The following is a 56,944-nucleotide window of genomic DNA, read 5'->3' as shown; positions in this document are numbered from 1 at the left end:
CCGATCGCCCCTGGGCGTACAGCGCGTTCCCCGTCGAGGTGCGCAACCGCACGATGCTGAGCCCCCGCTTCGTCCGACTCACACTCGCCGGAGAGAGCCTGCGGAACTTCGCCGCCTGGGGCACGGATCAGCGCATCAAGGTCGTTCTTCCGCTTCCGGACGGCAGCATCGCCGACTTCGGGCTGCTCGACGAACCCACGCCTCACCCCTCCGACTGGTACACGCGCTGGAAGGCGATGCCCGAGGGCGAGCGCAACGTACTGCGCACGTACACGCCGTCGGCGATCAGGGCGGATGCCGGTGAGATCGACATCGATTTCTACCTGCACGAACCGGCAGGGCCGGCGTCGGCGTGGGCGGCCGCGGCCCAGCCCGGTGATCACCTCGTGGTCAACGGGCCGGACGCGCGCATGGGGTGGACCGGATACGGTCTGCACTGGCAACCGGGCGATGCGCGGCGTTTCCTGCTCGTCGCCGATGAGACGGCGTTCCCGGCCGTGCGCGGCATCCTCGATTCGCTCGATCCGGATGCCTCCGCCGAGGTGTTCCTCGAGTGCGATGATCCCGCCGACGACATCGTCTCGGGATCGTCGCCGGAGAATGCTCGCATCCATCTGGTCGAGCGGGGAAACGACGTTCACGAGTCCGGAGTCGAGCGCGCCCTGCGGGACTGGCTCGACGAGCAGCAGGGCGGGCTGCGCGACGATGACGCTCTGTATGTCTGGCTCGCGGGGGAGGCAGGCGTGACGGCGCGGATCCGTCGTCGGCTCACTGCAGAGGTCGGCGTCGCGAAGGAGCGGGTGTCGTTCCTCGGCTACTGGAAGATCGGCGGACCGCTCGTCGGGTGACGCCCGGCGCGATGCTCACACGCCGCCGGGGTGCGACAGGGCGCCGAGCACGAGTCCACGCACCACCGGCACGAGCTGAGCGACCGGCATCCGATCGCCTACGCGGTGGGCGCGGCCGCAGCGACCGTGTGCGATCTGGTTCTCAGGCGGCGCTCTCGCGCACGGCAGGCCGGGTGAGTCGGGGGATCAGCGACGGCGTGTTCTCGCGGTAGGCGATGTAGTCGGCGCGGTCGCCCCACTTCTTCTCAGCGCGTGCCTCGAGCAGCGGGATGCCGCTGACTCGCGTGAGTAGCAGGATCACGAACAGCGGCGACAGGATCGCGACCCACTGCCATCCGGCGAGCACAGGTGCGGCGGTGAGGAAGACGCCCACCCAGAGCACGATCTCACCGAAGTAATTGGGGTGGCGTGAGCGCGACCACAGGCCGGTGCGGATGAACTCGTCCTTGTTCGCGGGGTCGGCGCGGAACGCCGACTTCTGCGCATCGGCGACGATCTCGATCACGAGGCCGAGCGCCCACACGACGATTCCCACGACGGTCAGCCATCCGATGGGGGCCCGCGCGCCGGCATCCGTGCTGATCGCGATCCACGCCGCGGCTGCCGTGATCGACACCCACGCACCCTGGATCACCCACACCTGCAGGAAGCGTACGGGGGAGCCCTTGATCTCGTCGAAGCGCCCGTCGGAACCGGCTTTGTGCACGCGCATGGCGAGGAACGATCCGAGCCGCGCGGCCCACAGGATGACCATCGCCGCGAGGATCCAGCTGCGTGCGTCGGGCATGGGCGTCAGCAGCACGAGTGCGACCGAGATGGCGAGGAACGTGAGGCTGCCGGTGAGGTCGAAGAACCGCTCGGTGCGCAGGATCATCGCCGGGATGAAGGCGAGGATCTGGATCGCGTACGCCGCCGCGACGGCGAGGGCGAACAGCGGGATGCCACCGAGCGTCGCGCCGCCCTGGCTGCCGGCGAGGGCGACGAGCGCCCCGATGACGAGCGCGACGACGATCGCGATGAGCGAGGCGCGCGAGGACTTGGGCTTCGTGGGGGTGGGGGAGGACATCGTGCTCTTTCCGATTCTCAGAGGTACAGGTCTTCGACGGTGGCGCCGGCGCGGTCGAGCACCACGCTCCGCTTGAGCTTCATGGTGGGCGTGACGAGCCCGCGGTCTTCGAGGTCGGCGAAGACGACGCTGAAGCGACGCACCTGCTCGCTGCGTGCCACCAGTGCGTTGGCGGCGTCGACGGCACGCTGCAGGTGGGCGCGGAGCGCAGGGTCGGTGATCTCGCGGATGTCGGGCTGGGTGACGACGGGGATGCTGGTGCCCGCCGCGGCGGCCCAGGCCAGTGTCTGCTCGGGGTCGAGCACGAGCAGCGCGGAGAGGTACGGCTTGCCCTCGCCCACCATCACAGCGTGCGAGACGAGCGGATCCGCTTCGACCGCGCTCTCCCAGCGGGTCGGCACGATCGTCTTGCCGTTGGAGGTCACAATCACGTCTTTGAGGCGGCCGTCGAGGATCAGGCGGCCCTGGTCGTCGAGGCGCCCGAGGTCTCCGGTGCGGAAGAACCCGTCGACGAAGGCGCCCTCGTCGTGGGCCGGGTTGCGGTAGCCGCCGAAGACGCCGATGCCGCGGGCGAGCACCTCGCCCTCGTCGCTGATGCGCACGGTGAGACCGGGCAGGGGTGAGCCGACGCTGCCCGAGGCGATGCGACCGGGCAGGTTGCCGGTGAGGGGTGCCGTCGTCTCGGTGAGGCCGTAGCCCTCGATGACAGGAACCCCGATGCCGCGGAAGAAGAGCGAGAGGTCGCTCTCGAGAGCCGCCCCACCAGACAGGATGTAGCCGACCCGCCCGCCCATCACGGTGCGGAGGCGGCGATAGAAGAGCGCGTCGAAGAAGCGGTGGCGCAGGGTGAGCCCGCGGTCTTTCGGGATGCGGCGACCGGCGTCGATCCGTTCGGCGCGGATGCCCCAGGCGATGGCCGTCGACCGAGCCTTCGCCCACACCGCCGAGAGCTTCTTCTCCGCGGCCTTGTCAGCCGCGGCGGCCTGGATCTTCTGCAGCACCCGCGGCACGACGACCAGGAAGGTCGGGCGCAGCGTGTCGAGGGTGGCGACGACCGTCGAGGGGTCGGACAGGTGCGCGATGCGCATGCCGCTGGCGAGGCAGATCAGCTGCAGCCCTCGTGCGAGCACATGGGCGAGCGGCAGGAAGATGACGGTGTTGCCGCTCTCGTTCACGATCTCGTGGTACGCGGCGGCGATGTTGAGAACCTGCCCGAGGAAGTTCCGGTGCGTGAGCACGACGCCCTTGGGTTCGCCGGTGGTTCCCGAGGTGTACACGATCGTCGCGGCGTCGTCCTGCGAGGCCGACGACCTGCGTGCCTCGAGCTCCTCATCGGTGACGGCGACGCCACGCGCGACCAGGTCGGTGAGAGTGCCGGATGCTGCGGCATCCATCGTCCATGCGCCGAGCGTGACGGCATCCGTCTTCGCGAGTGCCGCCTGCAGGAGCGCCGCGTGCTCGGTGGTGCCGCCGATGGCGAGGCGCACACCGGCGTCCGCGATGATCGCGTCGACCTGGGAGGGAGAGGAGGTCTCGTAGATCGGGACGACGACGGCGCCGGCGAACCAGGATGCGAGGTCGGCGACGGCCCAGTCATAGCGCGTCGGCGCCATGATCGCGATCGGGTCACCCGCCTGGATGCCCTCGGCGATGAAGCCCTTCGCCAGGGCGCGGACCCGGTCTGAGAACTCCCGGGTCGTGATCGGGCGCCAGGGGGCTGCGGCATCCGCTCCCGCGACCTCGAAGGCGACGTGCTCAGGAGCTGAGGTGACGCGCGCGACGAGCAGGTCGGTGACGTTGCGATACCCGTCGAGGTCTGCAAGCGGCGGGGTCGATGACTCGATCATCGTGGCTCCTCTCGGGCGCGCGGAAACGGGCCCATCATCCGGTGTTCGGAGCTGGTGACGATTCGGATGGGATGGATCTGGCAAATCAGCCTTCGTCAGGAACGGGGCTGGTGCCCGGGAAGGGCCGCCGTCGAGGCGGCGAGTTGGAGGGGCTGACGGGAATCGAACCCGCGCTATCTGCTTGGGAAGCAGAAGTTCTGCCATTGAACTACAGCCCCGTACCTGCATCCGAGGAGCGGGTGAACGCAAGCCTACCCGCCTGATCCGTCATGGCCAAAGTGTCGGCGGCGTGTGGCAACTAGGCTGGGGCCGTGCTTCTCAGCGACCGCGACATCAGAGCAGAACTCGCATCCGGCCACATCGGCCTGGACCCGCACGAGCCGGAGATGATCCAGCCGTCGAGCATCGACGTGCGCCTGGACCGCTACTTCCGTCTCTTCGACAACCACAAGTACCCGTTCATCGACCCGTCGGTCGATCAGCCCGAGCTCACGCGCCTGATCGAGGTCGACCCCGATGAGCCGTTCATCCTGCACCCGGGCGAGTTCGCGCTGGGCGCGACGTTCGAGCAGGTCTCGCTGGCGGATGACATCGCGGCGCGGCTCGAGGGCAAGTCGTCGCTGGGTCGCCTCGGCCTCATCACGCACTCGACCGCCGGGTTCATCGACCCCGGTTTCACGGGGCACGTCACGCTCGAGCTGGCGAACGTCGCGACGCTGCCGATCAAGCTGTGGCCGGGCATGAAGATCGGTCAGCTGTGCTTCTTCCGTCTGACCTCCCCGGCCGAGAACCCGTACGGCTCCGGCCACTACGGCAACCGATACCAGGGGCAGCGGGGGCCGACGGCATCCCGGTCATTCCAGAACTTCCACAAGACGGACGTCGGCACGACCGACGTCGGAGCCGTAGGGGGCTGACATGAGCGGTGACAGCAGAGATCCGTACGACCCGTCGGAGGATGCTGTCATCCCGCCTCCTCCGCTCGCGACCGCGGTTCCGGATGCGACGATCCCGCCGCCTCCGCCTGAGTCGTCGGTTCCGGATGTCGTGATCCCGCCTCCTCCGCCGGAGGCGATGCTTCCTGCCACTCGCCGTTCGCGGCCGAAGCCGGCCATCCTCGAGGGCGATCAGCCTGCCCCGGTCGCCGATGACTGGGCTCAGCCCTCGGTCGCTCCTGAGGTGCCGACCTCCGGCGGATACCGCGCACTCACCATCGTGATCTTCACCTTCCTGCTGTTGCTCCTCGCGGCGGCGATCGTCGGGGCGATCTACCTCGGGGTGACGACGCTCGGGCTCTCGACCGTCGATTCCATCTCTGTCGCAGGCGCCGCGGCATCCTGGACCGGCTGACGTGGGCGACCTGAGGTACGACCCCGAGGTCGATGCGGCCTACGCCACGATCGGGCGACCGATCCGGCCCGGCGAGGCGGCGCGGCAGGTGCCCGTGGAGCTGCCCGACGGCATGACCGGTGAGCTGATCCTCGACTTCGATCGCGGCGGTCACCTGCTCGGGATCGAGGTGCTCGGCGCATCCGGGCTGCTCCGGCCGGAGGATCTTCGGGGCCAGTGAGGCCCCGGTCGCGACTGCGGCTCTTCTGAGCCGACGCCGGTCACGTGCGCGCACGCAGAAACGCTCCGTCTGACCGGAGTCAGACGGAGCGTTCTCGATGAGCGGATGCCGTCAGGCGTCGCGACCGCGGGAGAACCCGGCGTCGAAGCCGCGCTCGAAGGCGTGCTGCGCCGCGCGGGCGGTGCGGTGGTCGCCACGGGCGTGGCCATGGCCAGGACCGAACCCGTGGCCGCGGTGGTCTCCGTGCTCGTGTCCGCCGCGCTCGTGCGCGAAGCGGTCGTGTCCACGGTGTCCGCGGTGCGCGCACGCGCGGTCCGCGAAGTCGGAGTCGGCGCCGAACTCGGCATCCGCACCGTGCTCACGACCGTGCTCGTGCCCCGGACCGAAGCCCGAATCGGCGTCGCGTCCGCGTCCGAAGGGGTGTCCGTGGCGGCGACCGAAGCCGCGACCGGGGCCGAACCCCGGACCGAAGCCGTGGTCGGGGCCGAAGCCGGGGCCGAAACCGCGAGGTCCGAAGCCGTGACGACGGCCGCGTCCGCGGGGAAGAGGGGTCTCTTCGTCCCATCCGAATGCGCGGGCGATCTGCTCGAGCGAGGCGAGTGTGGTCTCGAGATCTTCGGGGGAGACGGCGTCGGAGACCTTGGCGCGGATGCCGTCGACGATGCCGCTGAGGCGTTCCTTGGCCGAGCGGCCTTCGTCGGTGAGCGTCCAGCCGTCGCCGTCGGCGGCGACCCACCCGCGCTCGACGAGGTCGTGCAGCTTGTGGGCGTTCAGCGGTCGGCGCGCGGGTGCCGTGCCGTCGATCACGTTGAGGATCCGCCAGTCGCGCCGGCTCGCGTGCTCGCCCTCGAAAGAAGAGGCGAACTCGGCGGCCATCAGGCGGTCGACCGCCTTGATCCAGAAGCCGAAGGGACGGGAGGTGTTGTCTGTGTTCTGAGTGTAAGAGGTGTTCATGAGTGAGTCCTTAGATGTCATGGAGCATGTGCTTGTCACTGTGCATGTATATGTAGTGTGACATGCAGTGTGGATACATGTCAAGTCGCATGTAAAATTGACGGGTGAGTGCCGAACAGAACGACCCCGCCGAGGCCATCGCCCGCGCCCTGTCCCGTCTGCGCGGACGCCGTCCGAGCGAACGCGGTCGCGGGCCCCGCGGGATGGGCGGGCCTCACGGCTGGCATGGTGGTCCGCATCCGGATCACTTCGAGCAGGGCGGTCATGGGCACGGGCATCCGGGGCGGTCGGGGATGCCGGGAATGCCACCGTGGATGAACGACCCGTCCGGTCGATTCGGGGGACCGGCACGGATGCGGATGCTCGAAGCACTCGCCGCGGCATCCACGCCCCTGAGCGTGAGCGATCTCGGCGCGGCGATCGGCGTCGATCAGCCCCGTGCATCGCGGCTCGTGCAGCAGGGGGTCGCGCACGGATTCGTTCGTCGCGAGGCGGATCCGGATGACGCTCGACGCACGCGCATCGCGCTGACCGACGAGGGCCGCAAGGTCGCGCGCGGCATGCGGGGCGAGCGGCGCGAAGCCCTCGGCAAGGCGCTGGCCGCCTTCACCGATGAAGAGCGCGAGCAGCTCGCGGCGCTGCTGAACAAGCTCGCCGACAACTGGGAGAGCTGAGCGGTCGATCATTTCGGTCGGTGGTGGCCGCGGCGGAGTTCGCGATCGGCATTCCGGAACGCTGATCCGTAGTTCCGGAATATGCTTCTGATCTGGTCGAAAAGTGCCTGATTCCGCGGTTCGAATGTCGGTGGCTGCCAGTTGGATGGAGGCATGTCATCCCGCACTCGCACCCTCGTCGATCAGGTCGTCGCCGACCTCGATCGGGTGCTGTCCGACGACGCTCTCGCGGGGTTGTCAGACGCTGAACGGGTAGAAGTACTGCAGGCTGCGGGCGCGGCGTTCCGACGGGTCGAAGCCGTGGTGGTCGAGACGATCGCATCAGGGGACGCGGTGGACTTCCCGCACTCCACGGGCTGCCGCACGCAGAACGAACTGCTCCAGCGCACCCTGTTGACAGATGTGCGCGGGGCGACGCGTGTGGGGAAAGTCGTCGACCTCGTTCGACGCGATGTGAACCTGGTTTCCGGAGACCGGCTGCCCGCGCGGTGGCCGGCTCTACGAGAGGCGATGCTCGACGGTGCGATCGGGGTCGCGGGGATGCTCGCGGCGACCGACCCGATCGAGAAGGTGTCGCATCGAATCAGCGTCGACGACCGGCTCGACGCCGACACGTGCCTGGCCCGGGCGGCGCGGGGCATCAGACCCGATCCTGAGGGCGGCCCTGATGCCGAGGTCCAGGGGCCGGCGCCCACTCTCGAAGAACTGAAGCTGCTTGCCGAGACGTTGGTCGCGCTGCTCGACCCCGACGGAGACCAGCCCGGCGACGAGCCCACCCGCCGACGGGGAATCACCCTGGGGCGGGTGCGCGACGGATTGCGCTCGATCAAGGGATACCTGACGCCCGAGGTGGCCGCTCAGCTGGAATCGATCCTCGACGCGCAGAACAACCCCAAGGGCGACGGTCCGCCGATGCCGGGGGTGGTGTTCACTTCTGAGGAAGCCGATTCCCAGGGGCGCGGTGACGACGAGGACGGCGACGACGACCGCGGCGGCAACCGCGGCGGCGACCACGGTGACGACCACCGCGGTGACGACGAGGACCCCTACAACTCAGATCCGCGTGTGGTGATCGATGGCCGCACGCCGGCGCAGAAGCGGCACGATGCCTTCGCCGCCGCTCTGGCGATCGCCGCACGTCACCGAGACATGCCGACGCTCGGAGGTGCGGGGCCGGTGCTCGTCGTGACGGTTGATGCGAAGGACCTCGTGAACGGCACGGGCCGCGCGAGCGTCAGCGGGGCGGCGGGACAACTTCCGCTCAATGTCGCCGCGCACGTCGGATGCTCGGGGACGATCCAGCGTGTGCTCATGGATGAGGGACGGATCATCGGGATCACGACCACCGATCGGGTCTTCACGGTGCATCAACGGCGGGCGATCATCGCTCGCGACAAGGAGTGTCTGATCCCCGGGTGTCATGTTCCGGCGTCCTGGTGTGAGATCCACCACGTCACTGAGCATGCGAGGGGTGGGCCGACGCATACGGATAACGGTGTGCCGTTGTGCTGGTGGCATCACCGAAGTCTCGGTTCCTCCGGGTGGGAGATCCGGATGAACGAGGGTGTCCCGCAGGTGCGGGGGCCGCGGTGGTGGGACCCCGAACAGCGGTGGCGCACCCCGAGACTCAGTGTTTCAGAGCGGTCACCGGGGCAGCAACAGAGGGACGGATCGCCCGCTTTCGCGCGCGCGGGATGATGCGACTAGCGCTGTGCGCGTGTCCGTGTTCCTGTGCCTGTGCCTGTGCCTGTGCCGGTGCCTGTGTCATTGCCTGCGGGTGCGCTTGCGGCTGTGCCGAAGACGAGGGATTCCTCGTCATCGACCGAGAGCGACAGCACCACGGTCTCGACGACGGGGTGCGCCTCGATCTGCTGTTCGATCTCGCGCAGCCGTCTGGCCACATCGTGTTCGCGGGCGTCGCCGGCCAGGTCGACCTCCGCGACGATGAACAGCCGGTTCGGCCCGACGTACTCGATGTGCAGGTAGGTGAGGCGCTGGATCTGCGGCGACCCCAGCAGCGCGCGCCCGACACGATCACGCAGGGCCGGCGATGCGTTCGAGCCGACGAGGAACGCGATGTTGCGTCCGATCAGGATGATCGCCACGACGCCGAGCAGGATGCCGACGAGGATCGATCCCACGGCATCCCACGCGGCGACCCCGGTGATCTGATGCATCGCGATCGCCCCGGCGGCGAGCACGAGCCCGATCAGAGCGGCCATGTCTTCGAAGAACACCGCGCGGAGCGTCGTGTCACTGGTGTCGAGCACGTAATCCCACGTCGACGATCCGCGCTCGCGCGCGAGCCGCCGAGACTTCACCATCGCCTGCGTGAACGAAGCGCCCTCGAGCACGAACGCGATACCGAGCACCGCGTATGCGACGGCAGGGCTCTCGACCGGGCCTGTCTCCGACAGCTCCTGCACACCGTGCATGATCGACACGATCGACCCGGCGGTGAAGATGCCGAACGCGGCGATCAGCGACCACACGAACGCCGCACGACCGTAGCCGAGGGGATGCCGCTCATCCTTCTCCCGCGCACCGCGGCGGTCGGCGATGAGGAGGAAGATCTCGTTCCCGGCATCCGCCCACGAATGCGCGGCTTCCGCCACCATCGACGCCGACGACGTGAGCACCGCCGCGACGGTCTTGGCGATCGCGACGAGGATGTTGGCGAGGAAAGCGATGATGACCGTCACGCGGTCAGGCTACTCCCGCTTCCGCTCCGACTCGAATACTCAGACGCGCTGCGTCGCCTTGACCGGAAGCAGCAGCAGGAAGCCCGCGATCAGCACGATCACGATGCCGAGGATGCCGTAGGCGGTCGACCCCGAGAGCACGATGAGCAGCGTCCAGGCGCCGGATGCCATCCAGCTCGCCGCCCGCCCGGTCGTGGCGTAGAGGCCGAAGATCTCGCCCTCGCGCCCGGCCGGGGTGATGCGGGCGAGGAACGACCGCGACGCCGCCTGTGCGGGTCCGACGAACGCGCAGAGCAGCAGGCCGCCGATCCAGAACACGATCGTGCCCGCATCCACCAGGAAGAACACGGCGAGGCCGGCGATCACCATGGATGCGAGGGAGACGAGGATGATCCGCTTCGGGCCGAACCGGTCGTCGTAGCGTCCGGCGATGATCGTCGAGACTCCCGCGATGAGGTTCGCCGCGATGCCGAAGATCACGAGGTCGAGGAAGGCGAAGTCGAACACCTGGCTCGCGATGACCGCGCCGAACGCGAAGACGCCGCCGAGTCCGTCGCGGAACACCGCGCTCGACAGCAGGAACCAGAACGTCTGACGGGTGTCGGGGTTGCGGTACAAGCCCACGACGTCCTTCACGAGCAGTCCGTACGACGCGAAGAAGCCGACCTTGCGCTCGGGGCGGCCGAGCGAGGGCTCGGGCACGTTGAGGAAGATCGGGATCGAGAAGACGATCGCCCAGATCGCGCAGCCGACGGCGATGATGCGGAACGGCAGTCCTCCGTCCTCCGGGAGGCCGAACCAGTCGAGCATGTAGAAGACGACGACGAGGACCAGTGCGACGATGCCGCCGATGTAGCCGAATCCCCAGCCGAGGCCCGAGATGCGGCCGACGGTCTTCGGGTTCGCGATGCCGATGAGCATCGCGTTCGAGTTCACGGCGGCGATCTCGCCGAAGACGGATCCGGCCGAGATCAGCGCCACACCGAGCCAGAAGAGCGTCGGCGTCGGCTCGACGAACCACAGTCCGAGCATGCAGGCGACGAGCGCACCGGTGCCGATGCCGAGCCAGAGCTTCTGACGCCCCGCGGCATCCGCCCGCTGGCCCAGCACCGGGGCGATCAGGAGGATCGCGATGCCGGCGATCGTCGAGCCGAGTCCGAGTCCCGACGCGAGGTCGGCCTCGGCGGCTTCGCGGATCGGGTCCTTCGCGTCGAGTCCCGCGATCGACGCCGGAAGGAACGCCTCGGTCGTGAGGTACAGCGCCGTGAAGATGAAGGTGAGGATGACGGTGTTGAAGGGCTGCGTCGCCCAGTCCCACAGCGCCCACGAGTAGACCTGCTTCTTGGGGGCCGGTGTCTCGCCGCGCAGGTCGAGGCCGATCACTCCGACCGCGCCGCTGTTGGCCGTCGCGGCGGGCTCGGGCACCGCGCCGCTCTGCGGGGATTCGCTCATGCTCGAAGTCTGGCGGCGTGGGGTGAACGGAGGGTGACGGCGCGCCGCGCGGGTGGTCGAGGCCGCTCACGCGTACGACAGCGCTCACGCGTACGACAGCGCTCACGCGTACGACGGCGTTCGCGCATACGACGGCGCTCACGCGTACGACGCCGCGAGCATCTCGGCGAACAGCTCTTCGGCATCCCGTTCGACGCGGCGGCGGGTGAACCAGTCGCAGATGTTGACGCAGTCGCGGTGCAGCAGGTCGAGGCCCTGCGGGTTGGCGATGATGTCGACGATCTGCGGCAGGTCGATCACCCGCACGCGTCCGTCGTGCACGAGAAGGTTGTACGCCGACAGGTCGCCGTGGGCGAAGCCGGCCGCGGCGAAGATGCGCATCAGATCGACGATCTGGTCGTACAGATCCGTCAGCTCGGCACGATCGCTGCGCACGGCAGCAAGCCGGGGAGCCGCGACGCCGTGCGCATCGCCGACGAACTCCATGAGCAGCTCGGTGCCGTTGACCTGCACGGGGTAGGGCACCGGCGCGCCGAGCTCCCACATGCGGCAGAGTGCATCGAACTCGGCGAACGACCACTGCAGGGCGGCGACCGCCCGACCGTGCTCGGACTTCTTCGCGAGCGCTCTGGTGTCGCGGGTGTTCCTGGTGCTGCGGCCCTCGGTGTAGACGCCCGAGCGGTGGAAGCTGCTGTGGTCGGTGTCGCGATAACGCTTGGCGGCGAGCAGTGTGCGTTGCGCGGGGTCGTCCGGCACCGCCCGTTCGAGCAGGAACACGTCGGCCTCCTTGCCGGTCTTGAGGATGCCGAGCTCGGTGTCGAGCGCGCCGGCGCTCGTCACGACCCAGGCGGGCCAGGGCAGGGGTCCGCGCTCCGACGGGGTGATCGCGGGCCAGGTCGTCCAGCGCTGGCCGTCGCCTGGTTCGATGTCGGCGAAGGTCGGGACGGATTCGAAGGGCGAGGCGTCGAACGTCGACGCGGCCGACGAACCGGTGGAGGGACGGGAAGAGGATGCTTCGGACGAAGCGAAGAGATCAGACACGGTGTGGCTCCGAGAGAGGGAGGCCACCGCGGATCAGGAGCGGGCGGCCTCGAGAGGAAGGAAGTCGGCGAGGGGCGCGACAGAGACTGCGTTCATGTCATCCACTCCTCTCGCTCGGGCCTTCCGGGAGAACCCCGGTGCGACGTCGAGCCTAGAGGGCGCGGGCGGATGCTGTCCAGAGTCCCTCCGATGCAGAGGGAGACGCGTCCGGTCCGGACGAATGGTCGGATGCCGTGGACGCCGCGTCGGGCACGCGGGCTCCGCGCCTGCGAGTGTTGAACCATGACCACGACCGCGCCCGTTCCCGTGACGACCGCCCGCACCGAGAGCATCCGCTACGGCGGGCTCATCGTGCTGATGCTGATGGGCTTCCTGCTCGTCACGGCGGAGTTCCTGCCCAACGGGGTGCTCACCGAGATGGCCGACGCCCTCGGCGTCACGCCGGGGCAGGCGGGGCAGACCGTGACGGTCACCGCACTCGTCGGCCTGATCGTCGCCCCGACGGTCGGCCTGATCTTCCCCCGCCTCGACCGGCGGTCGCTGCTCATCTGGATGGCGCTCGCCGCCGCCGCGTCGAACCTCATCGTCGCGATCGCGCCGAACCTCATCATCGTGCTGCTCGCACGGTTCCTGCTGGGGGCGGCGATCAGCGCGTTCTGGGCCATGTCGATCACGGTCGCCGTGCGGCTCGCGGGGCCCGAGCACCTCGGGCGCGGCGTCATGTTCACCTCCGCCGGGGTCTCGCTCGCCACGGTCGCGGGAGTCCCGCTCGGCGTCATGCTCAGCGAGATCGTCGACTGGCAGACGGTCTTCGCGATCGCCGGCGTGCTCATGGTGCTGCTGGCCGTGGCGCTGCGATTCATGCTGCCGTCGGTCCCGGCCGAGCAGGCATCCAGCATCCGCCTTCTCGTCGACACCCTGCGTCGCCCCGGTATCGGACTCGGCATGGTCGGACACGTGCTCGTGGTGCTCGGGCACTTCCTCGCCTACACATACGTGCGACTCGCGCTCGAGCGCATCCCCGAGGTCGAGCCGTCGACGATCATCCTGCTGCTCGCGCTCTTCGGCGTCGGCGGCCTGGCCGGCAACCTCGGACTCGGGTTCTTCATCGACCGCACCTTCGCGTTCTTCGCGGTGTTCGCGCCGCTCGTGATCGCGGTGTCGGTGCTGTCGATGATCTTCCTCTCGGGGTCGGTGCTCGGTGTCGGAATCGTCGTGTTCGTCTGGGGCTTCTTCTTCTCGTCCTGGCTGCTCGTGGCCAACACCTGGGTAGGGCACCGGATGCCCGACCGGCTCGAAGCAGGCGGCAGTCTGGTCGTCGTCGGATTCCAGGGCGCGATCACGATCGCGGCGGGCCTCGGAGGACTGCTCGTCGACACCCTCGACGTCGAGTTCGTCTACGTGCTGGGGGCCGTCTCGCTGCTGGTCGGTGCCGTGCTCTTCGGAATGTCCAACCGCAGGAGCACCGCGGCCGCGGCGCTCGCCTGAGCGGCGGTTCCGGCCGTCTCGAACCGGGTCGCCGGGCTCAATACTGCCGGGCTCAGGGATGCCGCGCTCAGGGCTGCCGCGCTCAGGGCTGCCGCGCTCCGCGCTTCGGGCTCAGGCGGGAACGGCGGTCAGCTCCGACGCCCGCCAGGCGGACGGGGTCATGCCGGTGCGGCGTCGGAAGGCGCGGCTGAACCCCTCGTCCGAGGCATAGCCCAGTTCGCGCGAGGTCTCGCTGACGGACCGGCCCGCGCTCAGCATCCGCTTGGCGGCGTCGATGCGCACCTCGGTGACGTAGTCGGCGGGGGAGCGGCCGATCGCGCTGCGGAAGCGCTCGGCGAACACGGAACGCGACATCGCCCCGACGCTCGCGAGGCGCTCCACGGTCCATTCGCGACCCGGCTGCTCGTGGATCGCGTCGACCACGCGGTCGAGGAACGGATCCTTCGAGACGGACGGCCATCCGGCGGGGGCGCAGCCGTTCGCGGCCCAGGCGCGGATGACACTGAGCAGCACGGTCTGCGCCATCATCCGGCAGATCACGGGGTCGCCCTGCCGCACCGGGTACGACGGCGGGTCCGTCGGCCCCATGCTGCCGGCGAGGGCGGCCGCGGCGGGCTCGAGGGCGTCGAACGACATGACGGTGATCGGATCCGGCAGCACGGCGGCGAGCATCGACGCGCTGTCCGAGAACTCGAGGTCGACGACCACGAGGTCGGTGGCGGCGCCGGCTTCCAGGGCGATCGGCGCGCGGCCGAGCGTGAGGAAGGCATCGCCCCTGACGAGGTTCGCGCTCAGCGGTCGGTCGTCGACGGCCACGATCTGCGCGGTGCGGTCGACGTCGAGGCGGCATCCGGTGGTGAGGGGCGGATGTCCGCTGACCGAACCGTCGGCGATGTAGACGAGAGTGGCGGCGCCCGAAGGCAGCGGCAAGACCCCGCCTGCGGCCAACGCGACGCGTCGAGCGATTCCCACGCGCAGGTCGACGGAGTCGAGCACCTGTCCGAGGGCTGCGGAATCGACGGTCACCATGCCTTCGGCAACGCCCAGGGGCGCATAGCTATTCCGGATACGCTGGAAGGACCCCCACCCGAGGAGTCCCGTGTTCCGCACACCCGACCGCCTGTTCCGAGTCCTCGCGATCGCGGAGGCGATCACCTGGACGATCCTCATCTCGGCGATCATCGCCCGCGCCGTCGGCGCCCCCGGCATCGTCGTGACGATCGGCGGAGGCATCCACGGCTTCGTGTTCCTCGCCTACGCCGCGACCGCTGTGCTCGTCGCGCTCAACCAGCGCTGGAACGTGGGCGTCGCGATCCTCGCCGTGGTGAGCGCGATCGTGCCCTACGCGACCATCCCGATGGAGATCTGGCTGCACCGCACCGGCCGACTGGCCGGTGACTGGCGTCTGCAGCAGACCGCCGACCCGCGCGACGCCCGCTGGTACGACCGCCTCATGCGATGGTTCCTCCGTCGCCCGTGGGCGCTCGCGATCCTGCTCGTCGTGGGCATCGTGGCGCTGTACGTGATCCTGCTGCTGGTCGGGCCTCCCGGAGGCAAGTGACGCCCGACGGGCGTCACTGCACGACGACGGCGTTCTTGTCGATGACCTCGGCCATCGTCGCGTCGATGTCGCCGCCCGTGCAGTCGACGATCACGTAGAGTCCGACCCCCGTCGCCGTGAACGCCCGCGCGGCCATGCTCCAGGTGCGCTCGCCGGCTTCGCCCTCGACCTGCCGGTTCTCGACGTCCGCGTTGCCGCCGATCTGGTAGCTGAACGCGCCGGTCGTGGCGAGCGGAGTGACGGCCGCCGCATCCGTCTCGCCCAGGATCACGGCGAGCATCGCGTCGGAGCTGACGCTGTCATCGCCCGCGACCGTCGGCACGTCGGGGATCTGCCCCTGCCAGAACTGTGCGGTGCAGGTGTCGTCGACCGTGCCGTAGGTCCAGCCGCCGTTGCCGTCGTCGGGCTTGACGATCTTCCAGCCGTCGTCGACGACGAAGCCGTCACCCCACTGGATGTACGCCGACGGGGCGAGCGTGGCGCCCTCGTCGAAGGTCAGAGTCGACGGCAGATCTCCTGAGGCCTCTTCCGTCGGGCTGGTGGTGGGCGACGGGTCGGGTCCGTCGCCGTCGGGTACGTCGGCAGGGATCTGGGCATACAGGCAGCCACTCAATGGCAGCACGGCCAGCGCGACGACAGAGACGGCGGCGAGGCGGACGAGCGGCGAGACCTGCGAGATGCGCGTCATGCCGGTCAGCCTAGTCGGGGCCCGCGCGCGCTCGCCGGACGGATCCGGCGGCTGTCAGTGCGCCGATGCGATGCCGACGGCATCCTGCACCATCACCGACGCCACCCGCGCACCGGCGCCGGCCGCGACGATGAGCTGCTGCGGGCCGGGGATCGCGGCGTCGCCTGCCGCGTAGAGCCCCGGGACGTCGGTGCGGCCCGAGCGATCCGTCACGAGGTGTCCGTCGTGATCGACCGACGGGGCGAATCCGCGCAGGAACGACAGGTCGGTCTCCCACTCCGGGCGTACGAACCCGCCCTCGACCGGGACGACCGTTCCATCGCTGACCCTGATCGCCTCGATACGGCCCCGGTCGCCGACGAGCTCGGTGATCGGATGCCGCACGATCGCGACGCCCGCCGCGGTGAGCTCGGCCTCCTGCACGGCCGATACGGTGTCGGCGCCGAGCGTGAACACGGTGAGCTCCTCGGTCCAGCGCGCGATGAGCCGCGCGCGCTCGGCGAGGTCAGGCGTCGTGCCGATGAGTGCGAGTCGTCTCCCGCGCATCTCCCATGCGTCGCAGGCCGCGCAGCTGAACAGGCTGATGCCGTAGAAGCCGCGCAGGTTCGGCACGTCGGGGAGGGTCTCGCGAAGACCGGTGGCCAGCAGTGCGGAGTGGGCCGTGACGACGTCGGTCGGGTCTTTGCGGCCGATGGACGCCGTGAACCGGGGGGCCTCCCCGCCGGCATCCGTCCCACTGCCGGCATCCGTCCCACTGCCGGCATCCGACTGCCCACCGGCATCCGTGCGTGCGAGGTCGAGCACCCGCACGCGGGTGCGCACCTCGATGTTCGGGTAGGCGGCGAGCTCCTCGCGGGCGATGCGCCGCAGTTCGTGCGGCGGCACCCCGTCCCGGGTGAGGAACCCGTGCGAGTTCAGGGTGGCGGCGTTGCGAGGGCGATCCGCGTCGACGACGAGCACGCGCATGAGGGAGCGGCCGAGATTCAGGGCGGCGGAGAGCCCGGCGGGGCCACCGCCGATCACGAGCACGTCGTAGGCGTCCGTGTCAGTCATCAGTGCCCTTCTGTCGCATCCAGTCTGCCACCTCGCGACTGAGGGTGGCCTAACTCGGGGCTGTCCCGGAGTGCGGGCTGAGGGCGACGACGTCGCCGATCACGACGACCGCGGGAGATCGCACCTGCCGAGCCGCGGCGAGGTGGGCGATCGTCTCGAGCGTGCCGACGGTCACCCGCTCGTGTGCGCCGAATCCGTCTTCGATGATCGCGACGGGGCAGTCGCCGCCGCGCGCGCCCGAGGCCAGGACATGCGCGGAGTGGCCGAGGGTGTTCACGCCCATCAGCAGGACGATGGTGTGGTCGCGCCCACCGCCGAGCGCCTCGATCTGGTCGTGGGCGCTGGCGACGGTGAACGTCTCGGAGACGCCGCGCTGGGTCAGAGGGATGCCGGCCAGGCCCGGCACGGCGACGGCGCTCGTCACGCCGGGGATCACCTCGACGGGGATGCCGGCCGCTTCGCAGAACAGCTGCTCTTCCCGCCCTCGGCCGAAGACGAACGGGTCGCCGCCCTTCAACCGCACCACGCGGCGCCCCTCGCGGGCGAGCGACACGAGCAGCTCGTTGATGCCGTCCTGGGGCACAGGATGGTGACCGGGGAGCTTGCCGACGTCGACGACCTCGGCATCGATCCGTACGCCGTCGTCGGCGAGCTGGGCGAGCACGGCTCGCGCTCCGAGTCGGTCGGCGACGATCACTTCGGCGTCCTGCAGCGCACGGAGCCCCCGCACGGTCAGCAACCCGGCATCGCCGGGGCCGGCGCCGACGAGCGTGACGGATCCGACGGTCGTGACGGATCCGACGGTCGGGCCGATGCCGTCGGCTGTCACGGGTGCGCGGCTTCGGTGATCGGGCCGACGGGGGAGAGCAGTCGCGCCGACGCCTCGTCGTAGCGGGCGACGATGAGGTCGATCAGGGGCTGCGGCACGGTGATTCCGTCGAGCAGGGGCAGGGTGACGGTTCTGCCGTCGGCCTGGCTCACGGTCATGTCGAAGAAGAACCCCTGAGCGAGCAGATAGGTCGAGACGACCGCATCCGGGTGCGCGGCGACCGCCGTGGGCAGATCGGGCTGACGGGCGGCGAGGTAGGCGAGCTCGACCCGCGCGCCGAGGCGGAGGGAGAGCAGGGACGCCATGGCCTCGGCATCCGTCAAGGAGTCGGCGTCGCGAGAGCCGGCGACCGCGAGGATCACGGGTTCGCGGGGTCCGGTGTCGGCGGAGGGCGTATCGGCCGATGCGTCGGCGAGGCGATCCGCCAGCACCTCAGCGAGTCGAGGGTCGGGTCCCATCGGGTCGCTGACGACGGCATCCGCCTTCTTCGCCGCCATGCCGTGCAGGTCGTGGTGCACATGGAACCCGCGCGACAGCAGCAGCGGCACGATCACGACCGGCCCGTCGATCGTCGGCAGCAGGTCGGCCGCGTCGGGCTCCTGCACGTCGACGAAGGCGCTGCGCACCTCGACGTCGGGGACGGCTGCCGCGACGGCGTCGACCAGGTCGGCGATCGCTCGGGCGCCCTCGGCATCCGAGGTCCCGTGTGAGACGGCGAGCAGGATCGGGCGGCGCATGCTGAGACTGTAGGCGAGCCGTGTGACGGCGGTGTTTCGAGCATCTCGCTCCGGCCCGGGGCAGATGTGCGGGTGCGGATGTGTGGGCTCGTGGTCCGGTCGGAAACGCGGCGCGACCAAAGTTGAGCCGATCCATATCAACTTTGTTTGACAGCATCCGGAGGTCGGAGTACAGTTGAGTCATCGCGACTCAGGTTTCCCTGATCGCCCCGGATTTCCAGACCACATCAACCTCAGCAACAAAGGAGAATCACATGGCACGTGCTGTTGGAATCGACCTCGGTACGACGAACTCCGTCGTCAGCGTCCTCGAGGGTGGCGAGCCGAAGGTCATCGCCAACGCCGAGGGCTTCCGCACCACCCCCTCGGTCGTCGCCTTCACGAAGGACGGCGAGGTGCTCGTCGGCGAGACCGCGAAGCGCCAGGCCGTCACGAACGTCGACCGCACCATCGCATCCGTCAAGCGCCACATGGGCACCGACTGGACGTTCGACGTCGACGGCAAGAAGTGGACGCCGCAGGAGATCTCCGCGCGCATCCTCCAGAAGCTGAAGCGCGACGCCGAGTCCTACCTGGGTGACACGGTGACGGACGCCGTCATCACCGTCCCCGCGTACTTCAACGACGCCGAGCGTCAGGCCACGAAGGAGGCCGGCGAGATCTCGGGCCTCAACGTCCTGCGCATCATCAACGAGCCCACCGCTGCGGCCCTCGCATACGGCCTCGACAAGGGCAAGGAAGACGAGCTCATCCTGGTCTTCGACCTCGGTGGCGGAACGTTCGACGTCTCCCTGCTCGAGGTGGGCAAGGACGATGACTTCTCAACCATCCAGGTGCGCTCGACCGCCGGTGACAACCGCCTCGGTGGAGACGACTGGGACCAGCGCCTCGTCGACCACCTGATCAAGCAGTTCAAGGAGACCACGGGCGTCGACGTCTCGGGTGACAAGATCGCCCTGCAGCGTCTGAAGGAGGCTGCAGAGCAGGCCAAGAAGGAGCTCTCCTCCTCGACCTCGACCAGCATCAACCTCCCGTACCTGTCGCTGACCGAGTCGGGCCCCGTCTCGCTCTCCGAGACCATCACCCGCGCGAAGTTCGAGGACCTCACCAAGGACCTGCTCGACCGCACCAAGAAGCCGTTCGAGGACGTCATCCGCGAAGCCGGCATCAAGGTCGCCGACATCGACCACATCGTGCTCGTGGGTGGATCGACCCGTATGCCGGCCGTCGCCGAGCTCGTCAAGCGCGAGACCGGCAAGGAGGCCAACAAGGGCGTCAACCCCGATGAGGTCGTCGCCGTCGGTGCCGCTCTCCAGGCCGGTGTCCTCAAGGGTGAGCGCAAGGACGTGCTGCTCATCGACGTCACGCCCCTCAGCCTCGGCATCGAGACCAAGGGCGGCATGATGACCAAGCTCATCGAGCGCAACACGGCCATCCCGACCAAGCGCAGCGAGACCTTCACCACGGCAGACGACAACCAGCCGTCCGTCGCGATCCAGGTCTTCCAGGGCGAGCGCGACTTCACCCGCGACAACAAGCCGCTCGGAACCTTCGAGCTCACCGGAATCGCCCCGGCCCCCCGTGGCATCCCGCAGATCGAGGTCACGTTCGACATCGACGCCAACGGCATCGTGCACGTGTCCGCCAAGGACAAGGGCACGGGCACCGAGAAGTCGATCGTCATCTCCGGCGGCTCGTCGCTGTCGAAGGAGGACATCGAGCGCATGGTGCGCGAGGCCGAGGAGCACGCCGCGGAAGACAAGGCGCGCCGTGAGGCCGCCGAGGTCCGCAACCAGGCCGAGACGCTCGCATACTCGATCGACAAGCTGATCACCGAGAACGACGACAAGCTGCCTGAAGACGTCAAGACCGAGGTCAAGGCCGACGTCGACGCGCTCAAGACGGCTCTGGCCGGCGAAGACGACGAGGCCGTGAAGACCGCGTTCGACAAGCTGAACCAGTCGCAGGGCAAGATCGGCGAGGCCATCTACGCACAGTCCCAGGCAGAGGGCGCTCCCAACGCCGACGCCGCGGGCGAGGCTCCGGCCGATGACAGCTCCTCCGACGAGGACGTCATCGACGCCGAGGTCGTCGACGACGAGGACGAGAAGAAGTAATCATGACGGACAAGAACTTCGAAGGTGACGACGAGGTTCGCAGCGAGGGGTCGGATGCTCAGGCATCCGGCCCCGCGCCGCAGAACCCGGACTCCGATGAGGCCAGGGCCGCGGAGGGTTCCGATGCGGACTTCACGATCGACGACATCCTGAACGCGGATCAGACGGCCGAGGCCGCCGCAGGGGATGCCGCGCTCGCGGATGCCGAGGACGCGCTCCTGCACGACCTCAAGCGCCTCCAGGCCGAGTACGCCAACTACCGCCGCCGCACCGAAGAGCAGCGCCAGGTCGAGATCGAGCGCGCGAAGGGCGAGGCCGCCAAGGGCCTCATCCCCGTGCTCGACGATCTCGACCGCGCCGCCCAGCACGGCGATCTGGTCGAGGGCACGCCCTTCGCCGTGATCGCGGGCAAGGTGCGCACGGTGGTGGAGCGCCTCGGTGTCGTCTCGTACGGTGAGAAGGGCGAGGAATTCGACCCGCAGCGCCACGAGGCGATCTTCCAGCAGCCCACCCCGGGCGTCGAAAAGACCACGGTGCTCGAGGTCGTCGAGGTGGGTTACCGCCTCGGTGATGTCGAGCTGCGTCCCGCGAAGGTCGTCGTCGCCGTTCCCGCAGAGTAGGTGATCGATGGCTAGCCAGGACTGGTTCGACAAGGACTTCTACAAGACCCTCGGGGTCTCGAAGGACGTCAGCGACGCCGATCTCAAGAAGACGTACCGAAAGCTCGCTCGCAAGTACCACCCCGACTCCAATCAGGGTGACGAGAAGGCCGAGGCGAAGTTCAAAGAGGTCAGCGAGGCGTACTCGGTGCTCTCTGACGCGGAACAGCGCAAGGAGTACGACGAGATCCGCGCGATGGGCTCGGGCGCACGCTTCACGGCGGGCGGCACGGGCGCGGGCGGCTTCGAAGACGTCTTCAGCCGGTTCGGGCAGCAGGGGCGCGGGCAGCAGCAGTCCGCCGACTTCGAGGACATCTTCGCGATGTTCAATCAGGGTCAGGGTGGCTCGTTCGGCTCCGGTCGGTTCGGGCAGACCTCCGGTGGATTCCGCGGGTTCGGCGGCCCCCAGAAGGGAGCCGACGTCACGGCGCGCACCACGCTCGACTTCGCCACTGCCGTGCAGGGAGAGACGATCTCCCTGCAGGGAGACGACGGCAAGCCGTTCAAGGTGAAGATCCCCGCCGGTGTCGCCGACGGGCAGAAGATCAGGCTCCGCGGCCGCGGCCGTCCCTCGCCGGACGGTGGGGAGAACGGCGACGTCGTGGTGCAGATCGCGGTGCGGCCGCATCCGGTGTTCACCCGTGAAGGGCTGAACCTCCGCGTGGTCGTACCGGTGACGTTCACCGAGGCGGCGCTCGGCGCGACCATCGAGGTTCCGACGCTCGGCGGCGACACGGTCAAGCTGCGTGTCGCCCCCGGCACCCCGTCCGGACGCGTGCTGCGCGTCAAGGGACGCGGCGTGACCACCTCGAAGGGCACGGGCGACCTGCTCGCCGAACTGCAGATCGCGGTGCCGTCGCACCTCGACGAGGCTGCTCGGGAGGCGCTGGAGAAGTTCCAGGCACTCGAGCCGGCGGAGAACCCGCGTGCCGACCTCATGGCGAAGGCACGGCGCTAGAAGATCATGACGAACGCGAACACCGAGGAGGAGGTGATCCACTGTGGCTGACCAGCGCGTGGACGCCGACACCCCGGTGTTCGCGATCGCCGTCGCCGCCCAGCTCTCGGGTCTTCACCCGCAGACGCTGCGGCAGTACGACCGCATCGGGCTCGTAGTGCCCGGTCGCACCTCCGGCGGCTCTCGTCGCTATTCGACCCGCAACATCGAGCAACTCCGCGAGGTCGCCCAGCTGTCATCCGAAGGCATGAGTCTTCCGGCGATCGCGCGTGTCCTCGACCTCGAAGACGAGAACCGGATGCTGCGCAGCCGCGTGGCCGAACTCGACGCCGCGCTGCGCGCCGAGCGGGAGAACCGCCCCGGCGTCCGCGTGTTCGCCGCCGGTGCCGCGGGCGTCATCCCGATGCCCAGTGGCCGCCGCCTCCGCCGCTCGGCCGAGGTCGTCCTCTGGCATCCGGGCGGCGGGCGGGACTGACCCGCCGAGGGCGACCCCTACGACGATCGCCACACCTTGGTGGCGAGGTTCGCGACCTCCTTGTCGAGGGTGTCGAGTCGGTGGTCGAGTATGTCGATGCGACCGTTCAGATGCGCATCGAGCGCTTCGATCTGTCCGGTGAGTCGGTGGTCGAGCGCTTCGATCTGTCCGGACAGTTTTCCGTCGAGTGCTTCGATCTGGCCGGTGAGCCTGCCGTCCAGCGCCTCGATCTTCCCGGCGAGTGTTCCCTCGAGATGGCCGATCGTTCCGGAGAGCGTGCCGTCGAGGCGGCCGATCTCGGCCCGCACCACTCTGCCGAAATGCGTCGTCACAAGGGTGAAGCCACCCAGGAGCGCGGCACCGAACACCCCTATGAGCGTCCAGACCTGAGGCTCGTTCATCGTCATGACTCCATCCTGTGAGGGTCGCGCCAGAATGGCAGTGTGGGGTCGTCGGAGGCCGCCCGCCCGTTCGTGATCCTGCGGGTCTGGGGAGAGTCGGGGCGAGCCCCGCTTCGGTGCAGAAGGGAACACCGAACCCGCGCATCCATCCGCGCGCGGTATCGTTGCGACACGATGAGGATGACGCGTCGCACACTGCTGATGGGCGCCGGAGCCGGTGTCCTGGGGGTCTTGCTGGCCTCCTGCACGCCCGAGCCGGCGCCGTCGCCCACGCCCGATCGGTCGCCGACTCCGAAGCCGACATCCGACACGATCACCCCGGCGGCGTTCGCCCGCAGCTCGTGGTCCACGGATCCCTTCGCGCTCGGCGCCGCGAGCTTCACGCCCGTCGGCACGCAGGTCAGCGAACGCGATGCGCTCGCGGAGCCGATCGACGACCGCCTGTTCCTGTCCGGCGAAGCGACCGACACCGAAGCGCCGGGCACGATCGCGGGCGCTCTCCGCTCGGGGGACCGCGCCGCCGGGCAGCTCCTGCGTGCGGCGGCGACAGGCGAACGGGTCGCGGTGATCGGCGCGGGGTTGGCCGGGGCCGCGGCGACAGCACGGCTCGTCGCCGACGGTCTGCAGGTCACGGTCTTCGAGGCGCGCGATCGCGTCGGCGGACGCATCCATTCCGTCGTCGACGACAAGGACTGGCCCTTCCCGGCGCAGCTGGGAGGGTGGCTTCTCGGCGCATCCGACGGTGAGATACGCGACCACCTCACCGAGCTCGATGTCCGCGACGTCTCGCTCACCGGAACGCGATGGCGGTCCGCCGACGGCGACGTCGAGCCGGTCTCCACCGAGCCCGTGCAGGCGGCGATCGCCTCGGCGCAGCAGGGCGTCACCGACATCTCTCTCGAGGATGCGCTGACCGAGGCGGGGGCCGACCCCACCGAGCCGGGGCTCGCGGCGCTGCTCGCCTCGATCACGGCGTTCTCCGGGGCTGACGCCGCGCAGGAGTCGTCGTGGTTCCCGCCGGCGCTTCCGGCCGATGAGTACATCGCGCCGCTCGGCGACCTGACGCCTGTGATCGAGGGGCTGCTCGACGGTGCGAAGCTCAGTCTCTCGTCGCCCGTGAGCCGCATCGCCTACGACGAGAAGGGTGTGAGTCTCGGCATCGCGTCGGGCGAATCGCTGTCGTTCGACCGGGTGCTGATCACCGTGCCGCTCGGCGTGCTCAAGGGCGAGGGGCTGCAGTTCGCTCCGGCTCTGCCGTTCGGCCACCGCGGTGCGATCGCCGCGCTCGGCATGGGTCGCATCGAGACCGTCTGGCTGAGGTTCGACGAGCCGCTCGCCCTCGCGGCGCCGCAGACCGAGGGCGAACCCGAGGCGGCGATCTGGCATGCCGTCGGCGGCGACGGGCTCATCCGCACCTGGTTCAACCTCGCCCCGGTCACGGGGGAGGACGTCGTCGTCGGCATCGTCGGCGGAGAAGCGGCCGACGCGTTCGCGAAGCTCGACGATCAGAAGGTGCTGGAGGCGGCGATCGCCTCGCTCACGCCGTTCCTCACCGCCGTCTAGCGGGGTCCTGCGCGGGGTTCAGACCTCGGGGCGCTCGTGGCCTCGCCGCCGCATCCTGCTGACGAGCACGATGACCGTTGCGACGAGCGCGAAGATCGCCAGAGCGATCCCGCTCGTCAGCAGGAACTCGGGCGGGCCCGACACCTGACGAGGATCCAGGAAGTAGTAGGGGTACCAGCCCACCGAGGGGCCGCGCCACAGGGTGACGCCTCCCCAGGCGAGCGGAAAGGCCAGTGCCGTCGGCACGATCCACCACGGCACACCGCGGTGCCCCGGCGTGAGCACCCAGGCGATGGCCGTGCACGCGGGCAGATAGAAATGCAGCACCTGATCGGACCAGGGCACGTCGACGCGGATGCCGCGCAATCCCGCCTGCCACACGATCAGCGCGAAGGCGAGCCCTGCGGTGATCGTCCAGGTCAGCACCAGCGCCAAGGAGACGGTGAACCAGCGTGGATCCGCGGTCCGGATGAACGCCAGCACCGCCCCGATCAGCAGCACGACGACGAGCGCGCAGTTGGACTGCACTGTCAGGTAGGCGAAGAAGTTCTCGCCCGCGATCGTGCGCGAGCTCAGGCCCCAGAACAGGCGATGCACGAGCGCGACGGTGCACACGGATGCCGTCGCCAGGCGCAGCACACCGAATGCCGATCGTGCCCTCACCTTCGTCCCTGCCCTCTCCCGGCTGCGACCATCGCCCTCCCCAGCGTGATTCACGCCACCCGGCGAGTCTACGGAAGGCTGCTCGACGCGGGCTCCGAGCCGGGCGCGCTCAGGAGAAGGAAAAGTGCGCTTTCTACCGTCGGAGCAGGGAACGACCCTGCTCCGCGCCTGGCGCGCGGTGTCCTGCCACGAAGGAACATCTCCTCATGACGAACACCACCGCCCCCTCCGCCGCCTCTTCGCTGGGACTCCTCGTCCTGCGTGTCGTCGTCGGCTTCGTCTTCGCCGCTCATGGAGCGCAGAAGATCTTCGAGTACACCCTCCCCGGGACCATCGGCAGCTTCGCCGGCATGGGCGTGCCGCTGCCCGAGATCGCCGCGCCCGTCGTCGCGTTCGTCGAGCTGATCGGCGGCATCCTGCTGGCACTCGGACTCTTCACGCGCCCCGTCGGCATCCTGCTCGCGGTCGACATGGTCGTGGCGCTCGTCGCCGTGCACCTGCCCGCGGGCCTGTGGGTGGGCGAGGGCGGATACGAGTTCGTCGCGGTACTCGGGGTCGCCGCGCTCGCGCTGGCCTTCACCGGAGCCGGACGCTTCTCGCTCGACGGGGCGTTCCTCCGCGGACGTGTTCCCGCCTGGCTCAGCTGACGAGAAGGTGCTCGGCGCGAGCCGAGAGAGGGAGCGCCGTCGCGGCGCTCCCTCCGCCATGTCGCCCGGTGTGTATCCTGTCAACTGTTAACAGGAGGTCACCGTGACACAGACCGTGAAGCGCGGAGAGTCCCTCGGAGCGCAGGTCGCGCAGGTCCTGCGCCAGCGCATCGTCCGCGGAGAGCTGGCGCCCGGCGCCCGCATCACCGAAGAGGCCCTCGCCGAGGAGTTCTCGGTGAGCAGGGGACCGATCCGCGACGCGCTCACCCAGCTCAGCTTCGAGAAGCTCGTCGAGGTGCAGCGCCCTCGTGGCGTGTACATCACCGGACTCTCGCAGGACGACGTCGATCAGCTGTACAGCCTGCGCGGCGCCCTCGAGCAGCTGGCGCTCTCGCGGGCCATGCGAGTGGACGACGACGCGCGCTGGGCGGCGATGGCTGCGGCCGTCGGGCGGATGGGTGCCGCCGCCGACAGCGGTGATCACGCGGCCTTCGTCGCCGCCGACCTCGAGTTCCACTCGGAGATCTACGCGCTCGCCGACCATCCCCGGCTGCAGGGTGCCTGGAGCCAGTACCTGCCGACCTTCGCCTCGCTCCTCGAGGTCACGATCAATCACGACGACGACCTCCACGAGTCGTCGGACGATCACGTGAAGCTGATGGACGTGATGCGCTCCGGCACACCGGAGGAGGCGGCCTCGGTCCTGACCGCCCATCTCGACGGCGCCCGCGATCGGATGCTCAGCGAGCTCGCCGGCCGCCCGGCCTGACAGTCGGTTCTCGATCCCGACCCTGCGCGCACCGACGCGACGGCACGGCTTCGACCGCACGGCCTCAAGCATCACTCCGAGTGTTGACTGTTAACAGTCAACACTGCTACGGTCGGGGATGTCGACAACAAGGTCGACCCACGTAGAGGAGCAAAGATGCCCCGCATGCGCATCACCCGGGCGGCCGCCGCGATCGCGGCCGTCGCCGCCACCGCTCTCGTCCTGTCGGCCTGCACCAAGGTCGAAGAGGGTGAGGATGCGGCATCCGCCTTTCCCGAGAACGACATCCGCCTGATCATCCAGGCCAACCCCGGCGGCGGGTCAGACCTGTCGTCGCGCGCCCTCGCCACCGAGCTCGAGGGGATCCTCGGCGTCAGCGTCATCCCCGAGAACATGCCGGGTGCCGCAGGCGCGCTCGCCATGGAGTACGTCGGCGCGCAGGATCCCGACGGCTACGTGATCGGGTTCGCCCCGGTCGAGATCGCGATGCTCAACACCACGCAGAGCGCGAACGTGCTCCCCGAGGACTTCGATCTGCTCGGCCAGATCATGCTGGCTCCCGGAGTCATCACGGTCGGCGCCAACAGCGGCATCGAGTCGCTCGAAGACCTCGTGGCCCAGGCCAAGTCCGGGGCCGTCACGGTCGCCAACTCCGGTGCCGGCTCGATCTGGGAGGCCGCGACCGTCGGCCTCGGCGATGCGACCGACGCGACCTTCTCTCCCGTGCCGTACGACGGTGGCGCGACGGCCGTCGCCGCCGCCGCATCCGGAGAGACCGTCGCCGCGGTGTCGGGTCTCGGTGAGGCCCTCGCGCAGGGCGAGGCCGTGCGCATCCTCGCCGTCATGAACGACGAGCGCCACCCGGATGCCGAGGACGTGCCCACGGTCGATGAGGCCATCGGCGAAGACGTGGTCTTCGGAGGGTGGGGTGGCATCTACGCCCCCAAGGGCCTGCCGGACGACGTCAAGGGCGAGCTGGAGTCCGCGGTGAAGGAAGCCGTCGAGTCCGACACCTACCAGCAGTTCCAGAAGGATGCGGGGAACCTCGTGGTCTACCGCGACTCTGCGGAGTGGACGACCTTCGTCGACGAGCAGTTCGACCTCTTCAAGGAGCTCCTGGGCTGACCGGCCCTCGGAGAGCGGGGCCGGGCTCATCACCGGCCCCGCACCATCCGATGACGCACGTCAGACCAGGAAGGAGCACCATGTCCCACGCCGATGCCACCAGCCCGGCCGAGCAGGACGAGCAGCAGGGCGCACCCGCGTCGCGGCCGCTCGAGATCGTCTTCGGATTCGTCGCCCTCGCGTTCAGCGCGGGCTATCTGTTCCTCGCCACCCAGATCCCGCTGCGCCGCGAGGCTGCGCCCGGTCAGATCGACGCGCGTTTCTGGCCCATGGTCATCGCCGTCACCGCCGTGGTCATCTCGCTCGCCGTTCTCGCGGTGGCCGTCACGCGGCCCGCACAGGGCCGCGAAGACCTCGACCGCATCCAGTCGGGAGGTGTCATCCGGGTCGTCGCCACTCTCGCGATCGCGGGTGTCTTCATCGCCGTCTGGTCGCTCGGCACCGTCATCCTGTTCGGCTATCGCATCGAGGTCTTCCCGGTGGCGGCCGCACTGCTGATGGCCGGCCTCATGCTCCTCTACGGCCACCGCCGCTGGCTGAGCCTGATCATCTACTCCGTCTCCGTCACGGCGTTCGTCTACGTCGTGTTCGGCATGCTCCTGAGGATCCCGCTGTGAACGCGCTCATGGAGGGGCTCGACTCGCTCCTCGACATCTCGATCCTGCTCTACATGCTCGTCGGGCTCCTGCTCGGCTTCATGGTCGGAGCCTTCCCCGGCATCACCGCGACCATGGCCGTCGCCCTCGCCGCCGGATTCACACTCACGCTCGAGCCCGTGCAGGGCCTCGCCGTGCTGCTGACGATCTACGTCGCCGCGAACTTCGGTGATCGCGTCCCCTCGATCCTCATCAACACCCCGGGCACCCCCGCGTCGATCGCCACGACGCTCGACGGCTATCCGATGGCGAAGCAGGGCAGAGCAGGCCTCGCCCTGACGATCTCGGCGATCGTCTCGGCCGTCGGCATCCTCGCCTCCCTCGTGCTGTTCGCCGTCGCGGCGGTGCCGATCGCGAGCTTCGCCCGCGACTACTTCAAGTCGCCGGAACTCTTCGCGCTGGTCGTCTTCGGCATCTCGATCATGATCGGCATCTCATCGAAGTCGATGCTCAAGGGCATCCTCGCCGGTCTCTTCGGGCTCATGCTCGGCACCGTCGGAACGTACGCCGCCACAGCCGACCAGCGCTTCACCTTCGGGGTGCTCGAGCTGGTCGAGGGCGTCAACTTCATCGCCGTGATCATCGGACTCTTCGGCATCGCCGAGCTCTTCGACCAGCTGCTCACGTATCGGAAGTCGAACGTGCGACCCATCTCGAGCCTCGGTCGCTGGTGGCCGAATCGCTCGGAACTGAAGCAGAGCGGGCGGGCGACCGCGGTCGGCGGCGCTGTCGGCCTCGGAGTCGGGCTCATCCCCGCGGCCGGTGGCGACATCGCGGGCCTCATCGGCTGGGAGCGTGCCCGCAAGGCCTCGAAGCACCCCGAGATGTTCGGCAAGGGGTCGATCGAGGGCGTCGCCGCCTCCGACACCGCCTCGAGCGCCACACTCGGCGGCTCACTCACGACGACGATGGCGCTCGGCATCCCGGGTGACTCGGTGATGGCCGTGATGATCGGCTCGATGATCATCTGGGGCATCACGCCGGGCCCGACCCTGTTCACGAACCGTCCCGACCTCGTCGTCTCGATCGTCGGCATCATGCTCGTCGCGACGCTGCTCTCGCTGGGTCTGAGCCTCGTCCGCATGAAGGGCATGGTCAAGCTGCTCGACGTCCCGCAGCCGTACCTGTGGAGCGGCATCCTGATCTTCTGCATCATCGGCACGTACGCCACCTCGAACAGCCTCTCGACCGTCATCACGATGCTCGTGTTCGGCGTGATCGGCGTGCTGCTGAAACGGATGCAGGTGCCGGCCGGGCCCATCGTGCTCGGCCTGCTCCTCGGCCCGCTCGCGGAGGAGAACCTGGCTCGCACGCTGGCGATCCTGCCGACGCGCCCGTTCTTCGAGGTCGTCAGCCCGATCGCGATCGTGCTGCTGGTGCTCGCGGTGCTGTCGATCGTGATGCCGGCCATCCGTGCGGCCCGCAGCCCTCGTGGTGAGCGCGCCTCGCTCGAGGACTCGATCCTGTCGGCCTCGACGGTCGAGCAGATCGAGAAGGCGCACGAAGAGCTCGCCGCGGACCCCGACCTGCTCACGTCGACCGTGCGCAATGTCGACCCCTCAGCCCGCGCGGCCCGCAAGGCCCGTAAGAACTCCAAGGAGACCGAGAAGTGACCCGCTACGACATCCTAACCGCCGTGCCCACCGCCTTCCACAGCGACGGCGCACTCGATCTCGAGGGGTCGCGGGCGATCTTCCGGTTCGTCGCAGAGTCCGGGAACGAAGGCGCCTTCGTGCTCGGCACGACCGGCGAGTTCCCCGCGGTCGACGCCGCCGAGTTCGCGGCGATCGTCGAGGCGGCGCTCGCGGAGCTGAAGGATCGGATGCGCGTCGTCGTGCACGTCGGCCAGCCCAGCACGTTCGAGGCCCTGCGCCTGGTCGAGATCGCGAAGGGCCTGGGCGCGACCGAATTCGCCGCGCTCACGCCCTACTACCTGAAGGCGACGGACGACTCGATCTTCGAGTACTTCGCGGCCCTGTCCGATGCGATCGGCGACGGTCGGCTCTACGTCTACATCTATCCGGCCCGCAGCGGCAACCCGGTCTCGGTCGAGCTGCTCGCGCGCCTCGCCGAGCTGCCGAACGTCGTCGGTGCGAAGGTCAGCGAGCTGTCGCTCGACGAGATCGCCGCCTACCGCGCCGCGGTGCCCGCCGACTTCGATCTGTACACGGGCGCCGATCGCGACCTGATCGCCGCGGTGCAGGTCGGCGCGCAGGGTGTCGTGTCGGGCGTCTCGTCGGTCACCCCCAAGCCGTTCCGCGCGCTGGCCGACGCAGGACGCTCGGGGGATGCCGGCGCGATCGCCGCCGCCCAGGCCGCGGTCGACGATGTGGTCTCGCTCATCGGCGGCGACATGGCGCGCATGAAGGAGGCCTACCGGGTGCTCGACGTCGTCGACACGCACTGCCGCATGGCGATCGCCGAGCCGACGGATGCCGAGCGCGCCGCGGTCGCGCAGGTCGTGGCCGCGCACCGGTAGGGGCCGGGGGAGGGCGGGGCGGCAGGGCTTCGGCGCTGTCGCCCTTTCTGTCACCCCTTCTCACAGGCGCCCGCGACATGATGGGATCATGCCCGTCAATCCGTACGACTCCCGCCCGTGGCTCGACTCCTATGCGGACGGTGTCCCCGCCGACATCGAGACTCCGTCGCAGACGTTGCCCGAGATGATCGAGGCGAGCATCACGACGTTCGGCCGACGACCGGCGCTCGAGTTCTTCGGCGTCGTCACGTCGTATCGTGACCTCGGCGATCAGATCCTGCGCGCCGCCGAGGGGCTGCGGCGCCTGGGTGTGAGCAAGGGCGACCGTGTGGCGCTGGTGCTGCCCAACTGCCCCCAGCACGTCGTGGCCTTCTATGCGGCGCTCCGCCTCGGCGCGATCGTCGTCGAGCACAACCCGCTCTACACCGCCAGGGAGCTGCGGCATCAGTTCGAGGATCACGGGGCCAAGGTCGCGATCGTCTGGGACAAGACGGTCGACACGATCGCGGACTTCCCCGCCGACCTGCGGGTCGAGCACATCGTGAGCGTCGACCTGACCGAGGCCATGCCCGCTGCGCAGCGGCTCCTGCTGCGGTTGCCCATCCCGAACGCGCGCGCGTCGAGGGCGAAGCTGACGAGCACCCCGAAGGCGCGCAGGGCGTTGCCCTGGAAGAAGATGATCGATCATCGCCGCCTCTCGCGCCGCGTCGAGGGCCCGACCCTCGCAGACACCGCACTTCTGCAGTACACGAGCGGGACGACGGGCGTGCCGAAGGGCGCGATCCTCACGCACGCGAACCTGCGCGCCAACGCGATGCAGGGGCAGGCGTGGGTGCCGGGTCTGGTCGCCGGGGAGGAGACCTTCTACGGCGTGCTGCCGCTGTTCCACGCCTACGGCATGACGCTCTGTCTGACCTTCGCGATCAGCATCGGCGCGAAGCTGGTGCTGTTCCCGACCTTCGATCTCGGCCTCGTCACGAAGGCGGCGCGCACGAGCCCACCGACGTTCCTCCCCGCTGTCCCGCCGATCTACGACCAGCTCGCGAGGGCCGCGTCCCGCGGAACGATCGACCTCTCGACCGTGAGGTTCGCGATCTCCGGCGCCATGAGCCTGCCGGTCGCGACGGTGCAGCGATGGGAAGAGGCGACCGGAGGGCTGCTCGTCGAGGGCTATGGCATGACCGAGAGCTCACCCGTCGCACTCGGCAACCCGATGGGTCGCAGTCGGCGCCCCGGAACAGTGGGCGTGCCCTTCCCGAGCACGGAGATCCGCGTCGTCGATCCCGCGGACACGGACGTCGATGTTCCCGTGGGGGAGCGGGGCGAGCTGCTGGTCCGCGGCCCGCAGGTGTTCCAGGGATACTGGCGCAGACCGGGCGAGACCGCCGACGTGCTGCTCGCTGACGGGTGGCTGCGCACGGGCGACATCGCCGAGGTGTCGGCCGACGGCTTCGTGACGATCGTCGACCGCCTCAAGGAGCTCATCATCACGGGCGGGTTCAACGTGTCTCCCACCGAGGTGGAGGATGCGCTCCAGGCGCACCCCGACGTGCTCGCTGCCGCCGTGGTCGGCCTCCCGCGCTCGAGTGGCGGCGAAGAGGTCGCGGCGGCCGTGGTGCTCCGTGACGGCGCGGAACTCGACGCGGGCGCCCTGCGCGACTTCTGCCGCACGAGGCTCACTCCCTACAAGGTGCCCAAGCGCATCGTCGCGATGGATGACCTTCCGCGCTCGCTCATCGGCAAGGTGCTGCGTCGTCAGGTGCGGGATCGGATGCTCGCGGGCTGAGCCGCGAGCTGAGCGGGCGTGCGGGGCCGTGCGTGCTCGCCGCGAATCGTGAAACCGGTTACAGTGTGCCGATGGTCACGATCTACGACGTCGCCCGGCTCGCGCAGGTCTCGCCGGCCACCGTCTCTCGCGTGTTCAACGGGACCAGCGTCTCCGACGAGAAGGTCGCTGCCGTGCGCCGCGCGGCCGAGCAGCTGAGCTTCACGCCCAATCGCACCGCACGCAACCTGCGTCGGCAGAGCTCCGAGGTGATCGCTCTCGTCATCCCGGACATCGAGAATCCGTACTTCACCGAGATGGCCCGCGGTGTCGAGGACATCGCCTCCGAGGCCGGGTACTCCGTGGTGCTGTGCAATACGGACGCCCAGGTCGAGAAGGAGGCGACCTACCTGCGGATCGCCATGGCCGAGCACATGTCGGGCGTCATCATCGCGACCGCCGACGAGGATTCCGACCTCGACAGCATCCTCGCGACCGGTCGTCCCGTCGTCGCGGTCGACCGCAGCACGAGCTACGACATCGACGGCGTCGTCATGGCGAACCGGGCGGCGGGCACTTCGGCGGCGAAAGATCTCATCGATGCCGGATACCGTCGCATCGCCTACATCGGCGGGCCGGAGCACATCGACACGGCCGCCGAGAGAGCCGCCGGATGGCGGTCGGCGCTGGGGGCGGCGCATCCGGATCTCGACCTCGACGGACTCGAACGGTTCGCCACGTTCCGCGTCGACGGAGGGCGCACGGCGATGGAGGAGCTCCTCGCGCTCCCCGAGCCGCCGGATGCCGTCGTGGCCGGGAACAACCTCATCGGCGTCGGAGCGATCCAGGTGCTGACGGAACACGGGCTGACCCCACCGCAGGTCGGGGTCGCCGTGATCGGATCGCTGCCGTTCACCACCCTCTCGCCCACAGCAGTGACGGTCGTTCGGCTGCCCGCCCGTCACATGGGCGTCACGGCGGCGCGCATGCTGCTGGAGCGCATCGGCGGCGACGAGCAGCCCTCGCGCACGGTGGTGCTGCGCAACGAGATCCAGCCGGCCAGCGTCGTCAGGGTCTGACGGAGTCTGCCGCGCTCTCTCGCTGAGACGGGAGCGTCCTCACGCCTTGTGCCATGAAATCGATTTCGCGTACAGTGGCAGAACACGTGCGATCAAGGAGGACGCGAGTCATGACCTACACCCTGCCGGCACCGGCATCCCGACCGGCATCCGCCCCGAAGACCGCGTATCTGATCGCCTCGGGCGACCTGCGCGAAGCCGCGAACACCGGCGGCTGGCCCGTGCAGGTCGAGCTCGAAGCCGGCGTCACCGGAGTCTTCGCGGATCTCGGTTGGACCGTCATCCGCGCCAACGACGTCGACCCGGCGACCGGGCACGGCTTCATCTCGAGCCAGCGCATGGGCCTCGAGGTCTTCAAGAACATCCCCACGGATGCTCCGCTCATCGTCGCCGAGGCCGTGTGGCAGTACTCGCACCACGTGCTCGCCGGCCTTCGCACGCACGAGGGTCCGATCCTCACCGTCGCGAACTTCGCGGGGGACTGGCCGGGACTCGTCGGACTGCTCGGCTTGAACGCCGGCCTCACGAAGATGGACAAGCCCTACGCCACGATCTGGTCGGTGGATTTCACCGACGAGTGGTTCAGGGCCGGGATCCGCGAGTGGACGGAGACCGGATCGATCACGCACGACGCCTCGCACGTGCGCCCGCTGCCCGAGCTTCCCGACAGCCCCGAGAAGGCGCTGGGAGAGGCGCTCGCCGCCGAGCTGCTCGCCGAGAAGGCCATCATCGGCGTCTTCGACGAGGGCTGCATGGGGATGTACAACGCGATCTTCGACGACGAGCTGCTGAACCGGACGGGCATCTACAAGGAGCGCCTGTCGCAGTCGGCGCTCTACGCCGAGATGCTCGAGGTCTCGGATGCTGAGGCGGATGCCGCGTACGACTGGCTGATCGACGCCGGCATGACGTTCCGCTACGGCGAGGACGCCGAGACCGAGCTCACCCGTGAGCAGGTGCAGTGGCAGCTGAAGATGTACATCGCCGCCCTCCGGATCGCCGACGACTTCGGACTCGACGCGGTCGGCATCCAGTACCAGCAGGGTCTGAAGGACCTGGTGCCGGCATCCGACCTCGCCGAAGGCATCCTGAACTCGACCGAGCGTCCGCCGGTGACCTCGCGCGACGGCTCGCGCGTGCTGCACGAGGGCCGCGCCTTCCCCCACTTCAACGAGGCCGACGAGGGCGTCGCGGTCGACGCGCTCGTCACCGATCGTGTGTGGCGCGCGATGGGGCTCGTCCCCGACAACACGCTGCACGACGTGCGCTGGGGTGAGGACTTCGACGGGCAGTTCGTCTGGGTCTACGAGATCTCGGGCTCGGTGCCCGCCTCGCACCTCGGCGGCTGGCAGAACGCCGAGGGCTGGCGTCAGGGGCACGTCTTCTTCCCGGCGGGCGGCGCCACGATCAACGGCGTCTCGAAGCCGGGCGAGATCGTGCTGTCGCGCGTGTTCATCGCAGACGGAATCCTGCAGGCAGACATCTTCCGGGCATCCGTCGTCGAGCTTCCGGCGGAGGAGACCCAGCGCCGCAAGGATGCGACGAACCCCGAATGGCCGATCGCGCACGTCGTGCTGCACGGCATCTCACGCGACCAGTTCATGGCCCGCCACAAGGCGAACCACGCGCAGCTCGTCTACGCGCCGGACGCAGAGACCGCCGACAGGGCGCTCATCGCGAAGGCGGCGATGTTCGCGGGCATGGGCATCAAGGTCAACGTCGTCGGAGACGCGACGATCTGAGCGGGCGCGCCCGAGTCGGAGAAGGGGACGGATGCTGCTGCATCCGTCCCCTTCTCCATGCCCTTCACCTCTGATCACTTAAGCGCTATAGTCGGCGGCAGGTCGCGAGGGTGCGACCGGATTCGACAACGATGCCGAAGGAGAAGAACCGTCATGAGTCAGAACGTCAGGAGTCACCGATTCCGGAGGATGATCGCCGGTCTCGGAGTGCTCGCCACCGCCGCTACCGGTCTTCTCGCCGGGGCCTCGGGCGCAGCCGCCGAAGATGCGGCACCCGTGGACCCTCAGCTCGCCGTCTACGTGGAGGTGAACTCGAACGATTTAGCCAACGTCGCCGATTACACCCTCGCGGACTCCGGAGACACCGCCATCGACATGGCGATGATCTTCGCGGCGAACATCAACTATGACGGTGAGAAGGCGTACCTGCACTTCAACGAGCGCGTCACCGAGACGCTCGAGAACGCCGAGACGCAGATCCGTCCGGTCCAGGCGAAGGGCACCAAGGTGCTGCTCTCCGTGCTCGGCAACCATCAGGGCGCGGGCTTCGCGAACTTCGCGTCGTTCGCGCAGGCGGATGCGTTCGCCGCCCAGCTCGCCGACGCCGTGACGACCTACGGCCTGGACGGCATCGACTTCGACGACGAGTGGACCGAGTACGGCGCGAACGGCACACCGCAGCCCAACCCGCAGTCGTTCGGATGGCTCGCGACGGCGCTGCGCGACCGACTCGGCCCCGACAAGATCATCAGCCTGTACGCGATCGGACCGACGTACACGACGACCGACTTCACGCTGTTCGACGCGGCTGACGTGCTCGACTACGCGTGGAACCCGTATTACCCCACCTACGACGCCCCCACCGTGCCGGGCCTCGAAGACCGGAGCCTGCTCGGCGCGGCCGCGATCGATCTCTCGGCGACGAGTGCTGCGACGGCGGCCGAGTTCGCGACTCGCACGGCAGCCGATGGCTACGGCGTCTACGTGGCCTACAACCTCACCGCGACCGACCAGTCGGCATACCTCTCGGGGATCACGCAGGCGCTGAAGGGCGAGGGGACGGAGTATCGGGCGGCGCCCCGCGACACCACGTCGCCGACCGTGACGATCAAGGAGGGCTCGCGGTTCACCAAGGTCAGGGCCGACGGGGCGTATCAGCGCGTGAGCTTCACGCTGTTCGACGAAGGCAAGATCGACAGGGTCTCCGTCAACGGGGTCGTGAAGGATCTCACGGATGACACGTGGAGCGATCTGAACTTCGTGAAGCCCGGCGCCTTCGGCGCGGTCCGGGGTGCGAACACGCTGCAGGTCGTCGACGTCGCAGGCAACACCACCGAGGTCTCCTTCGTCCTGTCGAAGTGAGCACCCGAGCGCGCGGCGATCACCCGAGGTCGAAGAGCTCGACCTGACGGATCGTGACCCCGGCCTCCGCCCGCACGCGGACAGCCGGGGTCACGACGCGTGACCGCAGCGTGAACGGCGTGGTGCGGTCGGCCGCGAGGTCGGTGTCGTGCGTGGTCGGCGCCGCGGTCCAGTCGCCCCGCTCGTCGATGACCTCCCAGCGCAGCGACGACGACGAGGTCGCAGCGACCATCGTCACGGTGAGGTCGCTGACGGCGCGAGGTGCGTCGAATCGCCATCCTGCCCAGTCGCCGGAGGCCAACACCGCTCCGCACGACCCGCTCGGGTCACCGTCGTCGAAGAGGCACCCCGCATCGACCGTCGACGATGATGCGATGGCGGCTCCGCGCTCGGCGGTCAGATCGCGGCGCCAGGCCTCGGCATCTCCCGAGGACTCGGCGGTCTCGAGAGCATCCGACGGGTCGGTGCCGAAGACCAGCTCGAGGTGCACGTCTCCGACGAGCGCATCGAGATGCAGCTCGGCCCGTGCGAGCTCGACGCCGTCGAGGCGGGCGCTCTGCAGCACGTGGGCCGACGGATCGCTGCGACGGGAGCGGATCCGCAGCGACGATCCGTCACCACGATCGACACGGATGTCGTCGATGAGCGGTGACCCGATCCGCAGCACGCCCGATGCGAGCTCCAGCGGGTAGAGGCCGAGGGCCGCCCACAGCCACCAGGCGCTCATCTCTCCGTTGTCCTCATCGCCGGGGAAGCCCTGCCCGATGTGAGCGCCCGCGAACAGACGGCCGGCCAACTCGTGCACGATCCCCGCTGCGCGCCACGGGCGGTCGCTGAACGCGTACATGAAGGGGATGTGATGGGCGGGCTGATTCGAGATCGCGCACATGCCCGAACGCAGTGACCTGGCCTCGCGCTGTTCGTGGATGACGGTCCCATACGACCCGCCGAACCGCTCGTCCGCGGTCTCGGGCTCGGCGAAGAGGGCATCGAGATGCCGTCCGAAGGCTTCAGGACCGCCGTGCAGCATCGCGAGCCCCACTCCGTCGTGCACCGCTCCCACCGACATGCCCCAGGCGTTGGTCTCGACGTTGTCGCCACCCCACTCGCGTGGGTCGAAGTCCGAGGCGAACGCGCCCGCGGCATCTCTGCCCCGCAGGAACCCCGAGTCCGCGTCGAAGAGCGTGCGGTACGCGAGCGCCCGGTTGGCGAAGTACCGTGCGAACGAGCGGTAGCGGGCGGCATCCTGTACGGAGTCGGAGTCGGAGTCGGAGTCGGAGTCCGAGTCGGAGTCCGAGTCCGCGGCGGCGGCGGCGAGCTGTCCGGCGAATCTGCTCAACGCGGCATCGCTCACTGCGTTCTCGAGGGTCCAGCTCATGCCCTCGGGCACGTCCGACGAGATGTAGCCGGTGAAGCGGCCGCGTCCGATGCCCTTGCGACCGCGCCGCGCGTCGGGGCCGGGCTCGCACGCGTTGCGCCACCCGCTCTCGAAGGCTTCCGCGCGGTCGAACTCCACGCCCCAGCGGGCGGCATCGGCGAAGATCTGATCGCTCGACGTGCCGACCATGCTGTCGACGTATCCGGGAGCGCTCCACCGCGCCATCCAGCCCCCGCGGCGGTACTGCTCGAGCTGCCCCTCGAGCAGTCGGCCGGTCAGAACAGGATCGAGCAGCGCGAGAGCGGGCCACTCCGTGCGATAGGTGTCCCAGTACCCGTTGTTGACGACGAGCTCGCCGTCGGCGATCGGCGCGCTGGTCGCGCGCTCGCCGAAGGGCGCTCGCGGGGAGAAGACATCGGCGAACCGGTGCATCGGAGCATCCGCGGTCCCCGCATTCTCGGCGGCGGTGTTCGGATACAGGTGCATCCGGTACAGCGCGGCGGCGATGCGATCACGGAGATCCCGGTCGGCCAGCCGACGGAAGGGCGCATCCGCCGCAGGGAGGTGCGGGATGCTGACGCGCCCCAGCACGCGGTTCCATGAGGCCGCGGATGCCGCTCGCAGTTCGTCGTACGTCACGTGGGCCGGCGCTTCGAGCATGAGACTGCGCCGGGCCTGCTCCAGCGACAGGAACGACACCGCCACGCGCACCTCGAGCGATCCGTCTCCGGCGACATAGCCCGCGACGCGGGCCCGGCCGTCGTCGTCGAGCGCACCGCGCGGACCCGACTCATCGGCGCTCTCGCCGCGCAGGACCACGCCGACGAAGTAGCAGCGGGGAGCATTGCCCCAATCCGCGGGACCCTCGGGTGTCCATCCCTCGAAGCCACCGTCATCCGTCCACTCCAGCCGTCCCTCGTCGGTCGGCTGGTCGATCACGAACCCGACCACGGCATCGGGGTCGTCGCCGTGCACCCGGAACGCGGCGGTGTGCGAGGTCGCCGTCATCGCTGCGCGCAGACCGCCGCCGAGATCGACCGCGTACTCGTGGGGGCGTGCGCGCTCAGAACCGGGGGTGATCCAGCGTCGGCGCTCGGAACGCACAGACGTCGGTCGTCCGTCGAACGGCATGAGCTGCAGGACCGAGCGGTCGCCGATCCAGGGGCTCGGCTGATGAGAGAACTGCAGCGCCTCCAGACGGCGACCCGGTGGATCGTCGTGGATGCTGGGGCGATACGGCCAGCGGGTGTCGGAGGCATCGGTCGACGGCGTGACGAACGTGAAGCCGTGCGGAACCGCGACTGCCGGGATCGTGTTGCCGCGGGAGAACCGGGAGCCGGAGTGGCTGCCGCGGCGGGTGTCGACCCGCTCGACGGGTGCGAGGTCGGCGGCGGAAGGCTCTGTGGCATCCTGCCGTTCGACGATGCACTGCACGAATCCCGTGACGCACGAGGGGAGATCGGCCTCATGCGTGAGGGACTCGGTGCCGAGGACGACCTCGACGGTGCCCGTGGCGTGTGTGTCCGGCGCCGGAGCCAACGGAGCCAGCGAGACCGTGTCGGCGTTCCACTGCTCGGGCATGCTCCAGCGCGCTGCGAACTGGGCGTCCGCGCCGAGGCTGAAGTCGTAGCGGTCGCGCACCGCGACGATCCCGCTCAGCCTCGACCCGTCCGACACCCGCACGTCGATCGTCACCGCCAGTGCGGCGTGCGGGGCCAGGGTCGCCTCGACGCCGTCGGCGTAGAAGGCCCAGTGCAGCACGGTCTGCGGGGTGATGTCGATGTCGGCGAGTCCCGGCATGTCGATACGCTGCGCGCCCGCCGAGGGATCGAACGAGAAGGCGAAGACGGGACCCGCGAGCACACCCGCTCGAGGGCGAGAGGACGGCGGATCGGCCGGCCCGTCAGCCGGTGTGAGATGTGCGGTGCTCACCCCTTGATCGCGCCCTCCTGCACGCCCTTGAAGAAGAACCGCTGCGTGAACGAGAACATGATGACGATCGGGACGAGGGCGATCATGGTACCCGCGGCGATCAGACGCGGATCGACCGAGAAGCTGCTGTTCAGGTAGGCCATGCCGACGGTCAACGTGTATTTCGACGGATCCGAGAGCACGATGAGCGGCCAGAGGTAGTCGTCCCACGCCCCGATGAAGGCGAAGATGGCGACCACCGAGACCATGCCTCGGATGTTGGGCCACACGATGTGACGGATGCGCTGCCAGGTCGTGGCTCCGTCGACGGTCGCGGCGTCGAGCACGTCCTTCGGGATCATGCGGCAGGCGGTGGCGACGAGCAGCACGTTCATGGCCCCGATGGCGCCGGGGAGGAACACGCCCCACAGGGTGTCGGCGAGTCCGAGTGCGCGGATCGTGAGGAAGTTGCTCGTCACGGTGACCTCGCCGGGGAAGAGGAGGGTCGAGAGCAGGATGGCCATCACGATCCACTTGCCACGGAAGCGCATGCATCCGAGCGCGTAGCCGGCGAACGTCGCGAGCACCACGTTGCTGACGACCGTGCCCACCGACACGAGCAGCGAATGCCAGGCGTAGAGGTAAACCGGCACGATGTCGGCGACGGTGGCGTAGTTCTGCAGCGTCGGCTCGCGCGGGATGAGGTTCGGGGGGAAGGAGTAGATGTTCTCCTGCGGACCCTTGAACGACGTCGAGAGCTGCCAGAGGAACGGACCGATCACGAGCACGAGCACGAGGAGCAGGAGCGCGTACCGCCCGATCAGGCCCCCGAGCGTCGGCTTGCTGAAGTCGCCTGAGCCGCGGCGGCGGAAGATGCGTTCGCGCGGGGCCGGAGCGGACTGCTCGTCGGGTCGCACGTCGTCGTCTGCTCGGGGCGGAGTGAGGATGCTCATGCGGAGACCTTCGCCTTCTTCTCGCGGTTCATGAACGCGATCGCGGCCAGCGGTACGAGGGTGAGGAGGAACAGGGCGACGCTGATCGCCGAGGCGTAGCCGATGTTCCCGTTGAGGCCGGAGCCGACCTGGCGGATCAGCATCACGAGCGACATGTCGTAGCCGCCCGGACCCCCGGTGCTCTTGGAGAGCACGTCGAGCTCGGCGAACACCCTCATCGCCGAGACGGCGATGAGCACTGCGATCAGGAGCATCGCCCCGCGCACCGACGGGATCGTCACCGAGAGGAAGCGACGGAAGGATCCTGCTCCGTCGAGCATCGCGGCCTCATGCAGCTCCTTGCCGACGTTACCGAGAGCGGCGAGGTAGACGACCATGTAGTAGCCGAGACCCTTCCACACCGTCAGCAGGATCGCGCAGCCGAGCAGCAGCCAGCGATCGACGAGGAAGGCCATCGGCTTGTCGACGATCCCGAGGAACTCGAGGGTCTGATTGATGATGCCGCGGCTGTCGAAGAGCCAGGTCCAGATGAGGGCGACCACGACGACGGACGCGATGACGGGGAAGTAGAAGGTGGTGCGGAAGAACGCGATGCCGGGGAGCTTCTTCTGCACGAGCAGTGCCAGCAGCAGCGGGAGGATCGTGAGGAGCGGCACGCAGACCAGCACGTAGATGATGCAGGTCGTGAGGGCGTTCCAGAACATCTCGTCGCCGAACATCCGCTCGTAGTTCGCCCCGCCGACGAACGCGGGAGTCCGCAGGGGGCGAGCATCGGTGAAGCTCAGGAAGACGGTGTTGAGGAACGGCCAGAGCGCGAACACCAGCACCCAGATGACGGCGGGGCCGAGGAGGAGCCACGGCGTGAACCATCGATGCGAGGTGATGGCCTTCCGTCCCGGTCGGCTCCCGCGTCGATTCCGGATGCTGATGTCCGCGCTCATGGCCTACTGGTCCACGCGGTTCGCGTTGGCGTACTCGACGATCTTGTCGAGCTGGTCCTGGGCGTCGGCCTCGCCGTTGACGGCGAGTGCGATCTGCTGGGTCATATACGTCGCCATGTCGGACGTCCACTGGAACGGGATCGCCTTGGCGTCCTCCATCGCGGTGAAGACGGTGTCGATCGCAGCGAGCTGCTTCTCATCGGTGATCGACGACGAGATGTTCTCGACCACGGCGTCGCCGCCGGCGGAGGTGCCGGGCGCCGTGCCGACCGCGAGCGACGAGAACGCGACCTGGTTCTCCTCGTTCGTGACGAACTCGGCGAAGGCGAGGGCTGCCTCCTTGTTGTCGGAGTCCGCCGACACGTTCAGCCCCTGCACGTAGAGCGGCGGGATGCCGAGTCGCTGCGTGGCGACCGTGCTCTCGAGCAGTGCGGGTGCGTCCTTGGCGAGGTCGGTCGTGAAGCCGGTGCCACCGGTCGTGAAGGCGACCTTCTCCTGGATGTACGCCTCGGCGTTTCCGCCGTAGTCGCCGGTCAGGGCCTCGGCGGGCATGGCTCCGGCCGCGTACGCGTCGGCGTACTTCTCGATGATCGCGGCAGCTTCGGGGGTGTTGAAGTCGAACTCCCCGTCGTCGTTGATGACCTCCATGCCCGCGGACGTGAAGGTGTCGAGTGCGGGGATCGAGGACAGCAGCTGCACCTTGCCGCCGGACTCGGTGGCGACGTCCTCGGCGAGCGTGAGCAGCTCATCGACCGTCGTGGGGAGGTTGTCCTCGGTGACGCCGAAGGGGGCGAGCTGTGCCAGGTTCCACCAGGAGGCGTCGCTGGAGAGATACCACGGCAGACCGTAGGTGCCTTCGGTGCCGGGATACTGGCTGTACGCATCCCACGCACCGGCGTTGTAGGCCGACTTCAGATCGGGGTCGGCCGTCTCGAGGTCGACGAGCTTGCCGGCGGCGACGAGCGGGTAGGCGATGTCCGGCGGCAGGTTGAGGACGTCGGGGAGGGTGTCGGCGTTCGCCTGGCTGAGGATCTTCTCCTGATAGCCGTCTCCGGGCTGGTCGAGCCACTCGACCGTGACCTCGGGGTTCTCCTTCTCGAACGCGTCGATGATGTCCTCGAAGTAGGGCGTGAACTTCTCGTTCTTCAGCGACCAGGTCTGGAACTGGATGGTTCCGCTCAGTTCACCGGATGTGTCGATCGGACCTGCGGCACCGGACCCGGTGCCGCCTCCGGTGCAGCCGGCGAGTGCCATGGCGCCGATCGTGAATGTTGCCAGAGCGACAATGCGTGCGGGAACTTTCATCGTGCTTCTTCCTCGAGGCGGGCGATTGGCGGTGTCCGCTCGGCGGACTACAGCGCTTTAGCAGATGAAACCATCCGATCATCCTGGTGTCAAGGCCACCGTTCTCGTTCATGCGGCGGATGGCGGAATCCCGGTAGGCGTGTTGGTGCTCAAGCGTTATAGTGATGCGATCACGCCCTCACCGAAGGGCCCGTCGGAAAGGTCCGGACACATGACGCAGCGCCGCGCTCTCGATGATCACCTGAGATTCGGGGCGAACTACACGCCGTCGAAGGACTGGATGCACTCGTGGCTCGACTTCACGCCCGATGACGTCCGGCGCGACTTCGCGGGACTCGCCGACCTCGGGCTCGATCACGTCCGGGTCTTCCCGCTGTGGACGGTGCTGCAGCCGAACCGCACGCTGATCCGGGCGAAGGCGGTCGACGACGTCCGTGCCATGGTCGACATCGGCGCGGAGTTCGGGCTCGATGTGAGCGTCGACGTGGTCCAGGGCCACCTGTCGAGCTTCGACTTCATGCCCTCGTGGCTCTACACCTGGCACGACCGCAACATGTTCACCGACCCGAAGGCGCTCAGCGGGCAGGTCGACCTCGTCGCGACGCTGGCCGGTGCGCTGGGCGACGCCCCGAACTTCCTCGGACTGACGCTCGGCAACGAGACGAACCAGTTCTCGGCGCACACGCACCCGTCTCCCTGGCCCGTCACGACCGACGAGGCCGGGCACTGGATCGAGTCGCTGCTCGCCGCGGCCGACGAAGCGGCGCCCGGGCTCCCGCACGTGCACAGCGAGTACGACGCCGTCTGGTACATGGACGGCCATGGCTTCACGCCTGCGCATGCGTCTCGCTTGGGCGCGATGACGACGATCCACTCCTGGATCTTCAACGGCACGGCGCAGCGGTACGGAGGCCGATCGGTCGCCTCGGACCGCCATGCCGAGTACCTCATCGAGCTCTCTCGCGCCTTCGCGACCGATCTCGACCGACCGGTGTGGCTGCAGGAGGTCGGGGCGCCCTCGAACTGCCTCGACGACGGCGAGATGCCGGGTTTCCTCGAGGCGACCCTGCGCTCGGCGCTGCGCACCGAGAACCTCTGGGGAGTGACCTGGTGGTGCTCCCACGATGTGAGCCGTGAACTCGCGGACTTCCCCGAGTTGGAGTACTCGCTGGGTCTGATCGATCAGAGCGGTGCGGCCAAGCCCATCGGGCGCCGATTCGCCGAGCTGATCCCCGAACTGCGCTCGCGCACCGCGGCGCCCGTGCGTGAGACGGCGATCGTGGTCGAGGTCGACGAGCGCGAGGTGCCGCTCAGCCGGGCCGCACTCAGCCCGGGCGGCGCGGTCTTCCAGGCATGGGTCGATGCGTGCACCGCAGGCCTCGACCCCGCGTTCGTGACCTCCCGCACAGCCGGTGACGCCACGGCGCTCGCCGCTCGCGGCATCCGTCAGCTGATCCGGCCCGATCTGTCGGGCAGTGCGGTCGACCCGTACGGTTCCGTCAACACCGTCGTCGCCGGATGAGCCGCGAGTCGGGTCGGTGACCGAGGTCGGCGACCGGATTCCGTCGTCAGGACCCTGATGCCGGCGGAGCCGTGCTCTCGCGCGCGGTGAGGGTCGGTGTCGGGCCCTGGGCGCTGGGCAGGTTCGCTCCGGCGATGATCTGCTCGAGCAGCAGGGTCGCCGCCTGCTCGCCGAGCTCGAAAGTGTCGCGGGTCATCGCGGTGATCGAGGGGTTGATCAGGCCGGCGATGACCGAGTCGTCGAACGATGCGATCGAGACGTCACGCGGCACCGCTCGTCCCATCTCCTGCGCGACCCTGAGGCCGGCGACGGCCATCACGTCGTTGTCGTAGACGATCGCGGTCGGTCGGAGGCGGCCCGAGAGCTGCGCCCGTGTCACGGACGACGCGCGTGCGGGGGAGAAGTCGGTCGTGATCACCTCGCCGAAGATGCCGTCGGACTCCATGCCGCGCAGGACCTCGGCACGCAGTCGCGTGTGCTCGAGCTCGGCCGGTCCGGCGACGTAGGCGATGCGCGTGTGCCCCAGGGCGGCGAGGTAGGAGAAGAGCGTCTCGGCGACCTCGTCGTCGGCGATCCAGACGCTCGGCACGGCGCCCTCGGGCGAGGGCTTCGAGCCGATCATCACGGCTCGGGCATCGAGGGCGGTGATCCGGTCACCGCGGGGGTCGTCGTCGCGGGGGTCGATGAGGATGATGCCGTCGACCTGATTCGACGAGCGCCACTGCCGATGCACCTCCATCTCCTCGGCGATGTCGGAGACCAGACGAAGCTGCAGGCTGACCTTGCTCGCAGAGAGGCGTGACTCAATCCCCGCGATGAGGTCGGTGAAGAACGCCTCGGATCCGAGCGAGCGGGCGGGGCGCGCGAGCGCGAAGCCGACGGTGTTCGCTCGGGCGCCGACCAGCGCGCGCGCCGCCGAACTCGGCTGCCACTGGTTCTCCTCGACGATCGAGAGGATCCGCTGGCGCGTCTCGTCGCTGACCCCTGGACGCCCGTTCAACGCGAACGACACGGCGCCGGGGGACACTCCGGCCATTCGCGCGATGTCCGCGATGGTCACGCGTTTGCCCGGGCTCATGCGCTTCACCCTACTTGATCGGTTTAGCCGCTCGAAAGCCGCAGAATGCCCTGCCGACATGGATACTAGATCGCTTTAGTAAATCAGATAGCATTGTCGGCAGCCGCCCTCGCCACGGGCGCGGTCACGCCCCCCCTCACTGTCGAGCCCGGAGAATCACACCATGCATGACGACACCTCGCTCACCGTCGGACGCGTCAAGCGCGTGCTCGACGAACGCATCCGCCCGGCGATCCACTCGGCATCCGTGCCACTGACCATCGAGGTGAACGAGCTCCCCGGAGAGCCGATCAGCCCGGTCGACGGGCTCGCCCTCGACTTCGCTCCTGCATCCGTCCCGAGCATGTGGGGACCCGCCTGGTCGACGACCTGGTTCAAGATCACCGGCAGCGTCCCTGCCGAGTGGGCCGGTCGCCGGGTCGAGGCCGTCATCGACCTCGGCTTCGACATCAACATGCCCGGATTCCAGTGCGAGGCGCTCGTCTACCGGGCGGACGGAAGCCCCGTCAAGAGCATCAACCCGCGCAACCAGTGGCTGCCGATCGTCGAGGCGGCGCACGGCGAAGAGCCCGTCGAGCTCTATCTCGAGGCCGCCGCCAACCCGGTGCTCCTCGACTACCACCCCTTCCTGCCGACGCAGGAGGGGGAAATCCGCACCTCGTCGCCCGAGCCCCTGTACCGCACCCGTCGCATCGACCTCGCCGTCTTCGAGCAGGAGGTGTTCGAGCTGTCCCTCGACCTCGAGGTGCTGTTCGAGCTGCAGGCCGAGCTGCCCGCGACCTCCCCCCGCCGCATGCAGATCCTCCAGGCGATGGACGACGCGCTCGACGTGCTCGACCTGCAGCGAATCGTGCAGACGGCGCCCGAGGCGCGGGCCCGCCTCGCGCCCGCACTCGCCGCCCCCGCCGAGGCGAGCGCCCACCGCATCTCGGCCGTCGGGCACGCTCACATCGACTCGGCCTGGCTGTGGCCGGTGCGCGAGACGATCCGCAAGGTCGCCCGCACGACGTCGTCGATGGCGACGCTGATCGAGGAGCAGCCGGACTTCCTCTACGGCATGTCCAGTGCACAGCAGTACGCGTGGATCAAAGAGCACCGACCCGAGGTGTGGGAGCGGGTGAAGGCGGCCGTCGCGGCAGGGCGCTTCCTGCCGCTGGGCGGTATGTGGGTCGAGTCCGACACCGTGATGCCGACGGGGGAGTCGCTCGTACGGCAGTTCTCGTATGGCCAGCGGTTCTTCGAGCGCGAGTTCGGCATCCGTTCGAAGGGCGTGTGGCTGCCCGACAGCTTCGGCTACTCGCCGGCACTGCCGCAGCTCATGCGCCGGGCCGGATTCGAGTGGTTCTTCACGCAGAAGATCTCGTGGAACCAGCAGAACGTCTTCCCGCACCACAGCTTCCTCTGGGAGGGAATCGACGGGTCGCAGGTGTTCACGCACTTCCCCTCGATGGACACGTACAACTCGCAGCTCAGCGGAATGGAGGTCGCGAAGGCCTCGCGCCAGTTCAAGGAGAACCGCGTCAGCTCGCGGTCGATCGCGCCGGTCGGCTGGGGCGACGGCGGCGGCGGCACGACGCGCGAGATGACCGGCAAGGCGACCCGACTGCAGAATCTCGAGGGAAGCGCGCGCGTCGAGTGGGAGCATCCTGATGTCTTCTTCGACGCCGCTCGCGCCGAGATCCCGAACCCCGCCGTCTGGGTCGGCGAGCTGTATCTCGAGCTGCACCGTGGAACACTCACCAGCCAGCATGCGACCAAGGCGCTGCACCGCTGGGCCGAGCATGCGCTCGTCGAGGCGGAACTGTGGGCGGCGACGGATGCCGTGCGCACCGGCGCCGAGTATCCGAAGGCCGAGATCGACCGGCTGTGGGAGACCGTGCTGCTGCACGAGTTCCACGACATCCTCCCCGGTACGTCCATAGCGTGGGTGCATCGTGAGGCGGCCGAGGTCCTCTCGGGCGCGGTCTCCGATGCGCAGGCGCTCGCGGATGCCGCCCGCCGCTCCCTCGCCGGCGAGGGCGAGCGTGAGCTGCGATTCGTGCCGAGCTCCGTCGATGCAGGGCGCGCGCTGGGCGCCGCCTTCGCCGAGGCTCCGACCGCGGCATCCGTCTCGCTCACCGAGGAGGACGGCGGATGGCGCCTCGAGAACGAGCTCGTCTCGGTCCTCGTGTCGGCGAACGGTCTCATCGTCTCAGCGGTCGACAGGGCATCCGGTCGCGAAGCCGTGGCTGAGGGACGCGCCGCGAACCTGTTCCAGCTGCACCAGGACTTCCCGAACATGTGGGACGCGTGGGACATCGACAAGTACTACCGCAACAGCGTCGACGACCTCACCGAGGTGGCGACGATCGCGGCGTCCGTCATCGACGGCTCAGCGGTCGTGACCGTCACACGGGCGTTCTCGGAGTCGACGATCGAGCAGACGATCGTGCTCGCGCCCGGCTCGCGCTCGGTCGCACTGCGCAACGACATCGACTGGCACGAGACCGAGAAGCTGCTGAAGCTCGCCTTCCCGCTCGACATCCAGGCGGCGCACACCGAGGCGGAGACGCAGTTCGGATACCAGTCGCGCGTCACGCACACGAACACGAGCTGGGAGGCGGCGAAGTTCGAGACCTCGATGCACCGGTTCGTTCTCGTGCGCGAGCAGGACTTCGGCGTCGCGCTCGTGAACGACTCGATCTACGGATACGACACGTCGCGGGAGGTGTCGGACGACGCGGTGGCCACGACCGTCCGCCTCTCGCTGCTGCGTGCCCCGCGCTTCCCCGACCCCGACACCGATCATGGTCACCACGTGATCGAGGTCGGCTTCGTGATCGGAGCGGATGCCGCGATCGCGACGGCCGAGGGCATCGCGCTCAACAGCCCCGCGACGCTGGTGCACGGTGCGCGCGAGGTGGAGCCGCTGGTCTCCGTCCAGGGCGAGGGCATCGTCGTGTCGGGCCTGAAGCTCGCGGATGACGGGTCGGGCGATGTGATCGTGCGCCTGTACGAGGCGCTCGGACGCCGCACGACCGGGTCGATCAGCGCGAGGTTCGAGCACCGGGAGATCCGCGAGGTGTCGCTCATCGAGGATGCGATCGACGACGCGCGTATCGGCGGCGAGCTGCGGCTGCGCCCGTTCGAGGTGCGGACGCTGCGCATCGCGCGCTGAGACGGAGCTGTTCTGACCCCCGCGTGCCCTGCGAGGCCGCGCGAGATCAGAACGGCCAGATGAGCGGCACGAGCCACGTCGCGACGAGGAGGAAGAGCGCGGCGAGGGGAAGGCCGAGCTTCCAGTAGTCGCCGAAGCGATAGTCGCCCGGTTCCATCACCATCAGGTTCGCCGGAGTGGCGACAGGGGTGAGGAACGACGCGGCGCCCGCGACGGCGAGCGCCATCATGAACGGCTGCACGGAGGTGCCGAGGCTCACGGCGACGGACACCGCGATCGGCGCCATGATGAGCACGGTGGCGGTGTTGCTCACCATCTGGCCGAGCAGGATTGTGAGCAGACAGATCGTCAGAAGCGCGATGTGGGGTCCGAACCCGCCGACGAAGCCGAGCAGCCAGTCGGCCACGATGTCGGCGGTCCCGGTCGTGGTGAAGGCGGTCGAGAGCGGGATCATGCCGGCGATCAGCACGACCGTCGTCCACGACACGGAGCGGTAGGCCTGGGCGACCGACACCGTGCGGGTGACGACGAGTGCTGCGGCGGCGATCAGGGCGGCCACGGCTGCGGGGACGGCTCCGGTCGCGAGAAGCACCACCATCACGGCGAGGATCACGACCGCGCGCACCCACCCGCGACCGAGAGGGACCCCTCGCCGGAGATCCTCGGTGGAATCGACGGCCAGCACATCGCGCCCGATCGTATGGCGGGCGAGATCCTCCCAGGCGCCCTGGAGCAGCAGCGCATCGCCGGCCCGCAGTGTCACGTCCGCGCCGTCGAGATGATCCTCGCCGCGGCGGGCGCCGAGGATCACGAGGTCGCCGCTGGGCGTGGTCATCCCGGCGAAGACGTGCAGTCCGATCAGCGCGGAGCGCGGCGGCACGACCACCTCGGTGATGCCGCGTCCGGCTCCGAGAAGCGATCCTGTGTCGGCGGTCACCCCGTACTGGGAGCGCAGGGCGCTCGCGAGCAGGCGCAGATCAGGAGGCATGGTGGTCGCCGAGCGATGCGGCAGCAGGGTCTTTCCGAGCACGAGCATGGTGAGCACGGTGCCCACGACGAGCGGGATCCCGACGAGTCCGAACTCGAAGAAGCCGAAGGCGCGGCCTCCGTTCTCCGCGGCGAGATCCGACACGATGATGTTCACCGGAGTGCCCGTGAGGGCGAGCATCGACCCCGCGTGTGCGGCGAAAGCGAGCGGTAGAAGTAGCTGCGACGAGGCGATCCCGGCGCGGGCCGCGACGACCACGACGAGCGGGAGCAGCGCGGCCACTGCGCCGTTCACGCTGATCAGAGCGGTGAGCACCGCGACGAGCAGGCAGACGACGATGAGCAGCAGCGTCCGACGCCTGCCGGCGTGTGCGATGACCTTCTGACCGGCCCACGCGGTGACCCCCGTCGAGTCGAGGGAGTCGCTGACGATGAACAGCGACGCGATGAAGATGACCGTCGGGTCGCCGAAGCCGGCGAGGGACTCCGGGAGCGTCAGCACCCCGGTGAAGTACAGCGCGAGTGAGACGCCGATGGCGACGACGCCCAGCGGGATGCGGTTGCTGATGAAGGCGACCACGGCGAGAGCCAGGATGCCGAGTGTCGCGACGACGGGGTCCACTCGCGCCCCCTAACGGCCGTCGCGGGCTGCGATCACGAATCACTCCGGAAACCGGCGGCGACCTCGAGCAGGAGGCGCGCCCCGAATCCGGTCGCCCCCTTCGATCGCCACGCGTCGTCGCCGTCGGACTGCATGGTGCCGGCGATGTCGATGTGCACCCAGGGGGTGTCGTCGACGAAATGCTCGAGGAACAGTGCCGCGGTGGTCGCGCCCGCGTAGGGACCGCCGAGGTTCGAGATGTCGGCGATGTCGGAGTCGAGCTGCGTGCGGTATTTCGGCTCGAGCGGCATGCGCCACACGGGTTCGCCGGTCGATGCGGATGCCGCGAGCACCGCCTCGGCGAGGGCGTCGTCATTCGCGAACACCGGGGCGGTGGCGGGGCCGAGCGCCGCCAGCGCGGCACCGGTGAGCGTCGCGATGTCCACGATCGCGTCCACGCCCTCCTCATTCGCGAGCACGAAGGCATCCGCCATCACGAGGCGTCCCTCAGCGTCGGTGTTCTTCACCTCGATCGTCGTCCCGCCGCGCGCGGTGAGCACGTCGCCGAGTTTGTAGGACGTGCCGGAGGGCATGTTGTCGGTGCACATCAGCCACCCCGTGACCTCCGCATCCGCTCCCGTGTGCCGGAATCCGGTGAACGCGCCGAGAACGGCGGCTGCGCCGCCCATGTCCATCTTCATGAGCAGGTGCATGGGATCGGAGGGCTTGAGGCTGATCCCTCCGGAGTCGTACATGATCCCCTTGCCGATGAGTCCGAGATGCCCGCTCGCGGGGCTCTCGGGGGAGTAGTGCAGCTTGATCATGCGAGGTTCCTCGACGCTGCCCTGGTTGACGCCGAGGAGCCCGCCGCAGCCGAGCTCTATCAGCGCCGCCTTGTCGAAGAGCTCCACGTCGAAGCCGAACCGTTCGCCGAGCTGCACCGCGATGTCGCCCATGTCTGCGGCGGTGAGGTGGCCGGGCGGGGTGCTCGCCAGGTCTCGGGCGATCGCCGCGGCCCTGACGGTGATCGCGGCGTCCTCGACCGCTCTGCCGTCGTGATCGGAAGGCGTGCCGTCGATCAGGACCGACACGGCGGTCAGCGGTGCGTCCTTCGGTGTCGACTTCAACGGTGTGTACCGGTAGCGCGCGAGCAGCATCCCCTCGTACGCCGCCCTGATGGAGTCCGCATCGATGGGACGTTCGACGGAGGGCAGGACGAATCGGATGGATCCGCGTCTCGCGCTCGCTCGGGCGAACGCGGCGCCCGCGTCGCGCAGGAGCCCCGGCGTGACACGCTCGGTCTCGCCCAGGCCCACGACGATGAGATCGGGGCCCTCGGGCTGAGGCAGCACGAGCGACTCGCCCACCTTCGACTCGAACCCGGCTCGGCTGAGCGCGGCCCGCGACAGGCCGAGCTGCGGCGGCACGGCGGTGTCGGAGAAGACCCCGTAGCCGATGGCCTCGACATCGGCATCGGCATCGACATCGCCTCCGATCCTCACGCTCTCGAGGGCGGTGAGACTCGGCAGGGTCGGGAAGTCGGCCGGGATGAGCTTGTTCGGACTGCGTGTCATGGCGCGGGCCTTCCGTGAGCGTCGGTGGGGTCGTCGGGCGAGGCGGCCGGGTTGAGAGGCACGCTCTCGTCGATCAGATCGTTGTCATCCGGTTCGAGTCGCGCCGGGAGCTCGCCCGCGATGAGTCCCGGCATCCGTGTGGCGGGGACGATCGCGAGAAGCGCGAGCCCGGCGAGCGCGAGCAGCGACAGCTGGAGAGCGCGCAGGCGGGCCGCCTCGTTGATCTCCATCGCGGCGGCGGCCTCGGCCTCGGTGGCGGTCGTGCCTGCGAGGACCTCTTCGAGCTGGCCGTTGGTCAGGAAGTCGGCGTTGTCGATGTTCACCTCGCTGATCAGCTCTGCCGAGATCTCGGGGTGCTCGTCGGCGGCGGTCGCCACGGACGAGGCGAGCAGGGCCACGGCGAACGCGCTGGCGACCGCAATGCCCACCGATCCGGACAGGTTGTGCACGAGTCCCCGCCACGCCCCCACATCGCCGGCGAGTTCTTTCGGGGCCGAGGAGAGGAGCGTGTTGAACACCAGTGCGACGATCGATCCCTGGCCGAGGCCGAGCAGCACCAGCCCGATCACGATGAAGACCTGGCTCCAGGATCCGCCGACGGTGAAGGCGATGAGGGTCAGTGCGGCGGCGACGACCACGAATCCGACCGCTCCGAGCACTCTCGGGGGGAAAGACTTGTAGAGGTAGGCGACGAACGTGGAGGCGAGGAAGATCGAGATCGTGTACGGGATGATCGAGAACGACGTCTGGATGCCTGTCAGCCCCTGCACCACCTGCATGTAGAGCGGGATGAGGAAGTTCGCGGCGGTGCCGACGAAAAGCATGATGCCCATGCAGGCGGTGATGGCGAGCTCGGTGCCGCTCGCGAGCACCCGCAGGTCGAAGATGCGGGCCTGCTTCTGCTTCTGGCGGGAACGGATCCAGACGAAGAACAGCTGACCGACGATGAGCCCGGCGATGATCAGAAGGGGAGCGGGCGAGACGCCGAGCACCGAGAACGGGGCCTGTTCGCCGGCCTCCCAGATGCCCCACGAGTTGAGCCCCGAGAAGCCGAAGCTCAGCAGGATGATCGCGGTGGCGGCGATGAAGGCACCTGCCCAGTCGATCGAGATGTTCTTCTGCGCGGGGACCTTCGGCACCCGGAAGCTGAGCAGGAGGTTGAAAGCGCCCAGGGCGACCATGAGGGCGAACGACCAGCGCCATCCGATCGTCTCGGCGAACCACCCGGCGAGGAGGAGGGCGAGGATGCCGGCGAGCGGGATCGCCGCTGCGAGCAGGCCGATCGCCTTCGCCTGTCGGTCCCCCTGGTAGTTGGATGCGATGAACACGGTGAGGGCGGGGGCGATGAGGGCGATCACCGCGCCGGAGGATGCCTGGGCGACGAACAGCATCACGGGGCTGAGGGACAGTGCGACTCCTGCCATGGCGGCGGCGTGCACGGCGACGGCGATCTGGAACACCCCTCTCGTGCCGAAGCGCGCACCGACCTTGGCTCCGAGGAGGATGAACGCCGCCATCGCGAACGTCCCGGCGGTGATGGCCGTGCCCACGGAGGTGGCGGGGGTGTCGAGGTCGGTCGTGATGCCGGCCATCGACACGGTGAGGGCGTTGACGGCGAATGACGCCTGCACCTGAGTGAGCACGACGACGATCAGCGGCAGCCAGGAGCTCTTCGTCGAGACGGATGGTGCGGTACTCATCATGCGGTCCTCTCCGGTCGTGCTCGGCGGATGGGCCGGGGGAACCCAGCGGTCCGCGGTCATCAGGTGCTCCTTCGCACGCGATGCGCTCAAGATAGTCCCTCCCGGGCGTCCGCGGATAGATGCTCCTTCGACGGGATTCCGGGTCGGAACTCCACGACGCAAGTACCCCTGGCGGAGGGGGCGCCGCGGCTGCATACTCGGTTGCACGACCGGCGATGGGGAGCCTCGACCGAAGGAGTGCGAGCGACATGGAGCAGTACCTGTGGGTTCTGAAGGACAAGGAGCGTGACCTCATCCGCGAGCTCGAGCCGGATCGCCTGGCAGAGCTCGATGAGGACGGCCTGCTGGCTCTGCACAGACGGATCCGAAGGGCGCGGAACAAGCACACGACGAACTACCGGCGCGGCGCCGCCGAGCGGGTCGAGCAGGCAGGCGGCCGCGGTGCTGCGGCCGCAGGGTCTGACAAGGCCAGGGGGCGCGCGTATGTGTTCGAGGAGGCGCTGTCTCTGATCAGCGCGGAGCTCGCTCGCGTGGCGCACGAAGAGGCGGAGGCGCTCAAGGACGAGCGGCTGGTTCGCGCACGTGAGGGCAGGTGGAGCGGACCCGGCTCGGATGCACCGCTCGACGACGGGGGGTCGGCAGGTCGCATGCGGGAGCACCAGCAGACGACCGGAGGCGTCAAGCGCGACGCCTCCAGCCGCGCACAGGGCGCGCGCCGGCAGGCCAGACGAGACTCGCGCTGACCGGCTGACGCTCCCCGATGGATCTCTCCTCGGGTGTCGCCGCCGCTGTTCTCGCGGCCGCCGCGGTGCTTCTGCTGCTGATGCGGCGCAGACCCGAGCGTCCTGTGAGGTCGGGGTACGCGGCGACCTCACCGGTCGGCAGCGACGTCGACACGCTCGATGCGATGGTCGCCCTCGGCGAGGCGATGAGCGACGCGAACTACACGGTCAACACCGTGCGCGAGACGCTCGACCGGGTCGCACGGCATCAGGGCTTGGGAAGCGCCGAGGTGATCGTGCTTCCGACGGCGATCATCGTCTCATCCCGCGTGCGGGGCCAGGTGCTGACCAGGGCGGTGAGCACCGGGTTCCGCCCGCTGACCTTCCAGCAGGTGGACGCCGTCGACCGCATCGCCCGATCGGCCCGCGAGGGCGCCCTCACCACCACCCAGGTGACGACCATGGTGCGGCTGATGCGCGACGATCGGCAGCCGTTCCGGGCCTACCAGCGTGTCGCGGCCTACGCCGTGGCATCCGGCTCGCTGTCGGTGCTCCTCGGGGCGGCGTTGTCGGGCGTCGCCGTCGCCCTGATCCTCGGACTGTTCGTCGGAGTCCTGCTGGGCGTGAGCCAGAGACTGCCGGATCGCACACGCCCCCTCATCACCTTCGGCTCGGCCTTCGTAGTCTCGGTGACGGTGTTCTGGCTGCTGAACGTCGCCGCCGTCGATGCCGGGGCGCTCCCGTCGCTGGTCGCCCCGCTCGTCATCTTCCTCCCCGGCGCCATGCTCACCACCTCTGTCGTCGAACTCACCACGGGGCAGATCGTCTCGGGCGGAGCGCGCCTCGCCGCGGGTTTCATGCAGCTGATCCTCCTCGCTCTCGGGATCGTGGCGGCGGGCACGCTGGTGGGGGTGCCCGCGATCGCGCTCGGGCCCGCCCAGCAGCCGCTCGGCGCCGTCGCACCGTGGATCGCCGTGGGGGTGTTCGGCATCAGCATCGGCATCCATCAGCGCGCAGCGCCCTACGCGCTGCCGTGGATCACCGCGCTGCTGTACGTCGCGTACAGCGTGCAGGTGCTGGCCGAGCCGCTCGTCGGGGCCGTCATCGCGGCGTTCGTGGCGGCGGTCGTGATGACCCCGGTCGCCGCGCACATCGCGCGACACGGCGGGCCTCCCGCGATCGTCCCGTTCCGGCCCGCGTTCTGGCTGCTCGTTCCCGGAGCGCTCGGGCTCGTCGGGGTCACGACCCTGTTCGACACAGGAACCGGCAGTCTCAACACCATCGTGGCGACGGTGGCGACCATGGTCGCCGTGGCGCTCGGCATCCTGGCGGGCAGCATCGTGCCCCGGCGTCGCTCCGTGACCTCGCTGCCGATCTTCTGAACCCTGGGGTGTCCTCTCTGAGGTGTCGCCGCGAGGCAGGCCATTGTGGCGGTCGGCATGCAGGGAGGACGATAGGCGGATGGTGACCCTCGACGATGTCCGCGAGATCGCGCTCGCGCTCCCGGGCGTGACCGAGCGCCCCGGTGGACACACGGGCGAGCCGTCGTGGCGCCTGCCGAGCGGGCAGATCGCGTGGATCCGTGGGCCCAGCAAGGTCGATCTCCGCCAGCTCGCCGACCTGGGACTCGAGTGGCCCGAAGGGCCGGTGCTCGGTGTGCGGGTGGCGAGCCTCGAAGAGAAGGCCGCGCTGCTCGCGGCGGAGCCCGACGGGTTGTTCTCCATCCCGCACTTCGACGGGTATCCGGGGCTGCTCGTGCAGCTCGACACGGTCGAGAGGGATCGGCTCGCCGAGATCATCGCGGATGCCTGGCTGGTACGCGCGCCCGTGCTCGTCGCGAAGCAGTGGCTCGCGGAGCGCGGGCTGGACTGATCGGGATCGTCTGCGTACTCGGTCAGGGGTGCAGCTCAGCGCTGAAGCTCTGCATCGCCGTGATGCTGTCGTGGCGCGGTTGTTGCCGTCGTGACGCTGTCTTTATGCCGCTGTGACGCCGTCTTGACGCCGTCCGGCAGGGAGAGCCGGCGGTGTGTTCGATTCGGGTGTGAGTGTGGTTCGCGGCGGTTGTTGCCAGCATTCCGGAAGGCTGGGATACGTGCTCTGATCTGGGGTAAATCGGGGTGGTTTCGGGGCTCGAATGTCGGT

At 68.9% G+C, this 56,944-nt stretch carries 49 protein-coding genes and 1 tRNA gene (1 of these 50 cut by a window edge); 28 read left to right on the top strand and 22 right to left on the bottom strand.

Annotated features, from left to right (window positions below; all coding sequences use genetic code 11):
- Positions 1-848, top strand: the 3' portion of a protein-coding gene (locus ACTJKH_RS08115) for a siderophore-interacting protein (protein ID WP_440736486.1). The gene continues 7 nt to the left of window position 1, outside the view; the window shows 848 of its 855 coding nt (coding positions 8-855); its start codon lies off the left edge, out of view; it ends in the stop codon at positions 846-848.
- A gap of 142 nt (positions 849-990) precedes the next feature.
- Here ACTJKH_RS08115 and ACTJKH_RS08110 read toward each other — a convergent pair whose 3' ends face one another.
- From ACTJKH_RS08110 to ACTJKH_RS08100, 3 genes are all read right to left on the bottom strand, one after another.
- Positions 991-1,914: a DUF1295 domain-containing protein gene (locus ACTJKH_RS08110; RefSeq protein WP_440736485.1), complete on the bottom strand. Its 924-nt coding sequence runs from the start codon at positions 1,912-1,914 to the stop codon at positions 991-993.
- A 17-nt stretch (positions 1,915-1,931) separates the two neighbouring features.
- Positions 1,932-3,761, bottom strand: a complete 1,830-nt coding sequence (locus ACTJKH_RS08105; RefSeq protein WP_440736484.1) for an AMP-dependent synthetase/ligase — start codon at positions 3,759-3,761, stop codon at positions 1,932-1,934.
- Between the two features lie 144 nt (positions 3,762-3,905).
- Positions 3,906-3,979, bottom strand: a tRNA-Gly gene (locus tag ACTJKH_RS08100).
- Positions 3,980-4,072: 93 nt separating this feature from the next.
- Between ACTJKH_RS08100 and dcd the strand changes: the two genes are divergently transcribed.
- Genes dcd through ACTJKH_RS08085 form a run of 3 tightly spaced genes read left to right on the top strand, consistent with a single transcriptional unit; the run spans position 4,073 to position 5,331 of the window.
- A complete protein-coding gene (dcd, locus tag ACTJKH_RS08095) occupies positions 4,073-4,678 on the top strand; it encodes a dCTP deaminase (RefSeq protein WP_440736483.1) in 606 nt (201 codons plus the stop codon).
- A 1-nt stretch (position 4,679) separates the two neighbouring features.
- Complete coding sequence (locus ACTJKH_RS08090) at positions 4,680-5,111, top strand: hypothetical protein (protein ID WP_440736482.1); 432 nt, start codon at positions 4,680-4,682, stop codon at positions 5,109-5,111.
- A gap of 1 nt (position 5,112) precedes the next feature.
- Complete coding sequence (locus tag ACTJKH_RS08085) at positions 5,113-5,331, top strand: DUF2283 domain-containing protein (RefSeq protein ID WP_440736481.1); 219 nt, start codon at positions 5,113-5,115, stop codon at positions 5,329-5,331.
- A gap of 111 nt (positions 5,332-5,442) precedes the next feature.
- On the opposite strand, the gene ACTJKH_RS08080 is transcribed toward ACTJKH_RS08085, so the two are convergent.
- On the bottom strand, positions 5,443-6,285 hold the full coding sequence (locus ACTJKH_RS08080) for a hypothetical protein (protein ID WP_440736480.1): 843 nt from the start codon (positions 6,283-6,285) through the stop codon (positions 5,443-5,445).
- A gap of 104 nt (positions 6,286-6,389) precedes the next feature.
- Here ACTJKH_RS08080 and ACTJKH_RS08075 point away from each other — a divergent pair, with 104 nt between their 5' ends.
- Both ACTJKH_RS08075 and ACTJKH_RS08070 read left to right on the top strand, forming a co-directional pair.
- Positions 6,390-6,959, top strand: a complete 570-nt coding sequence (locus ACTJKH_RS08075) for a MarR family winged helix-turn-helix transcriptional regulator (protein ID WP_440736479.1) — start codon at positions 6,390-6,392, stop codon at positions 6,957-6,959.
- Positions 6,960-7,112: 153 nt separating this feature from the next.
- Positions 7,113-8,657, top strand: coding sequence for a DUF222 domain-containing protein (locus ACTJKH_RS08070; RefSeq protein ID WP_440736478.1), 1,545 nt, complete (start codon positions 7,113-7,115; stop codon positions 8,655-8,657).
- 5 nt (positions 8,658-8,662) lie between these two features.
- Here the strand turns inward: ACTJKH_RS08070 and ACTJKH_RS08065 are convergent, their stop codons facing one another.
- The 3 genes from ACTJKH_RS08065 to ACTJKH_RS08055 all read right to left on the bottom strand — a co-directional run bounded on the left by ACTJKH_RS08065 (position 8,663) and on the right by ACTJKH_RS08055 (position 12,154).
- Positions 8,663-9,661 carry a cation diffusion facilitator family transporter gene (locus tag ACTJKH_RS08065; protein WP_440736477.1) on the bottom strand — a complete coding sequence of 333 codons (999 nt, stop codon included), beginning with the start codon at positions 9,659-9,661 and terminating at the stop codon, positions 8,663-8,665.
- Between the two features lie 39 nt (positions 9,662-9,700).
- On the bottom strand, positions 9,701-11,113 hold the full coding sequence (locus ACTJKH_RS08060) for an MFS transporter (protein WP_440736476.1): 1,413 nt from the start codon (positions 11,111-11,113) through the stop codon (positions 9,701-9,703).
- Positions 11,114-11,251: 138 nt separating this feature from the next.
- Positions 11,252-12,154 carry a serine protein kinase RIO gene (locus ACTJKH_RS08055; protein WP_440736475.1) on the bottom strand — a complete coding sequence of 301 codons (903 nt, stop codon included), beginning with the start codon at positions 12,152-12,154 and terminating at the stop codon, positions 11,252-11,254.
- Between the two features lie 282 nt (positions 12,155-12,436).
- Here ACTJKH_RS08055 and ACTJKH_RS08050 point away from each other — a divergent pair, with 282 nt between their 5' ends.
- On the top strand, positions 12,437-13,642 hold the full coding sequence (locus tag ACTJKH_RS08050) for an MFS transporter (RefSeq protein ID WP_440736474.1): 1,206 nt from the start codon (positions 12,437-12,439) through the stop codon (positions 13,640-13,642).
- 111 nt (positions 13,643-13,753) lie between these two features.
- On the opposite strand, the gene ACTJKH_RS08045 is transcribed toward ACTJKH_RS08050, so the two are convergent.
- Positions 13,754-14,671, bottom strand: a complete 918-nt coding sequence (locus ACTJKH_RS08045) for a helix-turn-helix transcriptional regulator (protein WP_440736473.1) — start codon at positions 14,669-14,671, stop codon at positions 13,754-13,756.
- Positions 14,672-14,741: 70 nt separating this feature from the next.
- On the opposite strand from ACTJKH_RS08045, the gene ACTJKH_RS08040 reads away from it, so the two are divergent.
- Positions 14,742-15,203 (top strand): DUF3817 domain-containing protein, encoded by a 462-nt coding sequence (locus ACTJKH_RS08040; protein WP_440736472.1) that lies wholly within the window; start codon positions 14,742-14,744, stop codon positions 15,201-15,203.
- 13 nt (positions 15,204-15,216) lie between these two features.
- Here the strand turns inward: ACTJKH_RS08040 and ACTJKH_RS08035 are convergent, their stop codons facing one another.
- The 4 genes from ACTJKH_RS08035 to ACTJKH_RS08020 are packed head-to-tail and all read right to left on the bottom strand — an operon-like array spanning position 15,217 to position 18,510.
- Positions 15,217-15,891: a hypothetical protein gene (locus ACTJKH_RS08035; protein WP_440736471.1), complete on the bottom strand. Its 675-nt coding sequence runs from the start codon at positions 15,889-15,891 to the stop codon at positions 15,217-15,219.
- A gap of 54 nt (positions 15,892-15,945) precedes the next feature.
- Positions 15,946-16,944, bottom strand: a complete 999-nt coding sequence (locus ACTJKH_RS08030) for an NAD(P)/FAD-dependent oxidoreductase (RefSeq protein ID WP_440736470.1) — start codon at positions 16,942-16,944, stop codon at positions 15,946-15,948.
- A gap of 49 nt (positions 16,945-16,993) precedes the next feature.
- Positions 16,994-17,773, bottom strand: coding sequence for a uroporphyrinogen-III C-methyltransferase (gene cobA, locus ACTJKH_RS08025; protein ID WP_440736469.1), 780 nt, complete (start codon positions 17,771-17,773; stop codon positions 16,994-16,996).
- Positions 17,770-18,510: a sirohydrochlorin chelatase gene (locus ACTJKH_RS08020; protein ID WP_440736468.1), complete on the bottom strand. Its 741-nt coding sequence runs from the start codon at positions 18,508-18,510 to the stop codon at positions 17,770-17,772. The genes cobA and ACTJKH_RS08020 overlap by 4 nt, the downstream gene beginning before the upstream one ends.
- 254 nt (positions 18,511-18,764) lie before the next feature.
- Between ACTJKH_RS08020 and dnaK the strand changes: the two genes are divergently transcribed.
- Genes dnaK through ACTJKH_RS08000 form a run of 4 tightly spaced genes read left to right on the top strand, consistent with a single transcriptional unit; the run spans position 18,765 to position 22,719 of the window.
- On the top strand, positions 18,765-20,627 hold the full coding sequence (gene dnaK, locus ACTJKH_RS08015) for a molecular chaperone DnaK (protein WP_440736467.1): 1,863 nt from the start codon (positions 18,765-18,767) through the stop codon (positions 20,625-20,627).
- A 2-nt stretch (positions 20,628-20,629) separates the two neighbouring features.
- The gene (locus ACTJKH_RS08010) at positions 20,630-21,247 is read left to right on the top strand and encodes a nucleotide exchange factor GrpE (RefSeq protein ID WP_259161515.1); all 618 of its coding nucleotides are present in this window, start codon (positions 20,630-20,632) and stop codon (positions 21,245-21,247) included.
- A gap of 7 nt (positions 21,248-21,254) precedes the next feature.
- Positions 21,255-22,244, top strand: coding sequence for a DnaJ C-terminal domain-containing protein (locus ACTJKH_RS08005; protein ID WP_440736466.1), 990 nt, complete (start codon positions 21,255-21,257; stop codon positions 22,242-22,244).
- Between the two features lie 43 nt (positions 22,245-22,287).
- A complete protein-coding gene (locus ACTJKH_RS08000) occupies positions 22,288-22,719 on the top strand; it encodes a heat shock protein transcriptional repressor HspR (protein ID WP_440736465.1) in 432 nt (143 codons plus the stop codon).
- 17 nt (positions 22,720-22,736) lie between these two features.
- On the opposite strand, the gene ACTJKH_RS07995 is transcribed toward ACTJKH_RS08000, so the two are convergent.
- Positions 22,737-23,126 carry a hypothetical protein gene (locus ACTJKH_RS07995; protein ID WP_440736464.1) on the bottom strand — a complete coding sequence of 130 codons (390 nt, stop codon included), beginning with the start codon at positions 23,124-23,126 and terminating at the stop codon, positions 22,737-22,739.
- Between the two features lie 174 nt (positions 23,127-23,300).
- Here ACTJKH_RS07995 and ACTJKH_RS07990 point away from each other — a divergent pair, with 174 nt between their 5' ends.
- Entirely contained in the window at positions 23,301-24,683 is a 1,383-nt protein-coding gene (locus ACTJKH_RS07990; RefSeq protein WP_440736463.1) for an FAD-dependent oxidoreductase, read from the top strand.
- A gap of 18 nt (positions 24,684-24,701) precedes the next feature.
- On the opposite strand, the gene ACTJKH_RS07985 is transcribed toward ACTJKH_RS07990, so the two are convergent.
- Entirely contained in the window at positions 24,702-25,346 is a 645-nt protein-coding gene (locus tag ACTJKH_RS07985) for a Pr6Pr family membrane protein (protein WP_440736462.1), read from the bottom strand.
- Positions 25,347-25,552: 206 nt separating this feature from the next.
- Here ACTJKH_RS07985 and ACTJKH_RS07980 point away from each other — a divergent pair, with 206 nt between their 5' ends.
- The 10 genes from ACTJKH_RS07980 (at position 25,553) to ACTJKH_RS07935 (ending at position 36,970) form a co-directional block, all read left to right on the top strand.
- On the top strand, positions 25,553-25,993 hold the full coding sequence (locus ACTJKH_RS07980) for a DoxX family protein (RefSeq protein ID WP_440736461.1): 441 nt from the start codon (positions 25,553-25,555) through the stop codon (positions 25,991-25,993).
- A 103-nt stretch (positions 25,994-26,096) separates the two neighbouring features.
- Complete coding sequence (locus ACTJKH_RS07975) at positions 26,097-26,762, top strand: GntR family transcriptional regulator (protein WP_210096150.1); 666 nt, start codon at positions 26,097-26,099, stop codon at positions 26,760-26,762.
- 156 nt (positions 26,763-26,918) lie between these two features.
- Complete coding sequence (locus ACTJKH_RS07970) at positions 26,919-27,887, top strand: tripartite tricarboxylate transporter substrate binding protein (RefSeq protein WP_259161522.1); 969 nt, start codon at positions 26,919-26,921, stop codon at positions 27,885-27,887.
- A gap of 80 nt (positions 27,888-27,967) precedes the next feature.
- Positions 27,968-28,504 (top strand): tripartite tricarboxylate transporter TctB family protein, encoded by a 537-nt coding sequence (locus ACTJKH_RS07965; RefSeq protein WP_210096148.1) that lies wholly within the window; start codon positions 27,968-27,970, stop codon positions 28,502-28,504.
- Positions 28,501-30,156, top strand: coding sequence for a tripartite tricarboxylate transporter permease (locus ACTJKH_RS07960; RefSeq protein WP_440736460.1), 1,656 nt, complete (start codon positions 28,501-28,503; stop codon positions 30,154-30,156). Before ACTJKH_RS07965 ends, ACTJKH_RS07960 begins: the two co-directional genes overlap by 4 nt.
- A 23-nt stretch (positions 30,157-30,179) precedes the next feature.
- A complete protein-coding gene (locus ACTJKH_RS07955; RefSeq protein WP_440736459.1) occupies positions 30,180-31,022 on the top strand; it encodes a dihydrodipicolinate synthase family protein in 843 nt (280 codons plus the stop codon).
- A gap of 88 nt (positions 31,023-31,110) precedes the next feature.
- Positions 31,111-32,808: a long-chain-fatty-acid--CoA ligase gene (locus tag ACTJKH_RS07950; RefSeq protein ID WP_440736458.1), complete on the top strand. Its 1,698-nt coding sequence runs from the start codon at positions 31,111-31,113 to the stop codon at positions 32,806-32,808.
- Between the two features lie 71 nt (positions 32,809-32,879).
- Entirely contained in the window at positions 32,880-33,866 is a 987-nt protein-coding gene (locus ACTJKH_RS07945) for a LacI family DNA-binding transcriptional regulator (RefSeq protein ID WP_440736457.1), read from the top strand.
- Positions 33,867-33,976: 110 nt separating this feature from the next.
- Positions 33,977-35,608, top strand: coding sequence for a fucose isomerase (locus ACTJKH_RS07940; RefSeq protein ID WP_440736456.1), 1,632 nt, complete (start codon positions 33,977-33,979; stop codon positions 35,606-35,608).
- Positions 35,609-35,761: 153 nt separating this feature from the next.
- Entirely contained in the window at positions 35,762-36,970 is a 1,209-nt protein-coding gene (locus ACTJKH_RS07935; RefSeq protein WP_440736455.1) for an endo-beta-N-acetylglucosaminidase H, read from the top strand.
- A 19-nt stretch (positions 36,971-36,989) separates the two neighbouring features.
- On the opposite strand, the gene ACTJKH_RS07930 is transcribed toward ACTJKH_RS07935, so the two are convergent.
- Genes ACTJKH_RS07930 through ACTJKH_RS07915 form a run of 4 tightly spaced genes read right to left on the bottom strand, consistent with a single transcriptional unit; the run spans position 36,990 to position 43,407 of the window.
- Positions 36,990-40,280 carry a glycoside hydrolase domain-containing protein gene (locus ACTJKH_RS07930; RefSeq protein WP_440736454.1) on the bottom strand — a complete coding sequence of 1,097 codons (3,291 nt, stop codon included), beginning with the start codon at positions 40,278-40,280 and terminating at the stop codon, positions 36,990-36,992.
- Positions 40,277-41,212: a carbohydrate ABC transporter permease gene (locus ACTJKH_RS07925; RefSeq protein ID WP_440736453.1), complete on the bottom strand. Its 936-nt coding sequence runs from the start codon at positions 41,210-41,212 to the stop codon at positions 40,277-40,279. The genes ACTJKH_RS07930 and ACTJKH_RS07925 overlap by 4 nt, the downstream gene beginning before the upstream one ends.
- The gene (locus tag ACTJKH_RS07920; protein WP_440736452.1) at positions 41,209-42,153 is read right to left on the bottom strand and encodes a carbohydrate ABC transporter permease; all 945 of its coding nucleotides are present in this window, start codon (positions 42,151-42,153) and stop codon (positions 41,209-41,211) included. Before ACTJKH_RS07920 ends, ACTJKH_RS07925 begins: the two co-directional genes overlap by 4 nt.
- A 3-nt stretch (positions 42,154-42,156) precedes the next feature.
- Complete coding sequence (locus ACTJKH_RS07915; RefSeq protein WP_440736451.1) at positions 42,157-43,407, bottom strand: ABC transporter substrate-binding protein; 1,251 nt, start codon at positions 43,405-43,407, stop codon at positions 42,157-42,159.
- A gap of 262 nt (positions 43,408-43,669) precedes the next feature.
- On the opposite strand from ACTJKH_RS07915, the gene ACTJKH_RS07910 reads away from it, so the two are divergent.
- On the top strand, positions 43,670-44,980 hold the full coding sequence (locus tag ACTJKH_RS07910) for a glycoside hydrolase 5 family protein (protein ID WP_440736450.1): 1,311 nt from the start codon (positions 43,670-43,672) through the stop codon (positions 44,978-44,980).
- A 46-nt stretch (positions 44,981-45,026) separates the two neighbouring features.
- Here ACTJKH_RS07910 and ACTJKH_RS07905 read toward each other — a convergent pair whose 3' ends face one another.
- A complete protein-coding gene (locus ACTJKH_RS07905; protein WP_440736449.1) occupies positions 45,027-46,058 on the bottom strand; it encodes a LacI family DNA-binding transcriptional regulator in 1,032 nt (343 codons plus the stop codon).
- Positions 46,059-46,221: 163 nt separating this feature from the next.
- Here ACTJKH_RS07905 and ACTJKH_RS07900 point away from each other — a divergent pair, with 163 nt between their 5' ends.
- On the top strand, positions 46,222-49,215 hold the full coding sequence (locus ACTJKH_RS07900) for an alpha-mannosidase (RefSeq protein ID WP_440736448.1): 2,994 nt from the start codon (positions 46,222-46,224) through the stop codon (positions 49,213-49,215).
- Between the two features lie 46 nt (positions 49,216-49,261).
- Here ACTJKH_RS07900 and ACTJKH_RS07895 read toward each other — a convergent pair whose 3' ends face one another.
- Genes ACTJKH_RS07895 through ACTJKH_RS07885 form a run of 3 tightly spaced genes read right to left on the bottom strand, consistent with a single transcriptional unit; the run spans position 49,262 to position 54,140 of the window.
- A complete protein-coding gene (locus ACTJKH_RS07895; RefSeq protein WP_440736447.1) occupies positions 49,262-50,824 on the bottom strand; it encodes an SLC13 family permease in 1,563 nt (520 codons plus the stop codon).
- Between the two features lie 32 nt (positions 50,825-50,856).
- Positions 50,857-52,377, bottom strand: a complete 1,521-nt coding sequence (locus ACTJKH_RS07890; protein WP_440736446.1) for a leucyl aminopeptidase — start codon at positions 52,375-52,377, stop codon at positions 50,857-50,859.
- Positions 52,374-54,140: an MFS transporter gene (locus ACTJKH_RS07885; protein WP_440736445.1), complete on the bottom strand. Its 1,767-nt coding sequence runs from the start codon at positions 54,138-54,140 to the stop codon at positions 52,374-52,376. The genes ACTJKH_RS07890 and ACTJKH_RS07885 overlap by 4 nt, the downstream gene beginning before the upstream one ends.
- Positions 54,141-54,328: 188 nt before the next feature.
- On the opposite strand from ACTJKH_RS07885, the gene ACTJKH_RS07880 reads away from it, so the two are divergent.
- The 3 genes from ACTJKH_RS07880 (at position 54,329) to ACTJKH_RS07870 (ending at position 56,674) form a co-directional block, all read left to right on the top strand.
- A complete protein-coding gene (locus ACTJKH_RS07880; protein ID WP_440736444.1) occupies positions 54,329-54,823 on the top strand; it encodes a hypothetical protein in 495 nt (164 codons plus the stop codon).
- 17 nt (positions 54,824-54,840) lie between these two features.
- Positions 54,841-56,184, top strand: a complete 1,344-nt coding sequence (locus ACTJKH_RS07875) for a threonine/serine ThrE exporter family protein (protein WP_440736443.1) — start codon at positions 54,841-54,843, stop codon at positions 56,182-56,184.
- 79 nt (positions 56,185-56,263) lie between these two features.
- Positions 56,264-56,674 carry an MmcQ/YjbR family DNA-binding protein gene (locus ACTJKH_RS07870; protein ID WP_210096138.1) on the top strand — a complete coding sequence of 137 codons (411 nt, stop codon included), beginning with the start codon at positions 56,264-56,266 and terminating at the stop codon, positions 56,672-56,674.
- The last annotated feature ends 270 nt before the right edge of the window (positions 56,675-56,944 follow it).

The sequence above is a fragment of the Microbacterium sp. 22215 genome, from assembly GCF_052045655.1.
Classification (GTDB): Bacteria; Actinomycetota; Actinomycetes; order Actinomycetales; family Microbacteriaceae; genus Microbacterium; species Microbacterium phyllosphaerae.
The sequence above is the reverse complement of the archived record's forward strand: the minus strand, read 5'-3'. Positions and strand labels throughout refer to the sequence as shown.

What these genes read in the sequence shown, in the direction of transcription:
- ACTJKH_RS08110 (WP_440736485.1), bottom strand. Translation starts at nt 1,914, where the DNA reads ATGTCCTCCCCCACCCCCACGAAGCCCAAGTCCTCGCGCGCCTCGCTC.
- ACTJKH_RS08105 (WP_440736484.1), bottom strand. Translation starts at nt 3,761, where the DNA reads ATGATCGAGTCATCGACCCCGCCGCTTGCAGACCTCGACGGGTATCGC.
- ACTJKH_RS08090 (WP_440736482.1), top strand. Translation starts at nt 4,680, where the DNA reads ATGAGCGGTGACAGCAGAGATCCGTACGACCCGTCGGAGGATGCTGTC.
- ACTJKH_RS08080 (WP_440736480.1), bottom strand. Translation starts at nt 6,285, where the DNA reads ATGAACACCTCTTACACTCAGAACACAGACAACACCTCCCGTCCCTTC.
- ACTJKH_RS08070 (WP_440736478.1), top strand. Translation starts at nt 7,113, where the DNA reads ATGTCATCCCGCACTCGCACCCTCGTCGATCAGGTCGTCGCCGACCTC.
- ACTJKH_RS08060 (WP_440736476.1), bottom strand. Translation starts at nt 11,113, where the DNA reads ATGAGCGAATCCCCGCAGAGCGGCGCGGTGCCCGAGCCCGCCGCGACG.
- ACTJKH_RS08050 (WP_440736474.1), top strand. Translation starts at nt 12,437, where the DNA reads ATGACCACGACCGCGCCCGTTCCCGTGACGACCGCCCGCACCGAGAGC.
- ACTJKH_RS08045 (WP_440736473.1), bottom strand. Translation starts at nt 14,671, where the DNA reads ATGGTGACCGTCGATTCCGCAGCCCTCGGACAGGTGCTCGACTCCGTC.
- ACTJKH_RS08035 (WP_440736471.1), bottom strand. Translation starts at nt 15,891, where the DNA reads ATGACGCGCATCTCGCAGGTCTCGCCGCTCGTCCGCCTCGCCGCCGTC.
- ACTJKH_RS08030 (WP_440736470.1), bottom strand. Translation starts at nt 16,944, where the DNA reads ATGACTGACACGGACGCCTACGACGTGCTCGTGATCGGCGGTGGCCCC.
- ACTJKH_RS08020 (WP_440736468.1), bottom strand. Translation starts at nt 18,510, where the DNA reads ATGCGCCGCCCGATCCTGCTCGCCGTCTCACACGGGACCTCGGATGCC.
- dnaK (WP_440736467.1), top strand. Translation starts at nt 18,765, where the DNA reads ATGGCACGTGCTGTTGGAATCGACCTCGGTACGACGAACTCCGTCGTC.
- ACTJKH_RS08010 (WP_259161515.1), top strand. Translation starts at nt 20,630, where the DNA reads ATGACGGACAAGAACTTCGAAGGTGACGACGAGGTTCGCAGCGAGGGG.
- ACTJKH_RS08005 (WP_440736466.1), top strand. Translation starts at nt 21,255, where the DNA reads ATGGCTAGCCAGGACTGGTTCGACAAGGACTTCTACAAGACCCTCGGG.
- ACTJKH_RS07995 (WP_440736464.1), bottom strand. Translation starts at nt 23,126, where the DNA reads ATGACGATGAACGAGCCTCAGGTCTGGACGCTCATAGGGGTGTTCGGT.
- ACTJKH_RS07990 (WP_440736463.1), top strand. Translation starts at nt 23,301, where the DNA reads ATGACGCGTCGCACACTGCTGATGGGCGCCGGAGCCGGTGTCCTGGGG.
- ACTJKH_RS07980 (WP_440736461.1), top strand. Translation starts at nt 25,553, where the DNA reads ATGACGAACACCACCGCCCCCTCCGCCGCCTCTTCGCTGGGACTCCTC.
- ACTJKH_RS07970 (WP_259161522.1), top strand. Translation starts at nt 26,919, where the DNA reads ATGCCCCGCATGCGCATCACCCGGGCGGCCGCCGCGATCGCGGCCGTC.
- ACTJKH_RS07965 (WP_210096148.1), top strand. Translation starts at nt 27,968, where the DNA reads ATGTCCCACGCCGATGCCACCAGCCCGGCCGAGCAGGACGAGCAGCAG.
- ACTJKH_RS07950 (WP_440736458.1), top strand. Translation starts at nt 31,111, where the DNA reads ATGCCCGTCAATCCGTACGACTCCCGCCCGTGGCTCGACTCCTATGCG.
- ACTJKH_RS07945 (WP_440736457.1), top strand. Translation starts at nt 32,880, where the DNA reads ATGGTCACGATCTACGACGTCGCCCGGCTCGCGCAGGTCTCGCCGGCC.
- ACTJKH_RS07940 (WP_440736456.1), top strand. Translation starts at nt 33,977, where the DNA reads ATGACCTACACCCTGCCGGCACCGGCATCCCGACCGGCATCCGCCCCG.
- ACTJKH_RS07935 (WP_440736455.1), top strand. Translation starts at nt 35,762, where the DNA reads ATGAGTCAGAACGTCAGGAGTCACCGATTCCGGAGGATGATCGCCGGT.
- ACTJKH_RS07925 (WP_440736453.1), bottom strand. Translation starts at nt 41,212, where the DNA reads ATGAGCATCCTCACTCCGCCCCGAGCAGACGACGACGTGCGACCCGAC.
- ACTJKH_RS07920 (WP_440736452.1), bottom strand. Translation starts at nt 42,153, where the DNA reads ATGAGCGCGGACATCAGCATCCGGAATCGACGCGGGAGCCGACCGGGA.
- ACTJKH_RS07915 (WP_440736451.1), bottom strand. Translation starts at nt 43,407, where the DNA reads ATGGCACTCGCCGGCTGCACCGGAGGCGGCACCGGGTCCGGTGCCGCA.
- ACTJKH_RS07910 (WP_440736450.1), top strand. Translation starts at nt 43,670, where the DNA reads ATGACGCAGCGCCGCGCTCTCGATGATCACCTGAGATTCGGGGCGAAC.
- ACTJKH_RS07905 (WP_440736449.1), bottom strand. Translation starts at nt 46,058, where the DNA reads ATGAGCCCGGGCAAACGCGTGACCATCGCGGACATCGCGCGAATGGCC.
- ACTJKH_RS07900 (WP_440736448.1), top strand. Translation starts at nt 46,222, where the DNA reads ATGCATGACGACACCTCGCTCACCGTCGGACGCGTCAAGCGCGTGCTC.
- ACTJKH_RS07890 (WP_440736446.1), bottom strand. Translation starts at nt 52,377, where the DNA reads ATGACACGCAGTCCGAACAAGCTCATCCCGGCCGACTTCCCGACCCTG.
- ACTJKH_RS07885 (WP_440736445.1), bottom strand. Translation starts at nt 54,140, where the DNA reads ATGACCGCGGACCGCTGGGTTCCCCCGGCCCATCCGCCGAGCACGACC.
- ACTJKH_RS07880 (WP_440736444.1), top strand. Translation starts at nt 54,329, where the DNA reads ATGGAGCAGTACCTGTGGGTTCTGAAGGACAAGGAGCGTGACCTCATC.
- ACTJKH_RS07875 (WP_440736443.1), top strand. Translation starts at nt 54,841, where the DNA reads ATGGATCTCTCCTCGGGTGTCGCCGCCGCTGTTCTCGCGGCCGCCGCG.
- ACTJKH_RS07870 (WP_210096138.1), top strand. Translation starts at nt 56,264, where the DNA reads ATGGTGACCCTCGACGATGTCCGCGAGATCGCGCTCGCGCTCCCGGGC.